Genomic DNA, 56,085 nt, shown 5'->3' with positions numbered 1-56,085 from the left:
AAGCTGTTGTGCCAGGCAAGCTCGTTGACGATGCGCACGCGGACGCGGTGTTCCGGCTGCGATCCGCCGAACAGATCCTGGATGAACAGGTCTTCCTTTTCCTTCAGGGCGGCAATGAAGTCGGCCTTGAGCGCCGCGAAATGCTCCGGCGTCATCGACTTGTTGCTCTTGCCCCACCAGACGGTGCTCTCGGTCTCGGCGTCGCGGACGATGAACTTGTCCTGGGCCGACCGGCCGGTGTGCTGGCCGGTCTCGACGACCAGCGGGCCCTCGGCGGACAGCTTGCCCTCGCCGCGCGCGACGGCGGCCTCGATCAGGCGGGCCGTGACCAGATTCCAGTGCAGGGTAGCGCGTGTTTCAATGCCCTGCGCTTCGAGGCCTGCATCGGGAATACGATCGCTCACGGTCCTTGATCTCCTGTTTCGGGCGTGCGGTCGACACCGCTGGAATACTATCGTGACACGAGTCGCGCATATCGCCAGGAACGGGCAATTGTCCAGTCGAGACAATCGGACTGGGTAACCATATTTCGCATTGAGTTGAGCCCTGGGTCAGTTTGGACTAGTCCACCCGCAACAGCACAAGGGTTGCACCGCCGATGACGGCTTCGATCGCGCTCGTCGACGACGACCGCAACATCCTCACCTCCGTATCGATCGCGCTCCAGGCCGAAGGATTCGTCACCCGGGTCTATTCCGATGGAGAAACGGCACTGAAGGCGCTGATCGAGAATCCGCCGGACCTCGCCATCTTCGACATCAAGATGCCGCGCATGGACGGGCTCGAGCTGCTCCGGCGGCTGCGCGAGAAGAGCACCACCCCGGTGATCTTCCTGACATCCAAGGATGACGAGCTGGACGAGGCGCTCGGCCTGGCGATGGGCGCCGACGACTATATCTCCAAGCCCTTCTCGCATCGGCTGCTGATCGCCCGGATCCGCGCGATCCTGCGCCGGTCGGAGCTGGCCGTGGCGGGCACCACGGGCGAGGAGGAGAATCCGGGCGGCACGCTGGTCCGCGGACGGCTGTCGATGGACACGGCCAGGCACAGGGTGACCTGGAACGACGCCGGCGTGACCCTGACCGTCACTGAATTCCTGATCCTGGAAACGCTGGCGCAGCGACCGGGCATCGTGAAGACCCGCAATCAGCTGATGGATGCCGCCTATCACGACGACATCTATGTCGACGACCGCACGATCGACAGCCACATCAAACGCGTGCGCCGCAAGTTCCGGCAGATCGACCCCGAGTTCGATGCCATAGAGACCTTATATGGCGCGGGTTACCGATTCTCCGAGGAATGACGATCGCGAGCTGACGCTTCGCTGGTCAGGGCAGGTATCGCTCACGCCGCGCATCCTCGCGGTCAACATCATCGCGCTGGCGATGCTGGCCGGCGGCTTTTTCTACCTCGACAGTTATCGCAGCCGGATCGTCGACAACCGCGTGGCGCAGGCGAGCCGCGAGGCGCGGTTGATCGCCGAGGCGATGGGCGCGGTCACGCCGGATCGCCACAATATCCTCGCCCTGCGGCTGGCGCGCGACACCGGCGCGCGCATCCGGGTTTATGACAACCTGGGCAAGCTGGTCACCGACACGCGCGCGCTCGGCCTTCGCAACGTCGTGCTTCAGGATCCCGACAAGGAGGATTGGCAGCAGGACACGGCACGCTTCCTCGACGCGGTGATCGACACCGTGGTCGGCGCGCCTCGGGCGCCCCTGTACCGCGAGCGCGCCGAGGGCCTGGAATGGCCCGATGTCCATACCGCGCGCAGCACCGAGAGCGCGCCGGCGACAGTATGGCGCGCACCCGATCGGACGCCGGTGATCACGGCGGCGGCGGCCCTGCCAACCGGCGGCGTGGTGATGACCACGGTCAACGCCCGGGATATCACCCAGACGGTGCGGGTCGAACGCTTTCGGCTGGGCGTCGTGCTGGCGATCGTCTCGGCGATCTCGATCCTGCTCTCGCTGTTCCTCGCCCGGACGATCGTGCGCCCGTTGCGGCGTCTCGCACGCGCCGCGGTGCGAGTGCGGCTGGGGCGCGCGCGCGAAGTCGTGGTGCCCCGCCTGCCCTCGCGCCGCGACGAGCTGGGCATGCTGGCCCGCGCTTTGTCGGACATGAGCCTCGCGCTGCGGGCGCGAATCGACGCGACCGAGGCCTTTGCCGCGGACGTGACGCACGAAATGAAGAACCCCCTCGCCTCGCTGCGGTCGGCAGTCGAAGGGCTCAATTCGGTCAAGGACCCGGAGCTGCAGGAGCGGCTGCTGGCGATCGTGCGCGACGATGTGCACCGGCTCGACCGGCTGATCACCGACATTTCGGAGGCCTCGCGCCTCGACGCGCAGCTCAGCCGCGCCAAGTTCGAGGATGTCGATATCGGCGCGATGATCGCCGCCCTGCTCGATCAGCGCGCCGAACGCGGCGTCGAGCGCTACATCCAGATCCGCTTCGACCAGCGCAAGGGCGAGACGCTGATCGCGATGGGCGAAGGCGGCAGGCTCGAGCGCGTGTTCGAGAACCTGATCGAGAACGCCGTGTCCTTCTCGCCCGATGGCGGCCTGATCGTAGTGTCGGCAGCGCGGGACGGCGACGAGCTGGTCGTGCGGGTCGAGGACGAAGGCCCCGGCGTACCCGAGGAAGCACGCGAGCAGGTGTTCAGCCGCTTCCAGTCGCTCCGCCCCGATGGCGAAGAGTTCGGCAAGCATAGCGGGCTGGGCCTCGCCATCGCCCGGACCATTGTCGAAGGCCATCAGGGCGCGATCTCGGTCGAATCGCGCGAAGACCGCCTGGGCGGGGCGCGTTTCGTCGTGCGCCTTCCTATATCGGACAGAAGATGAGCGAGACGATCCATGCCTCGACCGTGGCGATCGGCGGCTATGCGGTGCTGATCGAAGGACCGTCGGGCGCCGGCAAGTCCGACCTGGCCCTGCGCCTGATCGATCGCGGCGCGGTGTTGGTGAGCGACGATTATACGATATTGGCCAGGGCGGACGACCGGTTGCTCGCCAGCGCACCCGCGACGATTGCCGGACGGATGGAAATCCGCGGCGTGGGAATCATCTCCGTTACCCATGTTGAGCCTGTGCCGGTGGCGCTGCTGATCCGGCTCGGCGCGCAAGTCGAACGCCTGCCGGAACCCGCGCCGCGCTGGTTCGAGGGCGTACTGGTACCGGCGATCGCCCTCGATCCGCGCGAGGCTTCGGCGCCGATCAAGGTGGAACTTGCCTTGAAGCACCTGCTAGAGCGCGCGCCATGAAGCGCGACCCCAAGGATATATTGCTCGTCACCGGCATGTCGGGCGCGGGCAAGTCGACCGTGCTGCGGACGCTCGAGGATCTGGGCTGGGAGGTGGTGGACAATCTGCCGCTGCTCCTGCTCGACCGGCTGCTTGGCGCCCCTTTGCCCGAAGGGGCCGAGCGGTCCTCGCAGCCGCTCGCCCTCGGTATCGGTGCCCGCACCCGCGATTTCGACCCCGATCGGATCGTGAAGCGGATCAAGAAGCTCCGCGAGGAACACGGCCATGACATCGGCACCCTGTTCCTCGATTGCTCTGGTGGCGAGCTCGAGCGGCGCTATTCGGAGACGCGCCGGCGCCATCCGCTCGCGCTCGATCGCCCCGCCTCGGACGGCATCGCGCGCGAGCGCGAGTTGCTCGCGCCGCTGCGGCGCTGGGCCAACCGGCTGATCGATACCACCAACCTCACCGGCAATGAGCTGGCGCAGCAGGTGCGATCGACCTTTTCAGGCGAGGGACTTGGCGAGCCGACGCTGTCGGTGATGTCGTTCGGCTATGCCCGCGGGCTGCCGCGCAACGCCGATCTGGTGTTCGACATGCGCTTCCTGCGCAATCCCCACTGGGTACCGGAGCTTCGTCCCGGAACGGGTCTGGACAAGGATGTCAGCGCTTATGTCGCGGCCGATCCGGCCTATGATATGGCGATGACGCAGATCGAGTCGCTGCTGCTGTTCCTGCTCCCGCGTTACCGGGCCGAGGGGAAATCCTATGTCACCATGGCCTTTGGCTGCACCGGCGGGCGGCACCGTTCCGTGCATGTGGCGGAGCGAGTGGCCGCAAGGTTGCGCGACGAAGGATTTTCGCCCACGGTCGCGCACCGCGATCTTGCTGCAGCGCCGCAAGACTCGCTTGAGGGTGCGGCAGAAAATGCCCAAGGGGACGGTCTTTCAGTGAGTGAAACTGCAATGAAAGAGTCGGGGCAATGATAGGCCTGGTTCTGGTGACGCACGGACGCCTCGCCGAGGAATTCGTGACCGCGATGGAGCATGTCGTCGGCAAGCAGGAACGTATCGCGACGATCGCGATCGGCCCTGACGACGATATGGAGGCGCGCCGCGCCGACATCGCCAAGGCGATCGCCGCGGTCGACAGCGGGCGCGGCGTGATCGTGCTGACCGACCTGTTCGGCGGCACGCCCTCCAATCTTGCCATCTCGCTGATGGAGCGCGGCCGTATCGAGGTCATCGCGGGCATCAATCTGCCGATGCTGATCCGGCTCGAATCGGCCCGCAAGGCAATGAAAGTGGTCGATGCCGTCGCGGCAGCGCGCGAGGCCGGGCGTAAATATATCTCGGTAGCCTCCGAGGTTCTTGGCGAGGCGGCTGCCTGATGCCGGTCAGTCGCACGGTCCTGATCACCAACAAGCGGGGGCTCCACGCCAGGGCAAGCGCCAAGTTCGTCACCCTCGCCTCGACTCAACCCGTCGAAGTCGCGGTGGAGAAGGATGGCGCCGGCAGCGTGACCGGCACCTCGATCATGGGCCTGATGATGCTCGGCGCGGCGATGGGCGATTCGATCGTCATCAGCGCCGAGGGCGACGGTGCCGAACAGGCCGTCGGCGCGCTGTGCCAGCTGGTCGAGGCCAAGTTCGGGGAGGAGTGAGCCTCCCATGCCCCGCGAGATCACCGCTTATTCCAACCCGCTCATCAAGCGCGTGCGCGCGCTTCGCGAGAAGCGGCACCGGCGCGAGGAAGGCCTGTTCCTCGCCGAGGGCCTGCGCATCCTCACCGAAGCGCGCGAGAGCGGCCGCCTGCCCCAATATCTGTTCTTCGCCCGCGACAGCGCCAACCACGCCCTCGTCCGCGCGCTGATCGCCGATGTCGAGGCGGCCGGCGGCGAAGCGATCGAGACGGTGCCCGACATCCTCTCCAAGCTGTCCGGCAAGGACAACCCGCAGGCCGTGGTCGGCGTCTTCGCTGAATTCGCCACCAGCCTTGAAAAGCTGGACCGCTCGAGCGCGACGATCTGGCTGGTCGCCGAGCGGCTGCGCGATCCCGGCAATCTCGGCACGATCCTGCGCACCGGCGATGCCGTCGGCGCGGGCGGGCTGATCCTGATCGGCGAGTGCGTCGATCCCTTCTCGGTGGAGGCAGTACGCGCGAGCATGGGGGCCCTGTTCACCGTGCCGATCGTCCAGGCCGGCTGGGCCGACTTCGTCCCCTGGCTCCGCGCCGGCCTGGGGCAGCTGGTCGGGCTGAGCCTCGACACCGAGCACGACTATCGCGCCGCCGCCTACACCGCCCCCACCTTCCTGCTGACCGGCAACGAAGCGCAGGGCATGCCGGCCGATTACGCCGCCGAATGCGACCTGCTGGTGAAAATCCCGATGCTCGGCAAGGCAGACAGCCTCAATGCTGCTGTCGCGACGGCGGTTATGGCCTATGAAGTACTCGCACAGACAAAGCCTTCGCGCGGCTGAACGGGTGCGTAACGACCGGTTCAGCCTGGCTTGCCTATCCGGCGGCCGAGGAGACCCGAGATGAAGTTCGCGCTTGCCCTGATCCCCGCCCTGCTGATTGCAGACGCCGCCGCCGCGCAGCCGCGCGAGGTGCCTTACAAGGCCGTCGGGACCGAACCAGGATGGGCACTGACCATCGAGAAGGGCCTGATCCGCTATGTCGGCGACTATGGACGCACTCGTGTGACGACCGCCGCGCCCGTGCCCCGGCCGAGCTTCAACGGCCTGCGCTATGTCACGCCGCGGATCACGATCGACGTCACGCGCGCGCGGTGCAGCGACGGGATGAGCGACCGCGACTATCCCGACAGCGTGACCGTGACGGTCGGTCGCAAAACCGTGCGCGGTTGTGGCGGTGATCCGATCGTCAGCGCACCCCACGCCCTGGTGATCGAGGGCAATTGGGAGATCCAGGCGATCGAGGGCCGCATGGTCCGCGGCCCCCGCGCGGCGACGATTTCCTTTTCCGGCAATACGATCAGCGGCAACAGCGGGTGCAACAGCTTCCGCGGCTCATTCCGTTTCGAGCGCGGCTATCTGGTCACCGGCCCGCTGATGTCCACCAAGATGGCGTGCATGGGCCCGGCGATGGTGCAGGAACAGGCGATCATGTACCTGCTCGGCCAGCGGTTGAGCGTGATCAGCAATCGCGACGGCAAGCTGGTACTGAGCGCCACTGGTTTGCGCACTCTGGTGCTGGTGAAAGCTGGGCCGCGCATCCACTAACCCTGGCGCCGCACATATCGCCGGAACCTCGAACCTTGCCCTATCGTTGAGCCCTGCAATAATTGCAGAGGGGGGCTCGATGACCGCGCGAAAGATAGTGGATCCGGCCGACCAGAACGGGCCGCTGAACCGGCGCGGGCGCGCCTGATGGGCCTCCCGTCGAACTAGGGTTCGGACGTCTTCATCGGCGCCAGTGAAATGGCGTCGCTGATGCGCGCCAAGGATTGGTCGCAAACCTCGCTCGGGCCGGTCGCCCACTGGCCCGAGGCGTTGCGCGTCGCCGTCCGCATTCTGCTTACCAGCAAGTTCGACATGTGGATCGGCTGGGGTCCCGACGTCGCCTTCCTTTATAATGACGCTTATCGCCCCACGCTCGGCCTGAAGCATCCGCGCGGCCTGGCGACGCCGACCTCGGTTCTATGGTCGGAAATATGGTCGGATGTCGGGCCGTTGATCCAATCGGTCTATGAAACCGGCGAGGCCACCTGGAGCCAGGCGCTGCTGCTGTTGCTCGAACGCAGCGGTTATAGCGAGGAGACCTATCACACCTTCTCCTACAGCCCGATCTTCGACGATAGCGGCGCCGTGGGCGGCCTGCTGTGCGCCGTGGTCGAGGAAACCGATCGCATCATCACCGCCCGCCGGCTCGAAACGCTTCGGGCGCTTGCGTCGGACCTGACCGGGATGGACACGATATCGGCGGTAACCAGCGCCACCAGTGCGCGCCTGGCCGGCAACCCGCACGATCTCCCCTTCACGCTCCTCTATCTGTTCGAGGACGACGTCGCGCGGTTGATCGAGCAGACCGGCTTCGGCGCACCGCACGCCGCGGCCCCCACCAGGATCCGGCTCGACGAAATCTCGCCCTGGCCACTTGCCGGGGGCCAGGCGATCGTGTCGCTGGCCGACAGCGAGGCACTCCCGCGCGGCGCCTGGAACAAGCCGCCCGAGCACGCAGTGGTGCTTCCGTTACAACGTAGCGGCAGTGAGTTTCCGGTCGGCGCCCTGGTAGTCGGGCTCAACCCACATCGCCGCGCGGATGCCGACTATCTCGGGTATCTCGACCTTCTCGCCGGTCAGATCTCGTCCGCGCTGGCCAGTGCCGAGGCTTATGAAAGCGAGCGTAGTCGTGCCGCCGCTCTTGCCGAAGCCGGCCGACTCCGCGAGGCCGCGGCGGAGGCGTTGCGGCAGGTCAATGCACGCCTTGCCTCGGAGGTCGAGGCCCGCACGCACGAACGTGACCGCCTTCGCGCCCTGTTCCAGCGCGCGCCCGGCTTCATGTGCGTGCTGCGTGGCCCCGACCATGTGTTCGAGTTCATGAACGAAGCCTATCTCCAGCTGATCGGCCACCGCCATGTGCTCGACATGCCGGTGCGCGAGGCGCTGCCGGAGATCGGCGGCCAGGGTTTCTTCGACCTGCTCGACCAGGTCTATCGTACGGGCCAGCCTTTTGTCGGGCAGAACATGGCGGTCGACCTGCAGCGGGAGCCGGGCAGTCCACTGGAGAAACGTTTCCTCAATCTCGTCTACCAACCGATCGTCGAAGGCGACGGGACGATCACCGGCATTTTCGCCGAGGGTCATGACGTCACCGATCAGGTCCGCAGCGAAGAAGCCCTGCGCGCGCTCAACGCCGATCTCGAACGTCAGGTGATCGAGCGTACCCAGGCACGCGGCATGACCTGGCATCTCAGTCCCGATCTTCTCGGTGCACTGAATTCACAGGGTTATTTCGAAACGTCGAACCCGGCGTGGAAGAGCCTGCTCGGCTGGAGCGAGGAGGAGGTCGCAGGCATGTCGATCTTCGAAATGCTTCATCCTGACGATGTCGAACGCACGCGTGGCGGCTTCCAGCTGACTCAGCAGGGCGAGCCGGCGATCCGCTTTCCCAACCGCTATCGCTGCAAGGACGGCGGCTATCGCTGGATTTCCTGGGTCGGCATCCCCGAAGACGGCATGGTCTATTGTAGCGGGCGTGACATCACCGAGGAAAAAGCCGCCGAGGCCGAGCGCGACCGGTTATGGACGCTGTCGGAGGACATGCTGGCACGTGCCGACTATCAGGGCGGCATGGTGGCGGTGAACCCCGCCTGGACCAAGGTACTGGGCTGGTCCGAGCAGGAGCTGCTGACCAACCCCTATGCCGATATCATCCACCCCGACAATGTGCCGGCCGTGACCAGCGCGCTGGAGGAAATGGGCCGGACGGGGCAGCCGACCCGGTTCGAGAACCGCATCCTGTCGGCCGACGGCGAGTGGATTCCGATCGGCTGGACGGTGTCGCCGGAGCCGGACGGCGTCCATTTCATCGCCGTTGGACGCGACCTGAGCGAGGACAAGGCTCGCGAACGCGAACTGCAACTGGCGCAGGAGGCCCTTCGCCAATCGCAGAAGATGGAGGCAGTGGGTCAGCTCACCGGCGGTATCGCCCATGATTTCAACAATTTGCTCGCTGGTATTGGCGGCAATCTCGAACTGCTCGAGTTGCGCATCGGCCAGGGTCGGTTGGCCGGACTGGAACGGTATATCGGTGGCGCACAGGACGCGACCCGTCGCGCCGCGTCGCTGACTCAGCGCCTCCTCGCTTTCTCCCGCCGCCAGACTCTCGACCCCCGGCCTACTGACGTCAATCGCCTGATCGCCGGTCTCGAGGACCTGATCCGCCGTACCGTCGGCCCCAGCGTCGACGTGGAAGTCGTCGGCGCGGGCGGACTATGGCTGACCCGGGTCGATACCTCCCAGCTCGAGAACGCGCTGCTCAATCTGGCGATCAACGCGCGCGACGCGATGGCGGGCCATGGGCGCATCACGATCGAGACCGCCAACAAATGGCTCGACGATCGCGCCGCGCGTGATCGGGAATTGCCGCGCGGCCAATATGTATCGCTGTGCGTGACCGATACCGGATCCGGCATGACACCGGATATCGTGGCCAAGGCGTTCGACCCGTTCTTCACGACCAAGCCGATCGGCCAGGGGACGGGGCTCGGCCTGTCGATGATCCACGGCTTCGTCCGCCAGTCGGGCGGACAGGTGCGAATCTACTCGGAGCCGGGCAAGGGTACGACGATGTGCCTGTATTTCCCGCGTTTCACCGGGGAACTCGGCGCAGGCGACGAAGGCGAGCAGGAATTTGCAGACCAGGGTCATGGCGAAACCGTGCTGGTGATCGACGACGAGGCGATCGTGCGACAGCTCGCGGTCGAGACCCTCGAGGACGCCGGCTATGCCGTCATGGAGGCCGTGGACGGGCCCGCGGGGCTGAAAATCATCCAGTCCGCCGCGCGCATCGACCTGCTGGTCACCGATGTCGGGCTGCCCGGCGGGTTGAACGGCCGCCAGGTCGCGGACGCGGCGCGCATCACGCGGCCGGACCTGAAAATTCTCTTCATCACCGGCTATGCCGAGAATGCGGCCGTCGGAAACGGCCTGCTCGACCCGGGCATGGAAGTGATCACCAAGCCCTTCACTGTCGTCGCGCTGGGCAACAAGGTGCGGGAGATGCTCGACCGGTAGATGCTGCCTCGATTGGTTACTCCGCGGCTTCGTTCAGCGAACCATCGATCAGGATCGGCGTGTCGCCATAGCGCGCCAGTGCTTCGACCGGTTCGACACCTTCGATCTCACGCGCGCCGGGCTCGATATTGAGGTCGCGCAGCTTGCGGGCGGTCACCAGAGTCCGGCTTTCGAAGCTGCTGACGAAAACATTGTAGTTGTTCACCGCTGACGTCAGTCCGCCACCCACCTTGCGCAGATCGCCCGCTGCCTTGGCCAGCCGATCATACAGTTCCTTGCCCAGTTCGCCGATCTGGCGCGCTTCCTTGGCGAGTCGTTCCTGCCGCCACACGGCGGAGACAGTGCGCGCGATCGCGATCAGGTTGGTCGGTGTGGCCAGCAGCACGCGCTTCTCGAAAGCGAAATCCCACAAGGTCGGATCATGTTCGAGCGCGGCGGAGAGGAAATGCTCGCCCGGCACGAACATGATCACATAATCGGGCGCATCGGCGAACTGGCTCCAATAGGCCTTGTTGCCCAGGCCGTTGACGTGCGCGCGCATCGAGGCGGCGTGCGCCGCCAGGCCGATCGTCCGCTGCGCCTCGTCGACCGAGCCGAACGCGTCCTGATAGGCGTTGAGCGAGACCTTGGCGTCGATCACCAGCGATCGCCCGCCCGGCACCTTGATGATGGCATCCGGGCGAAGCCGCCCACCCTCGTCGCCGCCGGAAATGCTGACTTCAGTCTGGAAATCGGTATGTTCGGATAACCCACAAGTTTCCAACACATTCTTGAGCTGCTGCTCACCCCAGCGGCCGCGCGATTTCGGCGCGTTGCGCAGTGAGTTGACCAGCTTGGCCGCTTCGCTGCTGACCTTCTCCTGCCCGACGCGCAGGCCCTCTAGCTGGCCCTTGAGCTGGTCGAACGCGCCCTTGCGCTCATTCTCCACCTTGGTGACGGTTTCCTCATATTTCAGCAGGCGGTCACTGACGGGCTGGAGCATCGATTTGAGGTTCTGGCCGGCCGTCTCTTCGGATTGCTTGAAGCGAGCCTCGGCGCGCTCGAGGAACTGCCTCTGCGCGTCGTTGAGCAGCTTGGCGGCGGTCTCGTTGAAATGGCCGGTCATCGCCTCGCGCGAGTTCTTGAATTCAGCCAGCCGCGCCTCGAACGCCTCGGCATGAGCGCGAAGCGTGGCGTTCTCGGTACGGAAACCGTCCCGCTCCTCGCGGGTGATGTCGAGCTGGTCGCGAAGCTGCGCCGCCGTGCGAGCCCGTTCTTCCGCCCCCGCCAGGTCGATGATCGCGCGCTTGAACTCCTCGGTACGCGCGTCGAGTTCGGCCCGGATCTCGGCCACGCCGCGCTTGCCCAGCCACCAGCCGATGGCCAACGCCCCCAGGATGGCAAAAACGATAATGACGAGGGTAATCGGGTCCAACTTCTGCTCCTCCGGAACGAAGCGCGAACTTACCGCCCCGGGGCCGCGTTAACAAGTGCCGCGGGTTTCGGTTGGCCGCGCCGATCATGGCCGAGTCGTCGCAAAATAGGATCATGCCGAGCTTGCGGCCGGCCGGCCGTTCGCTACGACTGCGCGCCATGCTGACCGACATCGCCATCTCGCGCGCCGCCACCCTGAAACCCATCAACGACATCGCCGCCCGGCTCGCCATCCCGCCCGAGGCGGTCGAGCCCTATGGGCATTTCAAGGCGAAGATCGATCTGGCGCGCGTTCCGGCAACCGGACAGGTCGGCAAGCTGATCCTGGTCACCGCGATCAGCCCAACGCCGGCCGGCGAAGGCAAGTCGACCACTTCGGTCGGCCTCGCCGACGGCCTCAACCGCATCGGCCGCAAGACGGTGCTGTGCCTGCGCGAGCCATCGCTTGGCCCCTGTTTCGGCACCAAGGGCGGCGCGACCGGCGGCGGCTACGCTCAGGTAGGGCCGATGGAGGACATCAACCTCCATTTCACCGGCGATTTCCACGCCATCACCAGCGCGCACAACCTCCTCGCGGCGATGATCGACAACCATGTCCATTGGGGCAATGCGCTCGACATCGACGTTCGCCGCATCGTGTGGCGTCGCGTGCTCGACATGAACGACCGGGCGCTGCGCGACATCGCCCAGTCCCTGGGCGGCCCGGCCAATGGGTATCCGCGCGAATCCGGCTTCGACATCACCGTCGCGTCGGAAGTGATGGCCATCCTGTGCCTGGCGAGCGGGTTGGAGGACCTTGAGGACCGGCTCGGCCGGATCGTTGTCGCCTATACACGCAACAAGCGCCCGGTGACGGCGCGCGACCTCAAGGCGGACGGCGCGATGGCGGTGCTGCTCGCCCAGGCGATCAAGCCCAATCTGGTGCAAACGCTGGAGGGCAATCCCGCCTTCGTCCATGGCGGACCCTTCGCCAATATCGCGCATGGCTGCAACTCGGTGATCGCGACGCGCGCGGCACTCGGGCTCGGCGACTATGTCGTGACCGAGGCCGGCTTTGGCGCCGATCTGGGCGCGGAGAAGTTCTTCGACATCAAATGCCGGCAATCGGGCCTGAAACCCGCCGCCGCGGTGATCGTCGCGACGGTGCGGGCGCTGAAGATGAATGGTGGCGTGGCCAAGGCCGATCTCGCCACACCTGATGTCGAGGCAGTGCGACGCGGCGGCGTCAACCTGGCGCGACATATCGAGAATGTGCGGCAGTTCGGCGTTCCGGCGGTCGTCGCGATCAACTTTTTCGGGACGGACACCGAGGCCGAGATCGACGTGATCCGCGATATCGCGGCCAGCCATGGCTCCGAGGCGGTCCTGTGCACGCACTGGGCCGACGGCGGTGCCGGTGCGGAAGCATTGGCCACCAGGGTCGCCGATCTGTGCGACCATGCCACGCCGCAATTCGCGCCGATCTATGACGACGATCTGTCGCTGTTCGAGAAGATCAACACCGTCGCGACGCGCATCTACCGCGCCGAGGAAGCGATCGCCGATCCGAGTGTCCGCGCACAGCTCAAGCGCTGGGAGGATGCCGGGTTCGGCCATCTGCCGGTGTGCATGGCCAAGACTCAGTACAGCTTCTCGACCGACCCGGCGAAGCTGGGGGCGCCGACCGGCCATGTCGTACCTGTACGCGAGGTGCGCCTGGCGGCCGGCGCGGGCTTCGTGGTGGCGATTTGCGGGGAGATCATGACGATGCCCGGCCTGCCACGCGTGCCGGCGGCCGAGTCGATCCGGTTCGGGGTCGATGGGGAGATCGAGGGCCTGTTCTAACGACAGGCCCGGCGAGTAAGATCAGGCGGCCTTGCGGGCCTTGGCGAGCTTCTTCAGCACCATGTCGCGCTTCAGGCGCGAGATGTGGTCGATGAACAGCACGCCGTTCAGATGGTCGATCTCATGCTGGATGCAGGTCGAGAGCAACCCATCGAAATCATCCTCATGGACGACCCCATCGAGGTCCAGCCACTTCACCCGGCACCGCGTCGGGCGCTCGACCTCGGCATATTGCTCCGGGATCGACAGGCAGCCTTCGTTGTAGATCGACGTCTCCTCGCTGACCGAGACCAGCTCCGGGTTGATATAGACCAGAGGCGTGCGCACGGGCTTGGCGTCTTCCGCGTCGCTTTCGGGTTCCTGCAAGTCGATCACGACGATGCGCTGCTCGATGCCGACCTGAGTCGCGGCAAGGCCGATGCCCCGTGCGTCATACATGGTGTCGAACATGTCGGAGACGATCGTGCGGACAGCGTCGTCGATCGTGTCGACCGGCTTGGCGACGGCGCGCAGGCCCGGATGCGGGACTTCGAGGATTTCCAGAACAGACATGCAGGCGAGCTAGGAAAGCGCGGGCCCGCCGTCAAGCGACAGGTCGACGAGCCCGCAGTGCCTGGGCCAGCGTGCCCTCGTCGAGATAGTCCAGCTCGCCGCCGACCGGCAGGCCGTGCGCGAGCTGCGTGACGCGGATCGGGAAGCGCTCGATCCGTTCGGCGATGTAATGCGCCGTGGTCTGGCCCTCCAGGGTGGCGTTCATCGCCAGCACGACCTCGTCGATGCCGCCGGCCTCGATACGGCGGACCAGCGAATCGATGCTCAGATCCTCCGGGCGAACCCCTTCCAGCGCCGACAGCCGTCCGCCAAGAACATGAAACCGCCCCGGGAACAGCCGCGAGCGGTCGAGTGCCCAGAGATCGGCCACTTCCTCCACGACGCAGAGCGACCGCGCATCGCGGCGCGGGTCGGCGCAGACCCCGCAGGGATCAATTGTATCGATATTACCGCAAATCGAACAGGTTGAGAGCCTTTCCTCAACCGCGGTGAGGGCAGACAGCAATGGACCGAGCGCGACCTCGCGCTTCTTGAGCAGGTGAAGCACCGCGCGCCGCGCCGATCGCGGCCCGAGACCGGGCAACCGGGCCAGCGCTTGAGTGAGGGCTTCGATCTCGGGAGATGCCATGGAGAACAGATAGGGGGTTGCGTGCCCCTCTGCCAAGCGGCCAGAGCGTAACCATGCGGATCGTCTTCATGGGAACGCCCGAATTCTCGGTGCCAGTGCTTCAGGCGCTGGTGGATGCAGGCCATGACGTCGTCGCGGCGTACAGCCAGCCACCGCGCCGTGCCGGGCGCGGCAAGGCGCTGACGCCCTCCCCCGTCCAGGCGCGTGCCGAGGCGCTCGGCATCGCCGTGCGAACGCCGGTGTCGCTCCGCGATCCTGACGCCCAGGCCGAATTCGCGTCGTTCGGGGCAGATGTGGCGGTGGTGGCGGCGTACGGCCTCATCCTGCCGCGCGCGGTGCTCGAAGCGCCATCGCTGGGCTGCCTCAACGTCCATGCCTCGCTCCTGCCCCGCTGGCGCGGTGCCGCGCCGATTCAGCGCGCGATCCTCGCCGGCGATGCCGAGACCGGTGTCGGCATCATGCAGATGGAAGCCGGGCTCGATACCGGGCCGGTGCGGCTCGAGGGGAGGACGCCGATTGACGGCAAGACCGCCGGCGCCCTGACCGACGAACTGAGCGCGATGGGGGCAATGTTGATGGTCGAGGTGCTCGGCAACCTGACCGCTTATCCTTCGGTGCCGCAACCCGAGCAGGGCGTGACTTACGCCCCCAAGATCGACAAGGCCGAGGCACGGATCGACTTCTCCCGGAGCGCGGCCGACGTCGAGCGGCAGGTTCGGGCGTTCAACCCAGTCCCAGGCGCCTTTTTCGAGCTCGGCGCGGAGCGAATCCGGGTACTTGCCGCCGATGTGCTGCCCGATCGCGGCACGGAGGGTCGGGTTCTCGACGAGCGACTGGCCATTGCCTGCAACGACGGCGCAATCCGTCCGACGCTGCTGCAACGCGCGGGACGCGGCGTCATGACGTCATCGGAGCTGCTCCGCGGTTTCACGATACCACCCGGAACCCAACTCTCATGACGCGCTTTGCGCTGACCGTGGAATATGACGGCCGACCTTTCATGGGCTGGCAGCGCCAGGCGCACGGGCCGAGCGTGCAGGAAGCAATCGAGGCGGCCGCGCTGCAGATCACCGGCGAGGCCGTAGCGGTCCATGCCGCCGGGCGTACCGATGCCGGGGTCCATGCGACCGGCATGCGCGCGCATGTCGATATCGAACGAACGATCACGCCGTTCCGGCTGATGGAAGCGCTGAACGCCGTCGTGCGCCCGGCACCGGTCGCGGTCCTGGCGTGCGAGATCGTACCGGACGACTGGCATGCCCGTTTTTCCTGCCTGGCGCGTCATTATGAATATCGCATCGTCACTCGGCGCGCGCCGCTGACCTTCGAGAACGGACTGGCCTGGCGCGTTCCGACACCGCTCGATGCGGGCGCCATGGCAGAGGGTGCCGCGCGCCTTGTCGGCCGGCATGACTTCACCACCTTCCGCTCGGCGCATTGCCAGGCGGACAGCCCGTTACGGACGCTCGACCGGCTCGACGTGGTGGCGGACGATGACCGGATCAGCGTGTTCGCTTCGGCCCGGTCGTTCCTGCATCATCAGGTGCGGTCGATGGTTGGCTGCCTCGGGCTGGTCGGACAGGGAAAATGGTCGCCCGACGACATGCAGGCAGCTCTTGAGGCGCGGGACAGGTCGCAACTCGGTCTCAACGCGCCTCCCGATGGACTATATTTCCTGCGGGCGGACTATCCCTAGCGGCTGAACTTCGCCGCCAGTTCCACATGCGTCGACCAGCGGAACTGCCCAACCGGCTGAATCCATTCCAGCGTATATCCACCCTTGCACAATATCTCCGCGTCGCGCGCGAAGCTGCTGGGATTGCACGAAACATAGGCAATGACTGGCGTCTTCGCCTCGGCCAGTTGCACCACCTGCTCGCGCGCGCCTGCCCGGGGCGGATCGAGTATGATCGCGTCGAACCGGTCGCACTCCGCCGTCGTCAGCGGCCGGCGAAACAGGTCGCGATGATCGGCAAAGAGCTGCCGCCCGGTGCGAGCGCCCGCCCCCTTGAGCGACAATATGGCGTCACGCGCCGCTTCCGCCGCATAGACGCGGCCCGACAACGCCAGCGCGAAGGTGCCGAGGCCGGAGAAGAGATCGGCCACCGTCCCCGCTCGCCCGATCGCCTCGCGCACCGCGGTGACCAGCGATTCCTCCCCTTCCCGCGTCGCCTGAAGGAAGGAGTTGTGCGGCATCGGCACGGGGATGCCCGCCAAGGTGATGGTGACCGGCTCTGGCTCCCACCGCGTTTCCGGGCCCAGGCCATTGTCGATCGACAGGCGGGCGACGCCGTGGCGTTGGCAAAACGCCGTGATCGCCTCGGCCGCTTCCAGCCCTTCCGCCTCAATGCCCTCGATCAGCAGGTCGATGCCCTGATCCGCTTCGGTGAGATGCAGCCGGGCGCGCCGATTGGCCTTGAGAAAGCGCCCCAGCAGCCCGCGCAAGGGCGCCACCAGCGCGAACAAGGTTGGCGTCAGTATCCAGCACTCCTGGAGATCGACCAGCGCATGGCTCGATCCTTCGCTGAAGCCGATCCGGATGCGCCCAGCCTTGGCCTCGGCCTGCAGCGCCGCGCGGCGCCGGGTGTGGGGCGGCGACAGTGCGGGGGGCCGGATATCGCCGGCCAGACCCTGCGCCTCGAGCGCCCCGGCGATGCGATCGCCGATAAAGCGCGCATAGCTCTCATCGTCGAGATGCTGGAGCTGGCAGCCGCCACAGGTCGGAAAATGGCGGCATGGCGGGACCTGATGATGCGGGCCGGGGACAACCTGCCCCTCCGCCGTCAACATGTCGCCGGGCGCCGCCAGCGCCGCATGCCGACCATTGGCGGTGATGCCGTCGCCCCGCGCGGCGACCCGGACGATCGTGTCGCTCACAACGTGGCCCGAGCGGCGCTGAGGGCCTCAGCCAGATCGTCAGCGATAAAGGCGGCGCCCAGCCTTGCGGCAGCCGCGCCGTGAAGCCAGACGCCGGCTCCGGCCGCATCGATCGCCGAGCCGGGCCGCGCCGCCAGCATCGCACCGATGGCGCCGGCCAGCACGTCGCCGGTTCCGGCGGTTGAAAGCCATCGGCTCGCGCCTTGGGCAACCCGAACCTGACCGTCGGGCGCAGCGATGACGGTGTCGGCCCCCTTGAAGACGATGATCGCACCGATACTCGCCGCCGCCGCGCGGGCACGGTCGATCTTGCTGCCGTCATCCTTGCCGAACAACGCATCGAATTCGCCCGCATGGGGTGTCAGCACGACCGGGGCGGCATGGGCGCGAAGCCTTGCCAAGCGGTGCTCGTCGAGAAGGTGGAGCGCGTCCCCGTCGATGACGAGGGGGCGGGACGACGCCAGCGCCAGATCCAGCCGCGTTCCGGCGACCGCGCCCCTCCCCAAGCCGACCCCGATCACCACCGCCCCGATGCGCGTGTCGTTCAGTGCCTCCGCCGCGAACCGCCTGCGAACGATCGCATGCGGGTCTCCGGCAGTGCCGTCGGCCAGCAGCAGGACATAGCCTGCCCCTGCCCGCATCGCCGCCAGAGCCGCGAGTTCGGCCGCGCCCGGCATCTCCCCGCCGATGATGGCAACCATGCCGCGTGTATATTTGTGGGAGTCCGGTCCCGGCGCGGGCAGGCGCGGCTCGCCGAGGATTGCGGCGTTGCTCGATACCGGCACGCCGATGTCGAGGACGCGAACGGTGCCGCAATGGCCCGCCGCGGGATAGAGCAGATGCGAAGGCTTGGCCGCACCGAGTGCCAGCGTCAGGTCGAACGCCGGAATCCGGTTCAGCACGGCCCCGTCATCGGTCGCGACGCCGCTCGGCAAGTCAACCGCGATCGCCAGCCTTGCCCGGTTGCGCAATCGGACAAGATCGGCGACGATCGCCTCGTCGAGCGCGCGAGACAGGCCGGTTCCGAACAGCGCATCCACGAGGATCGGCGCTGGCGCGGCCCTATCTAGCGTCTCGACCTCCCCGTTCCACCGCGCACGGGCGTGTTTCGCGGCATCGGTGCGGGGCTCAGCGCTGGCCGCGACACGGACCGGCACACCGGCTTCATGCAGGGCGGCTGCGGCGACATAGCCGTCTCCGCCGTTATTCCCCGGCCCGCACAGGACAAGCACATCGTTGCCCGAGCCCAAGCGCCGGACCATCTCCGCGACCTCGCGGCCGGCGCGATCCATCAGGCCCTGCACCGTGGCTCCATGGACAATCGCCGCTTCCTCCGCAGCCCGCATGTCCGCGGCCGTCAGCAGGGGCTTGCCGGCAAGCGACGTCATGGCATCTGGTTCGACGGCCCGCGCAGGGCCCCAAGCACCGCTCCGCTAGATATCCGCGTAGACATGGGTTTCGGCGCTCGCTCCAGGATGCGTGATCGCGCCCTTATAGGCAGGGCCGACCGTGGCCGCATAGCGCCAGAGCGCGCCGGATTGATAGTCGTGCGTGCGCGGCACCCATTTGGCGCGGCGCTCGGCGAGCACATCCTCAGCCACATCGAGGTCGATCGTACCGGCTTCTGCGTCGATGCTGATGATGTCGCCATTCTCGACCAGAGCGATCGGGCCGCCATCGGCCGCCTCGGGTCCGACATGGCCGATGCAGAACCCGCGGGTTGCGCCGGAGAAGCGCCCGTCAGTGATCAGCGCCACCTTCTCGCCCATGCCGAGGCCGTACAGCGCAGCGGTGGTGGACAACATCTCGCGCATGCCGGGGCCGCCCTTGGGACCTTCATAGCGGATGACGACGACTTCGCCTTCGTTGATCTCCCGCGCCTCGACCGCGGCGAAGGTGTCCTCCTCGCAGTCGAACACCCGCGCCGGACCGCTGAATTGCAGCCGGTGCATGCCGGCGACCTTCACGATCGCGCCATTGGGCGCGAGGCTGCCGCGCAGGCCGACGACGCCGCCAGTCGGGCTGATCGGCGCCTTCACATCGTAGATGACCTTCTGGTCCGGGTTCCACGTCACCTGATCGATATTCTCTCCCAGCGTCTTGCCGGTGACCGTCAGGCAATCGCCGAACAACAGGCCATTGGCGAGCATCGTCTTCATCAGCATGTAAACGCCGCCTGCCTCGTACATGTCCTTGGCGACATACTTCCCGCCAGGCTTCAGGTCGGCGATGTAAGGCGTTGATTTGAATATCTCCGCGACGTCGAACAGGTCGAAATCAATGCCTGCTTCGCTCGCCATGGCGGGCAGATGCAGCGCGCCGTTGGTCGAGCCCCCCGTCGCCGCCACGATGCGCGCCGCGTTGATGAACGCCTCGCGCGTGCAGATGTCGCGCGGGCGGATATTGGCGGCGAGCAGTTCCATCACCTGCGCGCCTGCCGCGACGGCGATCTGCTCGCGCGTCGTGTAGGGCGCCGGCACCATGTTCGAATTGGGCAGCGACAGGCCGATCGCCTCGCCGACGCACGCCATGGTGTTGGCGGTGTACTGGCCGCCACAGGCACCGTGGCCCGGGCACGCAACCTTTTCCAGCTCGGTCAGGTCCTTGAGCGGGCAATTGCCGGCGGCGTGCTGGCCGACTGCCTCGAACACGTCGACCACGGTGACGTCACGGTCGTGATAACGGCCCGGCAGGATCGACCCGCCATAGACGAAGATGCTGGGCACGTTGAGGCGGAGCATCGCCATCATCATGCCCGGCAGCGACTTGTCGCAGCCGGCAAAGCCGACCAGCGCGTCGTAGCAATGGCCACGCACGCTGAGCTCGACCGAGTCGGCGATCACTTCGCGGCTGACCAGCGAGGACTTCATGCCCTGATGACCCATCGCGATACCGTCGGTGACGGTGATGGTGTTGAAGCGCCGCGGCATGCCGCCGCCCTGAATCACGCCGGCACGTGCCGCATCGGCCTGCGCATCGAGCGTGGTGTTGCACGGTGCGCTGTCGTTGCCGGCGCTGGCGAGCGCCACGAACGGCTTGGCGATATCCTCCTCGGATATGCCCATCGCATAATAATAGCTGCGGTGCGGGGCGCGCTCGGGCCCGACCGAGACGTGCCGGCTGGGGAGCTTGGATTTGTCGAACTGGTGAGTCATGCGGCGCCTATGTCGCCAGAGGGGCCTTTCGCGCAAGACTATTGCTGATTTTTATCAGAATAGGCCCGAGAATGTCAGTCCAGTGCGCCACACCTGCCGCATTGCTGATCAGATCGTTGCGGATTTCGATGGCGAGACTCGCGATACCATTGGCCTCGCCATGCCGGTTGAGCGTCGCGTTGAGCACCCGGCCGGAATAGGGCTCGTTGTCGCCAGTCTCAATTCCTTCGGCCCGCAACATCGCCACGGCGAGGTCGGCGGCGCGGCGATCACGATTGTACAGGATGCCGGCATGCCAGGGCCGGGCCCCTGCCCCGCCGCTTTCCAGCTCGGGCGTGAAGCTGTGGATCGAGGCGAGCAAGGTCGGCCGTTGCGCCTTGATCAGCGCCGCCAGCGCGCGGTGATAAGGTGCGTGGAAGCGCACGATCCGATCCGACCGGTCCGCATCGATATTGCCCGGGATCGCATGGCCGTCGCTCATGGCCGGGATCAACGACGGATGATCGGGCTGGCGATGGAGATCGATCACCAGCCGTGAGACCGTCGCGAGGATCGCAGGCGCCCCCAGCCGCGCGGCCAGCGCCTCGGTCAACGGCCCCGCCCCGATATCGATCGCGATATGCTTGTCGAACAGAGCGGTACCAATGCCGAGGTCGACGCCCGCCGGCACCGCATTCGAGGCATGATCGCAGATCAGCAGGATGCCGCCGGATGGGCCGGGCCGGACGATGGGCGCGCTCATATCACGCGAGCGTCGATTCGAGGCACCACCAGCCGGGCCGCATGGCGCGGATGGCGCGCGCCGCGGTGGCGCGGTCCTCGGGCCGGTCGTACAGGGCAAAGCAAGTGGCGCCCGAACCGGACATCCGCACCAGCCGCGTGCCGTCGGTGTCGAGCAGCAACGCCAACGCCTTGCCGATCGCCGGCGCGATCCTGCGAGCGGGTGCTTCGAGGTCGTTGCGGCCAAGCAAGGCGCGGCCAAGCAGGGTCCCCTCGCCGATCGGTCCGCGATCCCGCCCATCCCAGGCGGCAAAGACTGGCCCGGTCGAGACCGCGACTCCGGGATTGACCAGCAGCACCGGCATGCCGGTCAGGCCGTCCACGGGCTCGAGCTGTTCGCCCCTACCCCGCCCCAGCGCGCTGCGGCCGAGCAGGCAGGCGGGCACGTCCGACCCGAGCCGGTCGGCGATGGCGAACAGACGCGGATCGTCGAGCGCCACGCCGTCCCGCCGCGCCAGTGCCCGCAGCGCCGCGGCCGCATCCGCCGATCCGCCGCCGATGCCGGATGCCACCGGCAAGCGCTTCACCAGGGTGAATGCCCCGTCGGCCGGACCGGAAAGGGCCGTGGCATAGGCATAGGCCGCGCGCGTGACGAGATTGTCGCCTTCGCCCGCCAGCGCGCCGGCAAAGGGACCTTCCACGGCGAAGGACGGAGGTCCATCGGCAAGCCGAACCTCGTCGCCGTCCTTGAGAAAGGCGAACAGGGTCTCGATCTCATGATAGCCGTCGTCGCGTCGCGCGCGGACGTGCAGCGCCAGATTGATCTTGGCCGGAGCCTGTTCGACGATCACGGTTTTGCGCGAAGCCCGTTGGCGATCTTGGCGGCGATCCGCGGCCCGTCCTCGGCATCCGCGACGATCGCGGCCGCCTGCCACGCATAGCGCGCCTCGTAACGGCGCCCGAGCGACCAATAGGCGTCACCGAGATGCTCGTTGATCGTCACATTGGCCGGCTGCCCCCGCGCGGCCAGTTCCAACATGGGCAGCGCCTTGCGCGTGTCGCCGCGCCGGAAATAGGCCCAGGCGAGCGAATCGATGATCGATGCGTCACCCGGCTGGAGCGCATTCGCCTTTTCCAGCAGCGCGATCGAGGCAGCGGGCTCCTCGCCATGCTCGAGCCGCGCATAGCCCAGATAATTGAGCGCGACCGCTTCGTCAGGCGCCATGTCGACCGCGCGCTCGAGCGCCTTGCGCGCCTCGGGCCAGCGGCCGGCCTGATCCAGCGCGCCGCCGAGTTGCAGGAACAGAGTCCAGGACGGCGCGTCTCCGGAGCGCTTGATCGCGAGCGAATAAGCGCGTGCCGCGTCGTCGAAACGCCCGGCGCTGGTCAGGAGATCGCCGACCCGCGCCGCGTCCATGCTGGTGGCATCCTTGCGACTGGACAGGGTTGTCGCCGCCGCCAGCGCGCCGGCGCCCTCGCCTGCGCCGCTCAGTACCGCCACGCGCTCCTGCAGCGCCGCCTCATGAAACGGACTGGATGGCTCGACCTGCTCGAGCAGGGTCAGGGCCCGATCGCTCGCCCCGCCCCGTGCCAGCGACTGGGCGAGCAGGATACGCGCCCGGTCATTCGCCGGATCGAGCCGAAGCGACGCGCGTGCCAGCGCCGTGACGATCGGCGACGGTTCGCCCGCCGACAGATCGGCGGCGAGCCGCGCGAACAGCCGCGAGGCGCCGAAGGCGCTCGACGGCGGCACGCCATCCCCGATCGTCCGGCGAAGCGCGACCACCGCGCTGTCGCTGCCGGTGAGCAGCGCCCTGGCGATATCGGCCCGGCCCTTGGCCGCGAACAGCTCAGCGGCGTTGATCCGCAGATCGAGGCTGCCCTGATCGGCGCCGAGCAGCGCCTGAAGGGCAAGGGCGCCTTCATCGACCTTGCCGGTCGCGATCAACAGCAGCGCGCGGTTTTCCGCTGTGTAGCGACGCGCGACCGCATTGGCCTTGCTTTCGCTGAGCTTGGCGACGGGATCGCCGCCGGCGTCGAACGCCGCCCAGGCGCCGAGCAGGTTCGCCACGAAATCGAACGGCCCGGCACCGATCCGCGTCAGGATCGAGGCGGCAGCCGCCTTGTCCCCGGCGCGCACCGCCCCGGCATAGCTGAACAGGATTGCGTCCGGCGGTGCTGCGCGCGCCGCATCCAGGGTCACGATCGCGCGGTCCGCCAGCGCATCGTCGCCAGCCTCCATCGCCTCCCGATAAGCCCGGCGCGCGATGGCGAGGTTGCCCGGTGCGCCGGACAGGGCAGTGGCATAGCCCGCCGCGGCCTGTTCCACCCGGCCGTCGCCATCGGCGGCCCGGGCGCGAGCATAAGCGGCCAGATCGTCCGCACCGCGGTCAGCCCAGGCGGGCGTCGCGACGGTCAGCGCCAGCAGCGTCAGGCCCAGTCGATCACATGTTCGGATAATTCGGTCCTCCGCCGCCTTCCGGCACCACCCAGTTGATGTTCTGGGTGGGGTCCTTGATGTCGCACGTCTTGCAGTGGACGCAATTCTGCGCGTTGATCACGAACTTCGGATCGCCGCTTTCCTCGCCCACGATCTCGTAAACGCCCGCGGGGCAATAACGCTGCGCCGGCTCGTCGTACATCGGCAGATCATAGGCGACCGGGATGGTCGGGTCCTTGAGCGTCAGATGGACCGGCTGATCCTCCTCATGGTTGGTGTTCGACAGGAACACCGAGGAAAGCCGGTCGAAGGTCAGCACGCCATCGGGCTTGGGATAGTCGATCTTCTTGACCTGGTCCTTGCGCCACAGGCTCTCGTTGTCCGGGTGATGCTTGAGCGTGAACGGCATCTTGATGCCGAAATTCTCCAGCCACATGGTGATGCCCGACAGGCCCGATCCTAGGAAATCGCCGAAGGTCTTGACCAGCGGCACCACGTTGCGGACGATCGAGAGCTCCTTCTTCACCCAACTCTGCTCGAACGCCTCCGGATAGGCGGTCAGTTCGTCGCTCGTCCGCCCGGCCTGGATCGCGTCATAGGCCGCGTCCGCCGCCATGATGCCGCTCTTCACCGCGGTGTGGCTGCCCTTGATGCGGGGCACATTGAGGAAACCGGCCGAATCCCCGATCAGCGCGCCGCCCGGGAAGACCAGCTTCGGCACCGATTGCAGCCCGCCGTCGCTGATCGCGCGTGCGCCATAGGAGACGCGCTTGCCGCCCTCCAGCATCGCCGCGATCGCGGGATGAGTCTTCCAGCGCTGCATCTCCTGGAACGGCGAGACATAGGGGTTGGTATAGTTGAGCCAGGTGACGAAGCCGATCGCGACCTGTCCGTTCGCCTGGTGATAGAAGAAGCCGCCGCCGCTCGTCCCGTCCGACAGCGGCCAGCCCTGGGTGTGGATCACGCGGCCAGGAACATGATGCTCCGGCTTGATGTCCCACAATTCCTTGATGCCGAGACCATAGACCTGCGGCTGCGCGTCCTTCGCGAGGTCGAAGGTGCGGATCAGTTCCTTGCTCAGATGCCCGCGCACGCCCTCGCCGAGGAAGGTGTACTTGGCGTGGAGCTCGAGGCCTGGCGTATAATCGGGTTTGTGCGTGCCGTCGCGCGCCACGCCCATGTCGCCGGTCGCGACGCCCTTGACCGACCCATCCTCATTGAACAGCACCTCGGCCGCGGCGAAGCCAGGAAAGATCTCGACGCCGAGTTCTTCCGCCTGGCCGGCCAGCCAGCGGCACAGATTGCCGAGCGACCCGGTATAGGTGCCCTTGTTGTGCATGAAAGGCGGGGTGAGAAGATGCGGCAGGCCGAACTTCTTCTTTTTCGTCAGGATCCAGTGCTGGTTGTCGGTGACCGGCACCTCGGCCAGCGGACAGCCCTTGTCGCGCCAGTCGGGGATCAGTTCGTCGAGCCCCTTGGGATCGACCACCGCGCCGGACAGGATATGCGCGCCGACCTCCGAGCCTTTTTCGAGCACGCAGACCGAGATTTCGCCGCCCTTTTCGGCCGCCAGCTGCTTCAGCCGGATCGCGGCGGACAGGCCAGCAGGCCCGGCGCCGACGATCACGACGTCATAGGGCATGGACTCGCGTTCGCTCATTATCGTCTCCAATAGGGACGAAGTGCGCGCTCTCGTCGCGCCACAGCAACGTCCTGTCCATTCAGCGGTGCCAGCGAATTGACCGCGTCGTCAACACTCGACTCTATAGGAACATCATGGGGGCGGACCAAAATATCGATTGGCGAACGGCAGCAGCAAGCGCGCTGGATTGGTGGCGCAACGCCGGCGTCGATGCGTCGATCGACGAGGCGCCGCGCGACTGGCTGGCTCCAGTCGAAGCGCCCAAGCCGGTCCGGCACGCGCAGGCCGTAGCGGAACCGGCGGTCGCGCTGCCGATGCCCGGCACGCTGGCCGCGTTCGAGGCCTGGCGGATCGGGCCGGACGCGCCGGAGGCCGGCTGGCCCGGCCAGCCGATCGCGGCGCAAGGCTCTTCCGCATCCGATATCATGGTGCTGATCGACGTGCCCGAACGCGAGGATGCCGAATCGGGTCAATTGATGAGCGGCCCGGCCGGCCGCCTGTTCGACCGAATGCTCGCCGCGATCGGCCGGGACCGGGCTTCGATCTATCTCGTGCCGGTCTGCGCGACGCGACCGGTTGCCGGGCGTATCGCCCCCGAAATCGAAGAGCGGCTGAACGACGTCGCGCGCCATCATGTCATGCTCGCGAGCCCCAAACGGCTTTTGCTGCTCGGCAATGCGCCGAGCCGCGCGCTGCTCGGCGCTGACATGATGGGGATGCGCGGCACGGTGCACAGGGTTGACCTTCACGGCGATGACGCTGCTGCGCCGCAGGCGGTGGCGAGTTTTCATCCCCGCTTCCTGATCGAGCGACCGGCCGCCAAGGCCGAAGCTTGGAAAGATTTGCAGATGCTGACCAGGGATCTGGAAAAATGACCGCAAAATTCATCCTGGCCTGCGCGATCGCGCTGGCGCCGCTCGGCGTGGTGCACGCCGCCGATGTGGAGCGTACCGGTCCCATCGCTGTTCGTGCCGTGCCCGACCAGCTCGATGCCGAGCAGCGCGCCGGCTACCGCGCCGTGTTCAAGAGCATTCGCGACCAGAAATGGCTCGACGCCCAGATCCAGCTCGATTCGATGAAGCCCGGCCCGCTTCACGCCATCGCCCGCGCCGAGCTGCTTACCGCCAAGGGCTCGCCCAAGGCCGATCTCGATCCGCTGGTGAAGCTGCTGAGCGAGGCCCCGGAGCTTCCCCAGGCGCAGCAGATCGCCGTGCTGGCGAGTTCGCGCGGGGCCGTCGGACTTCCGCCCCTGCCCGAAGCGCGCAGGCTCACCTGGATCGACGGTGCCCCTGCCCGTCTGCGCGCCAAGAGCATCAAGAGCGACATGGTCGCGGCCGAGCTCGCCATCCGCATGCAGCCCTTCGTGAAGGCCGATGACGGCGTTTCGGCCCAGGCGCTGCTCGAATCGATGAGCAGCCTGTCTCCCGACGCGCTGACCGAGTGGCAGCAAAAGGTCGCCTGGATGTATTTCCTGGCGGGCGACGACAACAACGCCCGCACCATGGCGACCAGGGCGTCGGCGGGGACCGGCGACTGGTCGGTGCAGGGCGAATGGGTCGCTGCACTCGCCGCTTGGCGCCAGCGCGACTGCGTCGCCGCCGGTCAGGGCTTCGCCCGGGTCGCGGCGCGCGCCAATGATATCGAGCTGCGCGCGGCGGGCCTTTATTGGGCATCGCGCGCCGACATGCAGTGTGGCCGTCCCGACCTGATCGAAGGCCGATTGAAGAACGCCGCGCAATATCGCGAAACCTTTTATGGCCTGCTCGCCCGGCAGACGCTCGGCATCCGCGATCCGGCCGGTCGCCCGGCCGATGTCATGCTCGCCAATGACTGGCAGACCCTGGCGCGTCGCCCGAACATCCGCGTTGCCGCCGCGCTGGCCGAGATCGGCGAAAATGCACTGGCGGACGAAGTCATCCGCCAGCAGGCAAGAATCGGCGATGCCGCAGAATTTCCGGCCCTGGTCCGGCTGACGGGCGCGCTCAACCTGCCTTCCACCCTGGTCTGGCTCTCGCATAACGGCCCGGTCGGTGCCACGCCGCCGGTGGAGGCCCGCTTCCCCGCGCCGAACTGGACGCCCGATGGCGGCTGGCGCGTCGACAAGGCGCTGGTCTTTGCCCACACGCTGCAGGAATCCCGTTTCCGCACCGATGTGGTCAGCTCGGCGGGCGCCTACGGCCTGATGCAGGTCCGCCCCGGCGCCGCGACCGACATCGCCCGCAAGCAGGGCCGCACCTTCGATCGCTCGGCGCTGAGCAACCCCGGCACCAATATGGAGGTCGGCCAGAGCTATCTCGAGCAGCTGCGCGACCAGCCCTGCACTGGGGGCCTGCTGCCCAAGGTGATCGCCGCCTATAATGCCGGACCGCTGCCGGTCGAGGCGTGGAACGCCCAGGCGCGCGATGGCGGCGATCCGCTGCTCTACATCGAATCGATCCCGTTCTGGGAGACGCGCGGCTATGTCATCACCGTGCTGCGCAATTACTGGATGTATGAGGGACAGACCGGCAAGACCGCGTCGCCCAGCCGTGTGGCGCTGTCGCAGGGCCTGTGGCCGCGCTTTCCCGGCATGGCCGGCGCCAGCTCCGTGCGCCTCAGTTCCAGCGCGACCAATCCCAACGCGCTGAGTTCCGTCTCCGTACCCGCCTCGGTCGCCAGTGCCAATTGACGAGAACGCCGCGTTCCTTCCGGTCAGGATCGCGGTGCTTACCATCTCCGACAGCCGGACCCTGGCCGACGACCGATCGGGCGACACGCTGGTCGCGCGGCTGAGCGCGGCGGGGCATGTCCTGGCGGATCGCGCGATCGCCACTGACGACGTCGCCGCGATCGTCAGCCGTCTCCACGCCTGGATCGACGATCCGCAGGTCGATTGCGTCATCACCACCGGGGGCACCGGCGTGACCGGGCGCGACGTGACGCCCGAGGCGATCGAGCGAGTCCAGGACAAGCCGATTCCGGGCTTTGGCGAACTGTTCCGCTGGCTCAGCTACCAGACGATCGGCACCTCGACCGTCCAGTCGCGCGCCTGCGCCTGCGTGACGCGCGGCACCTATATCTTCGCGCTGCCCGGATCGACCGGCGCGGTGAAGGATGGATGGGACGGCATCCTCAGGGACCAGCTCGACAGCCGTCACCGGCCCTGCAACTTCGTCGAGCTGATGCCGCGCCTGATGGAGCGCTGATCCTCGCCACGGTCCGGCGAGCAGTTTCCCGGTTATCGCCGGTGGGATCATGGAAAATTGTGGGGCGACCAGCGGCATTGATGATTGCAACGATTAGAAAGAGCTGACCCGGATCTGGCAGACTGGCGGCAATGCGCGTGCCTGATCGAATGTTGAATCGATGCCCTGCGTAAGAAGCGTGTTTCGTCACCTGGATAGGTGTAAATTCACTCTGACCCCTTTTCCCCCGCGACTCAGCATGAGACCTAGGTTCCAGGCTTGCTTCCAGCCGCAGCGTCGCGCTTCTCCTTGATGAATCCGCTCAATTCGGAGTCCATCGAGGCGTACCAGTCGATATAATCCTTGAAATTCTCGTATGTCATGTTGCCCAGGGCCGAGACGTAAAGATATTCGGCAAGGTCCCCGTCGCTGTCGATGGCAACCTTCAGGAAGCGCTTTTTCACATTCCACTCGTTCGCCATGTCGGCCGAGAAGAAGGGCTCTTTCTTGAAATAACTGTAGAATTCGAAGGAATTACACCCCGTATCGTTTTTGCAGCCGTAAAAATTCAGCTGGAATCCACTGCCGTTGGCGCCGCTCGTTATATAGCTGTCGCCGTCATCGCCCTTTTTGATCTCGGCCTTGTACCCCGCTTCCTGAAGAAGCGCGGCAACGCCCTTCACGCTGCTGACATCGACCACCCGATCGGCGGCCATCGCCGTCGAAGGTGCCGTCACCGCCGCGAGCGCGAGCGCCAATAGTCGAATCCGCATATCCCTTTTCCCCCAAAGCCCGAGCGGCATGACCTGACCATATGATGCCCGATAACGACATGCCACCCGCCGTCATGCGGGTGCGTCGGGCTGCATCACGGCAAGCTCATGGCCCGCCGGATCCCGGAAGTGGAAACGCCGGCCGCCCGGAAAGGCGAAGATCGGCAGGGTGAGCGTCCCGCCGGCCGCGCTCACCGCCGCTTCGGCCTTCTCCAGATCGTCTACCTCAATCACCGGCAACAGCTGCGCCGTCCATTGCGAGGAGTCGCCATTGAGGCCCAGATCAGTGTCGCCGGTCATCGTTGAGGCATAGTCCGGCCCGAAATCGGTGAAGGTCCAGCCAAAGGCGGATGCATAGAACGCCTTGGTTGCCGGCACGTCGCGCACTGGCAGTTCGAGATAGTTGAAGCGTGCCATAAAGCCTCCCAAAGGCGCCATTGTTCTTGCTATGTTCTCTCCGTTCGACTACGCCAAGTCAATGGCCAATCCGGGGAAAAAATCCCGTCCCGTCCGCGGCGCTACGTTGAACCAGGAAAGTAGCAGGTTCAACCTGCCGGAGCGCGAGGCGGATGGCGACTGGCTCGATGATCGCGAACTGCTCGACGAGGGGCCGCCGCCGCTGCGCACCACCGTGACGGTCGAGACGCCGCGCACGATCATCACCCGGAACAGCTCTCCGGACATCGGCTTCGACCGTTCGATCAACCCCTATCGCGGCTGCGAACATGGCTGCATCTACTGCTTCGCGCGGCCGACCCATGCGTTCCACGATCTGTCGCCGGGACTGGATTTCGAGAGCCGGCTGTTCGCCAAGCCGGATGCCGCGTCGCTGCTCCGCGCCGAGCTGGCAAAGCGCGGTTATGTCGTGCGGCCGATCGCCTTCGGGACCAATACAGACCCTTATCAGCCGATCGAGGCCGACTGGCGCATCACCCGGCAATGCATCGAGGTGCTCGCCGAAACGGGGCATCCGCTGACCATCACCACCAAGTCGGACCGGGTCACGCGCGATATCGATCTGCTCGCACCGATGGCGGCCAGGGGGCTCGCCGCGGTCGCGGTGTCGGTCACGTCGCTCGATCCGCGCATCGCCATGACCGTCGAGCCGCGCGCGCCGGCACCGGAACGGCGGCTGGCCGCCGTGCGCAAGCTCGTCGACGCCGGCATCCCGACCTATGTTTCGATTGCCCCGGTCATCCCGCAGATCACCGATCACGAACTGGAGCATCTGGTCGAGCGCGCGGCGGAGGCAGGCGCGCACGGCGTCACCTTCCTTCCCGTCCGCCTTCCCTATGAAGTCGCGCCGCTGTTCAGGGCCTGGCTCGACGCGCATTTTCCGGACCGCGCCGGCAAGGTCATGGCGACGATCCAGTCGATCCGCGGCGGGCGCGACAATGATCCGAACTTCCACACGCGCATGCGCGGCAGCGGCCCCTGGGCCGAGCTGCTCCGGACTCGCTTCAAGATCGCCTGCCGCAAGCACGATCTGGTCGGCGCCTGGAAGCCGCTCCGCACCGACCTGTTCAGGCCACCGCCGGGGCGTCAGGGCGATTTGTTCGGCTGAACCCCGGCCAGTGCCTCAGGGAGCAGTCCCCGGCCGGTCGGCCGGCGGCGCGTCCCCGCCGACCGGCACCGCGCCCGGCCGGCCGCGCCCGCCGCCGAGCCCGCTGGAGATCCGCGGCAATTCCTTGCGCTCGATCTTCCCGTCACCATTCTTGTCGAGCATCGCGAACCGGGTTTCGGCCGCGCGCTGGAATTCGGCCGGGTCGACTCCGCGATTGAAATTGGTGTCGGCGATCGTCACCGGCTCCGGAAAGTCGAAATAGCTGAACCGGGCAGCGCCCTGCTTGCCATAAGTCATGCGCGTCTCGCCGCCGCCCGGCGCGCCGCTTTCGCCGGCGCCGCTACCGCCGCCACGATGGCCGCCGCCACCGCCGCCGCCCCGACCACCGCCACCGCGATGCCCGCCGCCGCCGCGGCCAGCGCCGTCCGCGAAACGGCCACCGCCCCCGCCCCCACCGCCGACGCGGATTTCAGGGGCCAGGACGGTCTCGTAATAGTCGATATCGTCGGGATCGATCTCGCCGTCATGGCCGCGATCGAGCACGGCGAAGAAGCGCGACGCGTCCCTTGCGAATTCGGCACGGCTCAGCGCGCCATCATGGTCGGTATCGGCATTCTGGAACCAGATGTCCGAAGGGTCGCCTGCGCCGCGGTCACCGCGGAACGGCTCGCCCATCGGGCTGATGAACAACGGGCCGCGCGGCCCCTCTCCTTCCGCGCCACCACGGTGAAACCCGCCAGGTGGCCCATGCCGGAATTTGGGGTGCTCGCTACCCGCGCAGCCGGCGGTCAGCAGGACAAGAGAGGTCAGAAGGACAAGACGCATAAACTACCCGCTCACTTGAGGAGCCCCCGGGACCTGCGACAAGCCACCCGATCTGTGGCGATTTCAAGGAGCGAAGGACCGCTTTGGACCAAAGGCCCGGTCGCCAACTTCGCTGTTCCGGGCAAAGAACAGGGAAGTTAACAGGGAAATTGTCTTATTCTCCGGCACTTCGGTCAAATTATCCATAATTTATCTATCAATATCAATAGCTTGATCCTGATTTCCCTGTTCCGGAATAACAGCGAACGTCGCATACCGAACAGGGAATTCGATCGTAGGAACAGGGAAGTGCGTTTTACCGGCGTGGACCATGAAAAAGAGCCGAGCCCCGGCAACGCGCCGCGCCCGACATCATGCTGCGCCGATTGCCCGCTATGTTGAATCGATCCGGCTCAGGAAGCAGGAGGCCAGGACGGACCGATCCTGGCCTGAAGCAGGCCGGCGAGACGCTGGTGGTCCTCCAGCGATGGGTGCCCATCGCAGCCGTCCAGATCGAGGCCCCCGAAATGAACGGTCGCAATCCGCCCCGGCGCGCCGGGCACCAGCTCGGCCGCAACCTGCTCGACATCGGCGATAAAGGCGTCCGACCCCATCAGGATCAGCCTGGCCTGTGGCTGCCGTGCCATCACATCGCGCGCGAAGCCGACATAACGCGCCCGATAGGCAGCGTGCAGCGCGGCCTGATCCTTCCAGGCCTCCCCGGCGTGGAGCGGCGTCGAGAAATCGTTGGTGCCCAGATTGATGACGATGATCTGAGGGCGCCAGCCGCCCGGATCGGACTCCACCGCCGACGGATCCGAAGGGATGAGCCTGGGATAGAGACCAGGCATGGTTTCGCCCGCCCGGCTGCCGTCATAATTGCGCACGATGCCGAACCCGGAATAGGCGTTGACGCGATAATCCGCGCCGAAGCGTCGCGCGAGCAACGGGCCAAAGGCGCGTTGCGTATCAGTGGCCCGATGCATCTCGGCGTTCGTGCAGGTCGGCACCGGTGAGCTGTCGCCGTATCCGACCGTGTAGGAATCGCCGATGAACTCGATCTGCCGCCCGGTCCTGGCAGGCGGGGCGAGCGGCGCGCCGCTCTTGCCCGGATAGAAACCGATCAGGCGCGTGACGTCGCTCTGGGTCTCGCTGAGCTTTTCCAGCCTGACGTCATGCTGCCCATCGCCGAGGCGATCGATCGTGACGTCGATGTTTCCCGAGCTTTCGAACCGCTGCCGTTCCACGCCGTCGATCAGCAGCCGCAGGCGACCATAGCCGTTGCGCAACCGGACCGTCAGGCTGGTTCCGGTGAAGCGCCCCTCGACATAGACCCCCGGCCAGCCGAACAGCGTCGCCCCGTCCGGCTCGACCACGGCGCGTCCGCCGACATAGACCGGCAGCGGCGCGCCGTAATTCTTCGCGCCGCAGCCGGTGGCGACGGCGAGGAATCCGACGGCAAGGGCGGTACGAAGCCACATTCCCGGGCCAGCGCTCACGCCTTGCCGGCGCGGCATTTCATCAACGGCTGAATCCGGGTGCCAAAGGCTTCCACGCCCTCGATGAAATCGTCGAAGGTCAGCAGGACACCGCCTGTATTCGGCACTTCGGCCATCTCGTCGAGCATGCGCGCCACGTTCTCATAGCTGCCTACCAGGGTTCCCATATTGATGTTCACCGCGCCTTCCGGCGCGGCAAGCTGGCGGACATTGGTGGTGGCGTTATGCTTGTCGGCCGCGCCCTGATCGGCGAGCCAGGCGATCGCCTCGAGATCGACGCCGTCATTATAGGATTTCCACTTCGCCATCGCCTCCTCGTCCGTCTCGGCGGCGATGATCATGATCAGCACGAAGATGGAGACGTCGCGGCCGGTCTTCGCGGTCGCGACGGCGAGGCGCTCGTTGTTCGCGGCAAAGGCCTTGGGCGTGTTGACGCCCTTGCCCAAACAAAAGGCATAGTCCGCCCATTTGGCCGAGAAGGCGAGCCCCTCGTCGGAGGAGCCGGCGCAGATGATCTTCATGTCCCCGGTCGGCGTCGGCCGCACGCGGCAATCATCCATCTGGTAATAGTCGCCCTTGAAGTCCGAAACGCCCGTCCCCCAAAGCTCGCGCAGGATGCCAGCATATTCGTCCAACATCTGGTATCGATTGCGGAAATGGTCGTCCCCGGGCCACAGACCCATCTGACTGTACTCGGGCCGCTGCCAGCCGGTGATCAGATTTAGCCCGAACCGCCCATGGCTGATCGAGTCTATCGTGTTGCACATGCGCGCGGCGAAGGCGGGCGGGATGACGAGGGTGGGACAGGTTGCGTAGATCTTGATCTTCTCGGTGACGGCGGCGAGCCCGGCCATCAGGGTGAAGCTCTCCAGCCCATATTCCCAGAACTCGGTCTTGCCGCCGAACCCGCGCAGCTTGATCATGGAGAGCAGGAAATCGAGCCCGTGCTTCTCGGCGCTCAGCGCGATCTCCTTGTTCATGTCGAAGCTCGGCTTGTACTGCGGCGCGTTCTCCGAGATCAGCCAGCCATTATTGTTGATGGGCACGAAAACGCCGACTTGCATGTGCTTAGCTCCCCAGAAATTCGAGCACGAGTGAAGTGAAACCATCGGGATCGGTGACGTTGCAGGCATGACCACCCCACGCCATGGTCGCGAGCCTGGCCTGTGGCAGCCGATCGGCGAGATTCCGCGCGCAACGCGACGGCACGAGCATATCGTCCTCCGACGCAAGCACCAGAATATCTGCCGCCACATCGTCGGGGAGTTCGAACGCTTTCGCCGCGGCGATGCGCTTTTCGAGGATGTCGGCCGGCGGAAACTGCGCCAGCTGATGCACGCCCTCGGCATCGAGCTGCGCGCTATTTTCCGAAATCCAGTTGGCCGGATAGAGGAAGAGCGGCTGCGCGCGGACATAAGCGGCCGGCCCGCTTTTGTGCAGCAGCTCAAGCCGCGTCTCGAAACACCGCTCGAAATGCGGATCCAGGCTCGCCCAGCCGTTGATCACGACGACCTTGCCGATCCCCGGGAAGATCCGCGCCAGCTCCAGGCCGATCAGCCCGCCCAGCGCATGGCCGATAAAATGCGCCTGCCCGATGCCGAGCTCCGCAAGGAGCGCCAGCACGTCCGTTGCCATGGTGGCAATGGTGACCTCACCCGCCAGCGTCCGGTCGCTCCGCCCCGTCCCGCGATGATCGTAGAGCAATATGCGGTAGTCCGCGGCGAGCGCATCGAGGTTGGGCGCCCAATATCCAGCCGAGCCGCCCATGCCGGGCGACAGGACGACGACCTCGCCACGTTCGGGTCCATGCCATTCATACCAGAGCCCGGCCGCGTGAGGCATCAGCCGATATGCGCCACGCTGGCAATCTCGACCAGACAATCGGGCTTCACCAGATCGCATCTGATGCAATAGCGCGCGGGCTTCGCGCCGGGGAAATACTCGGCATAGACCGCGTTGAACGCGGCATAATCCGACAGGTCCTTCAGGAAGATGTGGTTCATCGCCACATCCTCCAGCGTCGCGCCGCCCGCCTCGAGCGTGATGCGGATGACGTCGAGCACATGCCGGGTCTGGCCTGCGACATCGCCGACATGGAGCACGGCACCGCCCTCACCCAGCGCCAGCACGCCCGAGACATAGACCGTGTTGCCCGCCCTGGCGCCGGCCGAATAAGGCGCGATCGGGGTCGGGAATTGCGGCGGATTGATCGGTTCGAAGGGCATTTCGGTTCCTCGCTCTGTCAACCGTTCGCTCTGAGCTTGTCGAAGAGCCGTTCTTCTTCGCGACGTCGCAGAAGAAAGGACAGTGCTTCGACACGCTCAGCACGAACGGGGATGAATTTCATTTCTCCGGAACCTGGCCGAAGCTGCCGCAGAAATCGGCGACGGTGGAGACCCAGCCGAAGAATTTCTCGACATTGTAGACGGTCGCCTGCTGGATGAACTCGGGCCCGAGATGATGCGTCGCATCCTCGAGCATCACGCCGAAATATTCGAGGTGGAAGCCGTCGCGCAGGGTCGATTCGACGCACACATTGGTCGCGATGCCCACGAACACGATGTTGCGAATGCCGCGCGCGCGGAGCGTGCTGTCGAGCTGCGAGTTGAAGAAGGCGGAATAGCGCGTCTTGTGCAGGCTGATATCGCCCGGCTGCGGCTTCAGCGCGTCGACCAGGTCATAATCCCAGCCGCCCCGCGCCAGCAGCGTACCCGCGAGTTCGGGTCGCTTGCGCATCGTCTTCAGCGCGTTGGACTTGTGCCAGTTGGGCGATCCCGGCCCGCCTGCCTCGACATAGTCGGGGTCCCAGCCATTCTGCAGATAGATCACCTGCACCCCCGCGCGCCGCGCCGTATCGAGCACCGTGGCGATCTTCCCGATCGTGCCTGCCGCGCCCGAAATGTCGAATCCGGCCTGGTCGACATAACCACCCGGCGAGGCATAGGCGTTCTGCATGTCGATCACGACGACGGCGGTCTCGCCCGGCGACAGGCGCAGCGCCTCGGGCCTGGCCGGCAACGTCACCGCGCCGGCCGTGCCGCCCACATTCACCGTCGCGCCGTCGTCCGCCACATGTCGCTCCCCAACGCCAGGATCATGAATCCAGCCGGGGAACTTGAACCACTCCCGCCTCACCCGCAAGCGGTGCTTGCCCGACGCTCACGCTTTGCTCATGATGCCATGACGGGTCGCTTTCCAACGAGGGAGCGCACGCATGATATCAACCGACACCCTGGTTCTTCAGCTCAGCTACGCGCTGCTGGTCGTCGCGCTGCTCGCGCGGACGCCGCGGTATATGCGGATGTTGATCGCCGCTGCGGGCTTCGCGACGCTGGTGCATGCCGTGCTGCGGTCCGATTACGCCGCGCTCGGCTGGATGCTGCTCCTGCTCGGGATCTGGCTGGTCAAGCTGTGGGGCGAGCGGAGCGAAGGCAGGAAGATCCGCTTCACGCCGGCAGAGGAGTCGATGCGTGGCACCTGTCTCGACCAGCTGCCCCGCGGCGCCGCGCGCCAGTTCATCGATCTGGGCCTGTGGCTGCACGGCGACGCCGGCGATGTACTGACCCGGGAAGGCGCGCCGGTGGCCAACCTCTATTATCTGATCAGCGGCGAGGCCCGCGCGACGATCAGGGGTCGCGAGGTCGGCGCCTGCCGTGCCGGCGACCTGATCGGCGAGGCGACCATCCTGTCGCGCGATGACGCGACCGCCACCGTGACCCTGACCGGGCCCGCCACCTTCTGGTGCGCGCCAACGCCGACGGTCACGCGCTTCCTCGACGATCATGAAGGGCTGCGCAGCGCGATCGAGCGGAGCTTCTCCAGCGCGGTGAAGGACAAATTGCGCGCGACCAACCTTGCCATCGCCGAGCGCGACCGCTTCGGCCAGGATCAGGCCGCCGCCAGCTTGTGATCCTTGAACCGGGCACGTAGCTCAGTCTTGAGCAGCTTCCCGGTGGCGGTGTGGGGCAGATCGTCGACAAAGACGATCTCGTCGGGGAGCCACCATTTGGCGACATGGTGCGACAGATGCGCGGTGATCTCGCCCGGCGACACCGCGCTGCCCGCCTTGCGGACCACCAGCAACAAGGGCCGCTCGTCCCATTTGGGATGGTATATGCCGATCGCCGCGGCCTCGGCCACGCCCGGACAGCCAACCGCCGCGTTCTCCAGATCGACCGAGCTGATCCATTCGCCGCCCGATTTAATCACGTCCTTGGCCCGGTCGGTGATCTGCATCGTCCCGTCGGGATGCAGCACCGCCACATCGCCGGTGTCGAACCAGTTCTCCGCATCCACCGCATCGGCATCGGCCTTGAAATAGCGCTTGATCACCCAGGGCCCGCGGATCTGCAGCCGGCCGGAACTCGTCCCGTCGCGCGGCAGCACGACATCATCGTCATTCACCACGCGCAGCTCCACGCCGAACGGAACCTGGCCCTGTTTGGAGACATGGTCGAGCTGATCCGACAGGCTCATCTCGTCCCAATCCGGCGGCGGCGCGCCGGCCGTGCCGATCGGCGAGGTCTCGGTCATGCCCCACAGATGCTTGACCGTCACGCCCATGCCCATGATTCGCTCGATCATCGCGCGCGGCGCCGCGGAGCCGCCGATCGTCACCTGCTGGAGATGGCGCGGCGCCTCGCCGGTCGCATCCATATGCTGGAACATGCCGAGCCAGACGGTCGGCACGCCGGCCGAATGCGTGACTTTCTCCTGGTTCATCAGCCGGCACAGGACCACCGGGTCGTTGACCGCCGCATAGACGAATTTCGCCCCCGCCAGCGCGCCGGCGAAGGGCAGGCCCCAAGCGGCGGCGTGGAACATCGGCACGACCGGCAGCACCACGGAGCGCGACGAGAGATTGAACACCGCCGGTGCCACCTCGGCCATCGCATGGATCATCGTCGAGCGATGCTGATAGAGCACGCCCTTGGGATTCCCGGTGGTGCCGCTGGTGTAGCAGAGCATGCAGGGATCGCGTTCCGGGCCTTCGACCCAGGCATAATTCCCGTCCTCGCCCGCGATCAGCGCCTCGAACCCGTCATCGCCGTCGCTGTCGAACACCACATAGCGCTCGATACTGGTCCATTGAGGTTTCAGGCGGTCGACGATCGGCTGGAACACCCGGTCGTAGAACAGCACCCGGTCCTCGGCATGATTGGCGATATAGACCAGCTGCTCGTCGAACAGGCGCGGGTTGATGGTGTGGATCACCCCGCCCATGCCGATCGCGCCATACCAGGCGACGAGATGGCGGCTGTGGTTCATGCCAAGCGTGCCGATGCGGTCGCCCGGCTTGCAGCCTATTTTCTCAAGAGCTTGCGACAGCTTCCTCGCGTCGCGTGCGATGCCGGCCCAGTCCGTCCGCGTTTCCTGCCCATCGGCCCAGACGCTGACGATCTCGCGCCCGCCATGCTCCCGCTCGGCATGCTCCAGCAATCGCGGCACCCGCAGCTCGAAATCCTGCATTCCGCCCAGCATTCGCCCTCTCCCGGCTTGTTCCACCGGTACTGTCGTCCGCTTTGCGCCCGTTTGTACAGTCCCGGCCTGTTTCGACCCGTATCGCGTACCGCGACGGGTTCGACTCAAGGGTCATGGATGTCCGCCGCATCGTCAAGCCGGACACGGCCCGGCAACATGCTGTCCGTTCAGCCGACCAGCGCGAGCCTCGTCTCCGAAGTCTTCAGCACCACATTGCTGACGCCCGGCAGGGTCTCGATCCTGGCGGCGAGTTCGCCGTCTAGCAGAAAGTCCCGGCCGAGCAGCACGCGCGCGGCACCGCCTTCGGGCAGCGCCGCGTTGACCCAGACCTCGCCGCGCGCGCCACGCGCCTCGGCGAGCAGTGCGCCCAGCGTCGCCATCGCCGCCGGCGTATCGACCGACAGCTCGACCACGAAACGCGCGGTGTTGGCGAGCGACTCGAAGGGCTGGATGCGCTTGATGCTGACGCGCGGGCTGTCCTCGCCCGGCCGGCGATCGAGCTCGACCGTCAGCAGCCCGCAGCCGCCATTGCGCGCTGCCTCTTCCAGGTCGGCCGCCACCGCATCGTCGAAACAGGTGGCGATGAACTGGCCCGAGGGATCGGACAGCGTCGCCATCATATAGCGCTTGCCCCGCGCCGAGGTCCGCCAGCGCGCATCCTCTACCAGAGCCGCCATCGTCGCACCGGCGCGCGTGCCGTCGTCGGGGATGGACAGTTCGCCCAGCGCGGCGAAGCTGCGCGCGCCGTGCATCTTCGCCAGATGGCCATGCCGGTCGACCGGGTGCGCCGAGAAATAGAAGCCGAACGCCTCTTTTTCCTGATCCATGCGCTGCGCCAGAGTCCAGCGCGCCGACAGCGGCAGCTTGATCGCCGGCTCGACCGCGTCGGCGGTACCGAACAGCCCGCCCTGCCCGCTGGTCTTCATGTCGTGCACGCGCGCCGCCGTGGCCAGGATCGTCTCCGCCGTCGCGAAGATGCCCGCGCGGTTCGGATCGATCGAATCGAACGCGCCCGCCGCCGCCAGCGTTTCGAGCTGCCGCTTGTTGAGCAGCCGCGGGTCGACCCGGCGGGCAAGATCGTCGAGTGTATCGAACGGGCCATTCTCGTCGCGTTCCGCGACCAGCTTCTCCATCGCGCCTTCGCCCACGCTCTTCAGCGCGGCCAAGGCATAGCGTACCGCCAGCCCGTCCTCGGTGCTCTCGACCGAGAATTCCGCTTCGCTGCGGTTGATGTCGGGCGGCAGGCAGGCGACGCCCATGCGCCGCATATCATCCGCGAACACGCCGAGCTTGTCGGTCAGGGTCATGTCGAAGCACATCGACGCGGCGTAGAATTCTTCCGCATAATGCGCCTTCAGCCAGGCCGTCTGATAGGCGAGCAGCGCATAGGCGGCGGCGTGAGACTTGTTGAAGCCGTATCCGGCGAACTTGTCGATCAAATCGAACAGCTCGTTCGCCTTGCCTGCCGGGATCTTGTTGACCGCCAGGCAGCCCTCGACGAACCCGGCGCGCTGGGCGTCCATCTCCGCCTTGATCTTCTTGCCCATCGCGCGGCGCAGCAGGTCGGCCTGGCCCAGGCTGTAGCCCGCCAGGATCTGCGCGGCCTGCATCACCTGTTCCTGATAGACGAAGATCCCATAGGTTTCGGCCAGGATGGTTTCGAGCAGCGGGTGCGGATAGGTGATCTCCTCGCGCCCGTTCTTGCGCGCGCCGAAGCTCGGGATATTGTCCATCGGCCCCGGGCGATAGAGCGAGACGAGCGCGATGATATCGCCGAAGTTGGACGGGCGCACCGCCGACAGCGTGCGCCGCATGCCTTCCGATTCCAGCTGGAACACGCCGACCGTGTCACCCTTCTGGAGCAGCTTGTAGACGCCCTCGTCTTCCCATTCGAGCGCATCCAGATCGATGATGATGTTGCGGGCCTCGAGCAGCTGAACCGCCTTTTTGAGCACCGACAGCGTCTTCAGGCCGAGAAAGTCGAACTTCACCAGGCCCGCGCCCTCGACATATTTCATGTCGAACTGAGTGACGGGCATGTCCGATCGCGGATCGCGGTAGAGCGGCACCAGCTCGGCCAGCGGCCGGTCGCCGATCACCACGCCGGCGGCGTGAGTCGAGCTGTGGCGCGGCAGGCCCTCCAGCTTCATCGCGAGGTCGAGCAGATGCTTCACCCCGCTGTCGCTCTTATACTCGGCGAGCAGTTCCGAGACGCCGTTCATCGCCCGCTCGAGCGTCCAAGGGTCGGTCGGATGGTTGGGCACCAGCTTCGCCAACCGGTCGACCTGGCCATAGCTCATCTGCAGCACGCGCCCGGTATCCTTGAGCACCGCGCGTGCCTTCAGCTTTCCGAAGGTGATGATCTGCGCGACCTGATCGCGGCCATATTTCTCCTGGACGTAGCGGATCACCTCGCCGCGACGGGTTTCGCAGAAATCGATGTCGAAGTCGGGCATCGACACGCGTTCCGGATTGAGGAAGCGCTCGAACAGCAGGCCCAGCTTGATCGGGTCGAGATCAGTGATGGTCAGCGACCAGGCGACCACCGAGCCCGCGCCCGAACCGCGGCCCGGGCCGACGGGGATGTCATGGTCCTTCGCCCATTTGATGAAGTCCGCGACGATCAGGAAATAGCCCGGAAAGCCCATCTGGATGATGACGTCGAGTTCGAACTCCAGGCGATCACGATAAGCCTGGCGCCAGTCTACCGGGGCGCCCCCCTCCCCGTTCGTTTCGAGCGACGTCGAGAAACCTTGCTCAGCGTCGAGGGCCTGTTTCTCGACTTCGCTCGAAACGAAGGGGGGTCGGGCTACCGTCTTTTGAGATGGCGCAGCAACCGGCGACGAATGAAGCGACAGTTCCTCGATCCGCTTGAGCCGTTTCTCCAGCCCGGCCCGCGCATCGACGCGCAGCGCTTCGGCCTCGGCTTCCGGATCGCCGGCAAGGCTGGGCAGGATCGGCTTGCGGTACGGCGCCATCACGGCGCAGCGCTGCGCCACCACCAGCGTGTTGGCGATCGCCTCGGGCAGGTCCTCGAACAGCATGCGCATGTCCTTGGCCGGCTTCATCCAGGCGTCGGGCGAACTGCGCGGGCGGTCCTCGCTCGCGATATAGGTCGAATTGGCGATGCACAGCATCGCGTCGTGCGCGTTGCCGAATTCCTGGTCCGCATAGCAGCACGGGTTGGTCGCGACGATCGGCAGGTCGCGGGCATAGGCCAGGTCGAGCAGGCCCGCCTCCGCCCTGCCCTCGGTCTCGTCGAGCCGACGCACCAGCTCGATATAGAGCCGGTCGTAGAACAGCGACTGGAGCCGGTCGGCATAGGCCATGGCCCGCTCGGTCTGGCCCTCGGCGATCAGCCGGGTGAGCCCGCCCTCGCCGCCAGCAGTGAGGGCGATCAGTCCGTCGGTCCTGCCCTCCAGTGCGGCGAAGTCGACATGCGGCGACAACTCCAGCGGCCGGTCGAGATGCGCGCGCGACACCAGCGCGCAGAGATTCTCGTACCCGGTTCCGTCCTGCGCATAGAGCGCGATCCAGTCGATCGGCGCGTCGACGCCCTCGGGCATGTCGGGCCGGGCAATGCCCAGCATCGCGCCGATGATCGGCTGTACCCCGGAAGACTTGCACGCATCGGAATAGGCCATCGCCGCATACAGGCCATTGCGATCGGTCAGCGCGGCGGCGGGAAAGCCCAGTTCCTGCGCGCGCTTGGCGATCGCCTTGGGCTCGATCGCGCCGTCGAGCATCGTGTAGGACGAAAAGATACGCAGGGGCACGAAGGCGGAATGCGGCATCGTGTCACTATGGGTCACCGGCCCGATTCTGGGAAGTGTTCACAGGTGAAATAGCTGTGGATTGCATTCGATGTCGTGACAACGTAAATGGTTGTCATGACATTAACTATCCACAAACATACGGATCGGGTGCTCCATTGGCACGATCGGGTATCGCAGGTCGTGCAGGGCGACCTCGAACGCCGCTTCGCGGCTTTTGGCGTGACTCCAGCGCAATTCCGCCTGCTCGCGGTACTGGCACGGCGCGATGTCGACACGGTTCGCGGCATCGCCGCGGCGTTGCGGCTCGACGGCGCGGCGGTCACCCGCCTTGCCGACCGGCTCGAGGCCAAGGGTCTGGTGGCGCGGCAGCCCGATCTTACCGATGGCCGCTCCGTGCGGCTGTCACTTACCGAGACGGGCGTGGATCTGGTGCCCAAACTCGATGCCGAGGCGACCGCGCACGAACGCGCCTGGTTCGGATCGCTCAGCTTTGCCGAGCTGCGCCAGTACAAGCTCGTCCTCGCGAAGCTGCTCAAGCGCGCGGATGAAGGCCCGGATGAGGTCTGGCTCCGGCGCGCGCTGTATTGAAGCGTCAGTCCCGATAGCGCAGCGCCTCGACCAGCAGGCTGAACGCGGCCGAAGGCTGTCGCCGGCTCGGATAATAGAGATGATAGCCCGCAAAAGCCGGGCACCAATCCTCCAGCACCCGGACCAGACGTCCGTCGGCCAGGTGCGCGGCGACGTGATTCTCCATGATGAAGCCGAGGCCGAAACCCGCCTCGGCAGCCCGGACGATCATCGTCGTGCTGTTGAAGGCGAGCTGCCCCTCGACCCGGACCCGAACCTCGCGGCCGTCCTTCTCCAGCTCCCAGGCATAAAGGCCGCCCGAGCTCATCATCCGCAGGTTGATGCACTGGTGATCGCCCAGGTCCTGTGGCATGCGCGGCACGGCACGGTCAGCGAAATAGGCCGGCGCGCCGACCACCGCCATGCGCAGGTCCGGCCCGATCTTCACGGCGATCATGTCCTTGGCCAGCGCCTCGCCCAGCCGCACGCCGGCATCGAACCGCCCCGCGACGATGTCGGTAAAGCCGGAGTCGACATCGATCTCGACATGCACGTCCGGATAGCGCCGCAGCAACGCCTCCAGCCGGGGCCAGAGCACCGTGTCCACCGCATGCTGCGCGGCGGTGATGCGGATCGTCCCCGCCGGCTTGTCGCGCAGGTCGCCCAGCGAGGCGAGTTCGGCACCGATATTGTCCAGCGCAGGCCTGAGCGTGGCAAGCAGGCGTTCGCCTGCCTCGGTCGGCGCGACGCTGCGGGTCGTCCGGGTCAACAGGCGCACCCCCAGCCGGGTCTCGAGCCGCCGGATGGTATGACTCAGCGCCGATTGCGAGGTGCCCAGGCGGGCCGCGGCACGCGTGAAGCTCTGCTCCTCGGCCACGGTCATGAAGGCATTGAGATCGACCAGCTCCTCGCGGCGCATTCATGAACTCCGGATATGACTATATGCGCTTTGTAGCGCCTAATCGCCCGGCCCTGTCGTCCTTATTTTACCAAACACCGGGCGCCCGCGCGTTTCCGGTCGGCAACCGCAGGGAGCAAGGCAATGGATATCAAACGCAGCGGCGCCCAACCCTCGGCCAAGGGATCGGCCGATTATTTCACCGGGACGGTGCGCATCGATGCGCCCTTCAAGGGCAGCGGCTCGCTGAGCGGCGCCACGGTCACCTTCGAGCCAGGCGCGCGTACCGCCTGGCATACCCACCCGCTGGGCCAGACGCTGCTGGTCACCGCCGGGCTGGGGCGGGTGCAACGCGATGGCGGCCCGATCGAGGAAATCCGCCCCGGGGACATCGTCTGGTTCGAACCGGAGGAGAAGCACTGGCACGGTGCCGCCCCGGACTGCGCGATGACTCATATCGCGATCGCCGAGATGAAAAACGGCAAGGCGGTCGACTGGCTCGAGAAGGTCAGTGACGCCGATTATGGGGTCGCCGAACCCCATTCATGATTACTGCGCCTAATAGCATGCCGATCTGATGATCTAATCGTCGCAGTGACGGCCTCCTATTTTCCGGCGCACCAATCGTCGAACGCCTGCGGGCGGAAGGAAGAATGACATGGAAAAGCGAATTCTTGGCAGGAACGGCCTTGAGGTCTCCGCCATCGGCTTCGGCTGCATGGGGCTGAACTTCGGTTACGGCACCTCGGTAAGCAAGGAGGAAGGCATCAGCCTGATCCGCGCCGCGGTCGAGCGCGGCGTCACCTTCTTCGACACTGCCGAGGTCTATGGCCCCTTCACCAACGAGGAAATGGTCGGCGCGGCGCTCGCGCCGGTGCGTGACCAGGTGGTGATCGCGACCAAGTTCGGCTTCAAATTCGAGGACGGCAAGCAGGCCGGGCTCGACAGCCGGCCAGAGAATATCCGCAAGGTCGCCGACGCCTCGCTGAAGCGCCTCGGCGTCGACTCGCTCGACCTGTTCTACCAGCACCGCGTCGATCCCGCCGTGCCGATCGAGGATGTCGCCGGCGCGGTCAAGGAGCTGATCGCGGAAGGCAAGGTCAGGCATTTCGGCATGTCCGAACCAGGCGCCGAGACCTTGCGCCGGGCCCATGCCGTCCAGCCGGTCACCGCGCTGCAGAATGAATATTCGCTCTGGACGCGCGGGCCGGAAACCAATGGGACGCTCGCCGCCTGCGAGGAGCTCGGCATCGGCTTCGTGCCCTACAGCCCGCTCGGCAAGGGGTTCCTCACCGGCGCGATGAGCAAGGACACGAAACTGGGCGACAAGGATTTCCGCGCGATCCTGCCGCGCTTCACGCCCGAAGCGATGGCGGCGAACCAGGCGCTTGTCGACCTGCTCAAGCGGATCGCGGAGGAAAAGGACGCGACCCCGGCGCAGATCGCCATCGCCTGGCTGCTGGCCCAGAAGCCCTGGATCGTACCGATCCCCGGCACCACCAAGCTGCACCGGCTCGAAGAGAATCTGGGCGCGGCGGATGTGGTGCTCACAGCGGAAGACCTTGCCGAAATCGAACGCTCCGCGGCGCAGATTGACGTTGAAGGCGAACGCTACCCCGCCCATCTGATGGCGACCGTGGGCCGCTGAAGCACTGCCAGACCCTTTTCATTGGAGCGAGACATGACTCAGAACATCACCAACAAGGTCGTCGTCATCACTGGCGCAAGCAGCGGCCTGGGCGAAGCGACCGCCCGGCACCTCGCGGCCAAGGGCGCCAGGCTCGTGCTTGGCGCGCGCCGGCTCGACCGGCTTCGCGCAATCGCCGCCGATATCGGCCTGACGCCGGAATCCGTGATCGAGACCGACGTCAGCGACGCGGCCCAGGTCAAGCGCCTGGTTGATTCAGCCGTCGCCGCGCATGGCCGCATCGACGTCCTTCTGAACAATGCTGGCCTGATGCCGCAATCCCCGCTCGAACGCGGCAAGATCGACGAATGGGACCGGATGATCGACGTCAATATCAAGGGCGTGCTTTACGGGATCGCCGCCGCGCTGCCCCATATGACCGCGCAGAAGAGCGGACACATTATCAACGTGTCGTCGGTCGCCGGCCACAAGGTCCGTCCGGGCAGTTCGGTCTATGCCGCGACCAAGGCCGCGGTGCTGATGCTGTCGGAAGGCCTGCGGCAGGAAGTGAAGCCTTACAATATCCGCACCACGGTCATCTCGCCGGGCGCGGTCCAGTCCGAGCTGCCGAACACCATCACTGATCCCGACGTCGCCCAGCGCATCAACGACTTCTACGAAGCCTATGCCATCCCGGCCGACAGCTTCGCGCGCATGGTCGCCTTCGCGATCAGCCAGCCGGACGATGTCGACATCAACGAGATCCTGTTCCGCCCGACCGCGCAGGATCTTTGAGCTTGGGCGTCGCTACCGGTTGGGTGCGTCGAACGTCGTCCCTATAGCAGCTTCTCGATATCGCTCTCGATATCTTCGGGCTTGGTCGTCGGGGCGTAACGCGCGACCGCCTTGCCGGTGCGGTCGACCAGGAACTTGGTGAAATTCCACTTGATCGAGGTCGAGCCCATCAGGCCCGGCGCTTCCTTGCGCAGCTTCTCGAACAGCGGATCGGCGTTGGACCCATTGACGTCGATCTTGGCGAAGACGGGGAAGGTCACATCATAGGTCAGCGTGCAGAAATTTGCGATCTCGGCCGCATCGCCGGGCTCCTGCGCGCCGAACTGGTTGCACGGGAACCCCAGCACCTCGAACCCGCGATCCCTGTATTTGCGGTGCAGCGCCTCCAGCCCCTCATATTGCGGGGTGAAGCCGCATTTCGATGCGGTGTTGACGATCAGCAGCACCTGCCCCGCATAGGCCGACAGATCGGCGGGTGTGCCGTCGGCTGCCGTCACGCTCATCTCGGTAATCGCGCTCATCGCTGCCTCTCCTTGTGACGCGCCATCAGATAGGGCGGGTTGGCGCCCTATGCGAGCCTGCCCTCGTGCAGCCTCACCACCCGGTCCATCTTCAGCGCCATGCGTTCGTTATGGGTGGCGACCAGCGCGGCCGAGCCTTCGCCGCGCACGAGACGCAGGAACTCAGCCAGCACCACGTCGGCGGTCGCTTCGTCGAGGTTGCCGGTCGGCTCGTCCGCCAGCACCAGAGCCGGCTTGTTGGCGAGCGCCCGGGCAACTGCCACGCGCTGCTGCTCGCCGCCGGAAAGCTGGCTTGGCCGGTGAGTCAGCCGATGACCGAGGCCGAGCGAGGTCAGCAGCGATATGGCCCGCTCGTCCGCCTCGGCGCGAGTCCGGTCGCGGATCAGCTGGGGCAGCACGACATTCTCGGTCGCGTTGAAATCCGGCAACAGGTGATGGAACTGGTAGACGAAGCCCAGATAGTCGCGGCGCACCATGGTGCGACCGTGCGCGTCCAGCTTTGCCGCTTCCTCGCCGGCGATGCGGATCGATCCGCTGAACCCGCCTTCGAGCAGCCCCACTGCCTGGAGCAGGGTAGACTTGCCCGAACCCGACGGGCCTAGCAGCGCAACGATCTCACCCTCGCCGACCGTCAGGTCGACGCCGCGGAGCACCTCGATCGTGGCGTCGCCCTGAGTGAAGCTGCGGGTCAGGCCAGTGACGGCCAACACGGGATTACTCATAACGCAGCACCTGCACTGGGTCGGTGCTCGCCGCCTTGAAGGCGGGGTAGAGCGTGGCGAGGAACGTCAGCAGGAACGCGATCAGCACGATCGCGATCATCTCGAACGGGTCGGTCTTGGACGGCAGGATCGTCAGGTATCGGATCGTCGGATCCCACAGATTCTGCCCACTGATCCACTGGACGAAATCGACCACGTCCTGCCGGAAGATCAGAAAGGTGAAGCCGAGCACCAGCCCCGCGATAATGCCGAGCGTCCCGATCGTGGTGCCCACCGTCATGAAGATCTTGATCATGCCCTTCCGGGTTGCGCCCATGGTGCGCAGGATCGCGATGTCGCGGGTCTTGGCGCGCACCAGCATGATCAGCGACGACGCGATGTTGAAGGCGGCGACGAGGATGATGATGCACAGCACGCAGAACATCACGACCCGCTCGATCGCCAGCGCCTCGAACAATTGCGCGTTCATCTGCCGCCAGTCGGCGATCGCTCCCCTGCCCGCGACCTTGTCCGCCAGCGGCGCCAGGATCGTGCCGACCTGGTCGGCATTGACCGTCTGCAATTCGATCATGCCGACCGAATCGCCCATCATCAGCAAGGTCTGGGCATCCTGCATCGGCATGACGACATAGGCCTTGTCGTAATCATAGACGCCGATCTCGAAGATCGCGCCGACCGTGTAGGAAACGATGCGCGGTACCGTGCCGAAGGGCGTGGTCTGGCCTTGCGGGCTGATCAGCGAGATCTCGCTGCCGACCTGCGCGCCAAGCACCTCGGCCAGCCGCGACCCGATCGCGATCCTGTTGCTGCCGTCGGTCAGGCTCGCGAGCGAGCCGACCACGACCTTGGAGCTGATGATCGGGTTGCGGCGGATATCCTCGACCCGCATGCCGCGCACCAGCACCGCTTCGACCCGGCCATTATAGCTGGTCATCAGCGGCTGCTCGATCAGCGGAGTCGCGCTGGTCACGCCCGGCGTGGCCTTTGCGAGCTGAACGATGTTGCGCCAGTCGGGCATCTGTCCGCCAATGCCCTGCACCACCGCATGGCCGTTCAGCCCGACGATCTTGTCGAACAGCTCGGCGCGAAAGCCGTTCATCACGCTCATCACGATGACGAGCGCGGCGACGCCGAGCATCACGGCGCCGAGGCTGAAGCCGGCGACAAGCAGGATGAACGCCTCGCCCTTGCCCGGCAGCAGATAGCGGCGGGCAATCATGCGTTCGTAGCGCGACAGGATCATGATGTTGGGAACAACCCGCCCGATGGTGATGGTCCGACCGCTCTAAGGCCGGTGTGCATTGCTGGCAACTGAACGCGCGTGTTGCGCAATCGCCACAGGGTCGCCGCAATCCGTTCAGCGCCGCCACATTCCCGGTGACAATCGCCGGGTCCGCTCCTAGCACTCACCTCACTGAGACACAGGCAACGGCCGTGGTTCGGGGAATGCTTTCAGCGCCGCCTTCAGGGGCCGGGTTGCGGAAGCGGGACAAGGGGGCTGACGAGCAGTCGTCACGCAGGCGCCCGGGCTGGAAACAGCCCGGGCGTTTCGCGTTCCGGGTCCCCTCGCCCGTCATCCGACGGGCGAGGGAAGTCGATCAGAACGACTTGCTGATGGTGCCGCCAAAGGTCCGCGGATCGCCCGGCTGACCGACGATCAGGCCGGTGCTGCCGGACTGAGTCGAGAGCAGCTCGAAATAGTCCCGGTCGAACGCGTTGCGGACCCAGGCAAAGACATTGAAGCCGTCCTTGCGGTAACCGGCACGGAAGTTCGACAACGACCCGCCTTCGATCCAGGTATAGGCGGATGGCGACGGGTTGGACGAGAAACGCGAGCGATAGCTGCCGTCGTAACCGACATAGACCTCACCGCCCGATCCGCCCACCGGCACATTATATTCACCGCCGAAGGACAGGGACCATTTGGAGATGCCCGGCAAGCGCTGGCCGGAGATGTCGCAATAAGCCGGGCTGCGGCCACCCGCCGTTCCCGCAGGGTCGGTTACGCCGCCTGGCGCGGTCGCCGTGCCGCCGGACAGTTCGGGCGGGCATGGCGCGTTGGTGAACTTGACATATTTGGCGTCCGTGAACGCCCCGTTGAAGTACAGGTTGACCCGCTGGCTTGGCCGGAAGCTCGAGTCGAATTCGAACCCGCGCGAGCGCACCTTGCCCGCATTGGCGAGGTAACCGCGGATCACGTTGATCGCGTTGTTGTTCACCGTCGCCTGGTAATCGGTGATGTCAGTCCAGAACCCGGCCAGGTTCAATGTCAGGCGGCGGTCGAGGAACTGAGTTTTCAAGCCCAACTCGAACGCATTGACCTTTTCCGGCTTTACCGTCTGCGTGGTGAGGTCAACGCCGGTGCTGGTCGAGTTGAGCGGCAGACCTGAAAGGTTGATGCCCCCGGACTTGAACGAGCGTGAGTAGGTCGCATAGCCGTGGACGTCGCGCGCGAAGTCATAGGATGCGGTGATGTCGCCCGAAACGTTCCAGGCACTGAATTCCGGACTGTACCGCTGTGGGGCAAGCGTATTGATCTGATTCTGGAATGTCGTGCGGGCAGCGCTCGGATTGGGTTTTGCAGCCAGCAGCGCCGCGACGTTGTCCGCCGTGGCGACAAAATCATACTGGTTGTTGTGGATGCTGACGATCGCTTCGTAGAAGCCGGACTTCTTGTCATAATTGACGCGCAAGCCGGGCTGAAGGTGGAAGCCGTCAAACGCCTCCCAGTTGAGCTTGCCGAACACGGCGAAGCTGGTGTTGTCGAAATTGATCGTGTTGGTCGACGTCAGGCCGTTGAGCACATTGGGGTTCGACGCGTCAGCGCCCGACAACAGCCATCGGCTCGCGGCTGCCCCTTGAACCTGGGAGCCCTGGGTGTTGATCGTCTGATGGAAGAAGAAAGCGCCGAGCGTGTAGTCCAGCTTGTTCGAACCGTTCGAGGCGAGGCGGAGTTCCTGCGAAACCTGCTTTTGCTGTGACGGGTTCTGTGACACGGTCGTGATGGGCAAACCGATAAAGTCGCGGTCGTTCTGCGGTTGCCAATCCCAATAGCGCCATGCGCTGACTGAGGTCAGGGTGGCGAAACCGACATCCCAATTGGCCACCAGGGAGACACCGCCGATTTCCTGCCGTGAATTGATGCTGGCATCGAGATCGGTCACCCGATCGAACGGGTTCTTGCTCGGTGGCGTGTAACCCAAAGCAGCGGCGAGTGCGTCATATTGGCGGGCGGTCGGCCGCTGGGTGGCACCTACCCGCGCATAATATTGTACGCAGCAATCGGGGCTCTGCACGTTGAAATCGCCCGAAAGGGTCAGGTCGATGGTGTCGGTCGGCTTCCACAGCAGCGCGCCGCGCAGGCCCAGGTTGCGCTGACGGTGCAGATATTCGTCCGACTTCACATTGTAGATCGTGCCCTTGCGCGTCGTCCCCGAGGCCGAGAGTCGCACCGCGAGATTGTCGGACAGCGGACCCGATGCCGAGACCTTGGCCTGAACGAACTCGTAATTGCCGCCGCTGATCTCGACTTTCGCCTCGGGCGAGAAACTCGGCGCGCGTGTGGTGATGTTCAGCGCACCCGAGGTGGTGTTCTTGCCGTAGAGCGTCCCCTGCGGGCCGCGCAGAACCTCGACCTGCGCGACATCGACGAAATCGAAGGTCGAGGCGCCGATCCGGCCGATATAGACGCCGTCGACATAGAAGCCGACGCCCTGCTCGATGCCGTCGTTGGTCAGGCCGAACGGCGCGCCAAGACCGCGGATGTTGATCGCGGAGTTGCGCGGGTTGCTCGAATAGAATTGCAGCGAAGGCTGTTGCTGCTGGAGCCGGTTGACGTTGAACGCCCCGGTCTTTTCGAGCTCGGAACCGCCGATCACCGACATGGCGATCGGCACTTCCTGTGCGCGCTCCTCGCGCCGGCGCGCGGTGACGACGACATCGCCTGACGCGGCCGGCGTCTCGCCAGCCTGGTCCTGCGCCGGGTCATCGGCCACTGGCGCGGCAGCGGCAGGCGCGGCGGCCGTTGACACTGCGCCTGCTTCCGTAATCGCCACCGTCTGGGAGGCGAGCGCTGTTTGGGCAAGCAGCAGCATAGGCAAGGTAGCGAGCATTGGTGTCCCCTTTAGAGCTCGTAGTTCGAGTCGCGACTATAATTCCCATCTAATCGCTATGGTTTCACCATCGTAAGAACTTGCCGAACGCAAAGCTGAGCTTTCACCCACGCAAATCGGCCATTTCAGCTCTTGAACCGGCGCCAGGACGCCCCAGATCTGCGGTGTGCGGTGCCGATTGGGCCGCGCGAAAAGCGGGTGTCGCGCCGTTGCGGGCACCCATGACGTCCAACTCGCTTTGAATGAGGAGACCAACATGCGTCAGTTCGATTTGACCCCCTATCGCCGTTCGACGATCGGCTTCGACCGCCTGTTCGACATGCTCGAAACCAGCGCGCGTCAGTCGGCGGCGGACAATTATCCGCCCTTCAACCTCGAAAAGGTCTCCGACGACCGCTACCGTATCACGCTCGCCATCGCCGGCTTCGGGCGTGACGAGATCGAGATCGTCGCGCAGCAGAATCTGCTCCAGGTGAAGGGCAACAAGGCCGAAAAGGAAGGTGCCAGCGGCTCTTTCCTGCATCTCGGTATCGCCAACCGCAGCTTCGAGCGCCGCTTCGAGCTGGCCGATTTCGTTCGCGTGGACGACGCGCGGCTCAATGACGGCCTGCTGACGATCGACCTCGTCCGCGAAGTACCCGAGGCGATGAAGCCGAAGACGATCGCGATCAAGACGGGCGCGCCGCTCGCAGCGATCGATGGCGGCAAGGATAGCGAGGCGGCGTAATCCCCCAACGCCGCTCGCGCGGAAGAGGCGCCCGGGCCAAGTGCCTCGGGCGCCTCTTTTTTCATCCGAATCGGAACCGTTGATTCAGAACGACGTTCTTGCCGGATAGAAGGTCTGTTCGATCCGGGGGAATCCGATGAGAGCGCGTACCGACTCCGTAACTTCGCCGGCCGATCCGGCTCTGCTGGTGGCCACTGGACCCGACACGATGCTTGCCGAAAATCCCGAAATCGAGACGCTGCACCGAAAGGCCGACCGGTGTCGCCGGCTCGCCCTGACGGTTGGCGACCGGCATACCGTCGAGACGCTCATCGCCATGGCGCGGGAATATGAGGCCCAGGCCGATCAGGTGGCCGAGACCGCCCACTGAAAGCATGCCGCGCGTAGGTAGCGCCGCGCACGACCGTTCGCGACGATTGCCTCAGACGAGCCGCGACTGCCGCACCGCCGCTTCGATGAAGCTCGCGAACAGCGGGTGGGGATCGAACGGTTTGGACTTCAGCTCCGGGTGAAACTGCACGCCCACGAACCAGGGATGGTCCGGCCGCTCCACGATCTCCGGCAACATGCCGTCCGGCGACATGCCCGAAAAGACCAGGCCGCCCTTTTCGAGCGCGTCGCGATAGCCCGTATTCACCTCGTAGCGATGCCGATGCCGCTCCGAGATGTCGGTGCCGCCATAGATGGAGGCGACCACGCTGTTGCCGTCGAGCTTCGCGTCATAGGCGCCGAGCCGCATCGTGCCGCCCAGGTCGCCGCCCTCTTCGCGCTTCTCGATGCCGGCTTCGGTCATCCACTCAGTGATCATGCCGACCACCGGCTCGTCGGTAGGGCCGAATTCGGTCGAGCTGGCATTCGTGATGCCCGCGAGGTCCCGGGCGCCCTCGATGCATGCCATCTGCATGCCGAAACAGATGCCGAAATAGGGGATTTCCCGTTCGCGCGCGAAGCGCACGCTGGCGATCTTGCCCTCGGCACCGCGCTCGCCGAACGCGCCGGGCACCAGGATCGCGTGCAGCGGCTCGAGCTTCGCCGCGACATCGCTGTCCTTGGCCTCGAACAACTCGGCATCGATCCACTCGATATTGACCTTCACGCGATTGGCGATGCCGCCATGCACCAGCGCTTCGTTGAGTGATTTGTAGGCATCCTGCAGGCCGACATATTTGCCGACCACGCCGACGGTGACCTCGCCTTCCGGGTTGGTCAGCCGATCGACGATGTCGGACCAGCGCGACAGGTCGGGCGCTTCGCCGGGCTCGATGCCGAAAGCACGCAACACTTCGGCGTCCAGGCCTTCAGCATGATACTGCATCGGCACGGCGTAGATGCTCTTGGCGTCCAGCGCCGGTATGACCGCTTCCTTGGGCACGTTGCAGAACAGCGCGATCTTGGCGCGGTCGCTTGCCGGCAGCGGCTGTTCGCAGCGGCAGACCAGCACATCGGGCTGGACCCCGAGCGCGGCGAGCTCGCGCACCGAATGCTGGGTCGGCTTGGTCTTCAGCTCGCCCGCGGCCGCGATGTACGGCACCAGCGTCACATGGATGCTGACCGACTGGCCCCGGCCCAGATCGTTCCGCAGCTGGCGGATCGCCTCGATGAAAGGCAGCGATTCGATGTCGCCGACCGTGCCGCCGATCTCGCACAGCACGAAATCGAGATCCTCGGTCTCGGCCTGCGCGAATTCCTTGATCGCGTCGGTGACGTGCGGAATCACCTGGACGGTCGCGCCCAGATAGTCGCCGCGGCGCTCGCGCGTGATGATCTGCTGATAGATGCGGCCGGAGGTGACATTGTCCGACTGGCGCGACGCCACGCCGGTGAAGCGCTCATAATGACCGAGATCGAGATCGGTCTCCGCCCCGTCGTCGGTCACATAGACTTCGCCATGCTGGTACGGCGACATCGTGCCGGGATCGACGTTGAGATAGGGATCGAACTTGCGGATCCGCACGCGATAGCCGCGCGCCTGCAGGAGAGCCGCGAGGCTCGCCGCCATCAAACCCTTGCCGAGCGAGGAGACCACGCCGCCGGTGATAAAGATAAACCGCGCCATGGGAGAAAAGGCCTAGCGTCATCATGGGTCGCGCGACAAGCGCGCGACTCCAATATCGTTACAAAAAAGTGGCGAAGGGGCTCGCGCTTACTGCGCGAGCGGGACCGCGCTGTTCCCGGCTGGTGCGCCGGGTGCGGGTGCCGTCGTCGGCTGGGGCGCCGGCGGGGCGAGCTGACCGGCTGCCGGGGGCGTCCGGGCCAGGCTGGGGTCGATCTTGGCCGTGCTGTGGCCCATCGAGGCAATCACCGCGAGCAGAATCGCCAGGCCGACGAACAAGGTCGCGAGGACCGAGGTGGCGCGCGTCAGGAAATCCGCCGCGCCGCGTGCCGACATCAGTCCGGAGGGGCTGCCGCCCATGCCAAGCCCGCCGCCTTCCGAGCGCTGCATCAGGATCACGGTCACCAGACTGGCGGCGATGATCGCATGGACGACGAGGAGGAACTTGAACATGAAAAGGCGCAACCTGTGGCTTGGGAAGGCGGGCACATAGGCGAGCCGGCGCTTCCGATCAACCGCCAGAGGGAACGTCGTGCCGGACATTTCGCTTCCGCACTGAAACCAGCCGCGATTATGAACGTTATGTGTCCAGGTGCCCCAACGTGCGGGGCCTGGGCAAATCGTGGAATTTTTCGTGGCCACACTACCTGATCGATCGCTGGGCGGCTGGATGAGGACCCTGGTGGATTATGTGCGATCGGGCGAGCCCGATCTGACCAATCGGCAGATGGCGCTGTTGCTGGTGGTATATCTCAATCCGGGGCCGCATACGGTGCGCGGGCTTGCCCGTGTGCTGAACGTTTCAAAGCCGGTTGTGACACGCGCCTTGAACAGGCTCGGTTCGCTCGGCTATCTGCGCCGACAGCGCGACGAAACCGACAAGCGCAACATATTCGTCGCGCGCACGTCTGAAGGGGCAGAATTTCTTGAAGAGTTTGGCCAGTTTATCGGCGACGCCGAGCAGCCAGTCGCCAGGCGGGCCTCCGCGTAGGAGCTTCGCGCTTCTCGGCCCGTCCGCCGTCCTGGATCCGCGGCATGACGCCGTAAGGCGCGACGTGGCGGACATCCGCCTCGCCGACCGCGTTTTTGCGCCTCATTATGCTGCCCCCATGCCGCGCCGAATCGCGAGCCAGGCGTCGCTGCTCGCCACTGATGCGGACGATGCGCCGATCCTTGCCGAGCTTCGCTCGGGCGAGGTTTTCGAGGTCCTGGATCTTGCAGGCGGCAAGGCCTGGGGCATCGCGGTCGGTCACAATCTGGTTGGTTATATCGACGCAGCGGCGCTAGAGCCGATCAAATGACGGCAAAGGTCTTTATCGATGGTGCTGCGGGCACCACTGGCCTGGAGATTCGGGAGCGGCTGACCGGTCGTGACGATATCGAGCTGCTGAGCCTGAGCGAGTCGCGTCGCAAGGACGCGAAGGCGCGGGCCAAATTGCTCAACGACGCGGATTTCGTGATTCTGTGCCTGCCCGACGACGCGGCGCGCGAAGCGGTCGCGCTGATCGAGAATGACCATACGCGCGTCATCGACGCCTCGACCGCCCACCGCACCGGTGACGGCTGGATCTATGGTTTTCCGGAGCTGGAACCAGGTCAGATGGCGGCGATCGCGGAGGCGAAGCGTATCTCCAACCCGGGCTGCTACCCCACCGGTTTTCTCGCGCTCGTCCGCCCGCTGGTGCGCGCGGGGCTGATTCCGGTCGACTGGCCGATCACCGTCAATGCCGTTTCCGGCTATTCGGGCGGT

Annotated in this window: 54 protein-coding genes (2 of these 54 cut by a window edge); 26 read left to right on the top strand and 28 right to left on the bottom strand. The window is 65.8% G+C overall.

The genetic code is table 11. The features are described 5' to 3' along the window. Positions 1–404, bottom strand: the beginning of a protein-coding gene (locus tag ACZ1I5_RS08605) for a phosphoenolpyruvate carboxykinase (RefSeq protein WP_465173278.1). It extends 1,204 nt beyond the left edge of the window; the window shows 404 of its 1,608 coding nt (coding positions 1–404); the start codon lies at positions 402–404; the stop codon falls past the left edge of the window. Between the two features lie 194 nt (positions 405–598). On the opposite strand from ACZ1I5_RS08605, the gene ACZ1I5_RS08600 reads away from it, so the two are divergent. The 9 genes from ACZ1I5_RS08600 to ACZ1I5_RS08560 all read left to right on the top strand — a co-directional run bounded on the left by ACZ1I5_RS08600 (position 599) and on the right by ACZ1I5_RS08560 (position 10,001). After that, positions 599–1,306: a response regulator transcription factor gene (locus tag ACZ1I5_RS08600; RefSeq protein ID WP_465173277.1), complete on the top strand. Its 708-nt coding sequence runs from the start codon at positions 599–601 to the stop codon at positions 1,304–1,306. Beyond that, the gene (locus ACZ1I5_RS08595) at positions 1,275–2,843 is read left to right on the top strand and encodes a sensor histidine kinase (protein WP_465173276.1); all 1,569 of its coding nucleotides are present in this window, start codon (positions 1,275–1,277) and stop codon (positions 2,841–2,843) included. The genes ACZ1I5_RS08600 and ACZ1I5_RS08595 overlap by 32 nt, the downstream gene beginning before the upstream one ends. Beyond that, positions 2,840–3,262, top strand: a complete 423-nt coding sequence (locus tag ACZ1I5_RS08590; protein ID WP_465173275.1) for an HPr kinase/phosphorylase — start codon at positions 2,840–2,842, stop codon at positions 3,260–3,262. The genes ACZ1I5_RS08595 and ACZ1I5_RS08590 overlap by 4 nt, the downstream gene beginning before the upstream one ends. Continuing rightward, positions 3,259–4,227, top strand: a complete 969-nt coding sequence (rapZ, locus tag ACZ1I5_RS08585; RefSeq protein ID WP_465173274.1) for an RNase adapter RapZ — start codon at positions 3,259–3,261, stop codon at positions 4,225–4,227. Before ACZ1I5_RS08590 ends, rapZ begins: the two co-directional genes overlap by 4 nt. Next, the gene (locus ACZ1I5_RS08580) at positions 4,224–4,631 is read left to right on the top strand and encodes a PTS sugar transporter subunit IIA (RefSeq protein WP_465173273.1); all 408 of its coding nucleotides are present in this window, start codon (positions 4,224–4,226) and stop codon (positions 4,629–4,631) included. The genes rapZ and ACZ1I5_RS08580 overlap by 4 nt, the downstream gene beginning before the upstream one ends. Further along, entirely contained in the window at positions 4,631–4,903 is a 273-nt protein-coding gene (locus ACZ1I5_RS08575) for an HPr family phosphocarrier protein (protein ID WP_465173272.1), read from the top strand. The genes ACZ1I5_RS08580 and ACZ1I5_RS08575 overlap by 1 nt, the downstream gene beginning before the upstream one ends. A 7-nt stretch (positions 4,904–4,910) precedes the next feature. Then, positions 4,911–5,720, top strand: a complete 810-nt coding sequence (locus ACZ1I5_RS08570; RefSeq protein WP_465173271.1) for a TrmH family RNA methyltransferase — start codon at positions 4,911–4,913, stop codon at positions 5,718–5,720. A gap of 60 nt (positions 5,721–5,780) precedes the next feature. Beyond that, entirely contained in the window at positions 5,781–6,485 is a 705-nt protein-coding gene (locus tag ACZ1I5_RS08565) for an META domain-containing protein (protein ID WP_465173270.1), read from the top strand. 210 nt (positions 6,486–6,695) lie between these two features. Continuing rightward, positions 6,696–10,001, top strand: coding sequence for a PAS domain S-box protein (locus ACZ1I5_RS08560; RefSeq protein WP_465173269.1), 3,306 nt, complete (start codon positions 6,696–6,698; stop codon positions 9,999–10,001). A gap of 16 nt (positions 10,002–10,017) precedes the next feature. On the opposite strand, the gene ACZ1I5_RS08555 is transcribed toward ACZ1I5_RS08560, so the two are convergent. Continuing rightward, positions 10,018–11,415, bottom strand: a complete 1,398-nt coding sequence (locus ACZ1I5_RS08555; protein ID WP_465173268.1) for a DNA recombination protein RmuC — start codon at positions 11,413–11,415, stop codon at positions 10,018–10,020. 158 nt (positions 11,416–11,573) lie between these two features. On the opposite strand from ACZ1I5_RS08555, the gene ACZ1I5_RS08550 reads away from it, so the two are divergent. Continuing rightward, complete coding sequence (locus tag ACZ1I5_RS08550) at positions 11,574–13,238, top strand: formate--tetrahydrofolate ligase (RefSeq protein WP_465173928.1); 1,665 nt, start codon at positions 11,574–11,576, stop codon at positions 13,236–13,238. A gap of 21 nt (positions 13,239–13,259) precedes the next feature. Here ACZ1I5_RS08550 and def read toward each other — a convergent pair whose 3' ends face one another. Both def and recR read right to left on the bottom strand, forming a co-directional pair. Beyond that, positions 13,260–13,790, bottom strand: a complete 531-nt coding sequence (def, locus tag ACZ1I5_RS08545) for a peptide deformylase (protein WP_465173267.1) — start codon at positions 13,788–13,790, stop codon at positions 13,260–13,262. A 31-nt stretch (positions 13,791–13,821) separates the two neighbouring features. Then, positions 13,822–14,418, bottom strand: a complete 597-nt coding sequence (gene recR, locus ACZ1I5_RS08540) for a recombination mediator RecR (RefSeq protein WP_465173266.1) — start codon at positions 14,416–14,418, stop codon at positions 13,822–13,824. Between the two features lie 53 nt (positions 14,419–14,471). Between recR and fmt the strand changes: the two genes are divergently transcribed. Together fmt and truA are read left to right on the top strand one after the other, a co-directional pair. Beyond that, positions 14,472–15,377 carry a methionyl-tRNA formyltransferase gene (gene fmt / locus ACZ1I5_RS08535; RefSeq protein WP_465173265.1) on the top strand — a complete coding sequence of 302 codons (906 nt, stop codon included), beginning with the start codon at positions 14,472–14,474 and terminating at the stop codon, positions 15,375–15,377. Beyond that, positions 15,374–16,114, top strand: a complete 741-nt coding sequence (gene truA, locus ACZ1I5_RS08530) for a tRNA pseudouridine(38-40) synthase TruA (RefSeq protein WP_465173264.1) — start codon at positions 15,374–15,376, stop codon at positions 16,112–16,114. Before fmt ends, truA begins: the two co-directional genes overlap by 4 nt. Here truA and ACZ1I5_RS08525 read toward each other — a convergent pair. The 7 genes from ACZ1I5_RS08525 to ACZ1I5_RS08495 all read right to left on the bottom strand — a co-directional run bounded on the left by ACZ1I5_RS08525 (position 16,111) and on the right by ACZ1I5_RS08495 (position 25,270). Further along, entirely contained in the window at positions 16,111–17,295 is a 1,185-nt protein-coding gene (locus tag ACZ1I5_RS08525; RefSeq protein ID WP_465173263.1) for a class I SAM-dependent RNA methyltransferase, read from the bottom strand. The two genes, truA and ACZ1I5_RS08525, sit on opposite strands and share 4 nt — an antisense overlap. After that, complete coding sequence (locus ACZ1I5_RS08520; RefSeq protein WP_465173262.1) at positions 17,292–18,683, bottom strand: NAD(P)H-hydrate dehydratase; 1,392 nt, start codon at positions 18,681–18,683, stop codon at positions 17,292–17,294. The genes ACZ1I5_RS08525 and ACZ1I5_RS08520 overlap by 4 nt, the downstream gene beginning before the upstream one ends. A 45-nt stretch (positions 18,684–18,728) precedes the next feature. Further along, positions 18,729–20,450: a dihydroxy-acid dehydratase gene (gene ilvD / locus ACZ1I5_RS08515; protein ID WP_465173261.1), complete on the bottom strand. Its 1,722-nt coding sequence runs from the start codon at positions 20,448–20,450 to the stop codon at positions 18,729–18,731. A gap of 7 nt (positions 20,451–20,457) precedes the next feature. Next, entirely contained in the window at positions 20,458–21,192 is a 735-nt protein-coding gene (locus ACZ1I5_RS08510) for an N-formylglutamate amidohydrolase (protein WP_465173260.1), read from the bottom strand. 1 nt (position 21,193) lies between these two features. Continuing rightward, positions 21,194–22,021, bottom strand: coding sequence for a 4-(cytidine 5'-diphospho)-2-C-methyl-D-erythritol kinase (locus tag ACZ1I5_RS08505; protein ID WP_465173259.1), 828 nt, complete (start codon positions 22,019–22,021; stop codon positions 21,194–21,196). Further along, positions 22,018–23,499, bottom strand: a complete 1,482-nt coding sequence (locus ACZ1I5_RS08500) for a tetratricopeptide repeat protein (RefSeq protein ID WP_465173258.1) — start codon at positions 23,497–23,499, stop codon at positions 22,018–22,020. Before ACZ1I5_RS08500 ends, ACZ1I5_RS08505 begins: the two co-directional genes overlap by 4 nt. A 115-nt stretch (positions 23,500–23,614) precedes the next feature. Then, a complete protein-coding gene (locus tag ACZ1I5_RS08495; protein WP_465173257.1) occupies positions 23,615–25,270 on the bottom strand; it encodes an electron transfer flavoprotein-ubiquinone oxidoreductase in 1,656 nt (551 codons plus the stop codon). Between the two features lie 116 nt (positions 25,271–25,386). On the opposite strand from ACZ1I5_RS08495, the gene ACZ1I5_RS08490 reads away from it, so the two are divergent. Genes ACZ1I5_RS08490 through moaB form a run of 3 tightly spaced genes read left to right on the top strand, consistent with a single transcriptional unit; the run spans position 25,387 to position 28,437 of the window. Next, complete coding sequence (locus ACZ1I5_RS08490) at positions 25,387–26,127, top strand: uracil-DNA glycosylase (RefSeq protein WP_465173256.1); 741 nt, start codon at positions 25,387–25,389, stop codon at positions 26,125–26,127. Then, on the top strand, positions 26,124–27,920 hold the full coding sequence (locus ACZ1I5_RS08485) for a lytic transglycosylase domain-containing protein (protein ID WP_465173255.1): 1,797 nt from the start codon (positions 26,124–26,126) through the stop codon (positions 27,918–27,920). Before ACZ1I5_RS08490 ends, ACZ1I5_RS08485 begins: the two co-directional genes overlap by 4 nt. After that, positions 27,910–28,437 carry a molybdenum cofactor biosynthesis protein B gene (gene moaB, locus ACZ1I5_RS08480; RefSeq protein ID WP_465173254.1) on the top strand — a complete coding sequence of 176 codons (528 nt, stop codon included), beginning with the start codon at positions 27,910–27,912 and terminating at the stop codon, positions 28,435–28,437. Before ACZ1I5_RS08485 ends, moaB begins: the two co-directional genes overlap by 11 nt. A gap of 245 nt (positions 28,438–28,682) precedes the next feature. On the opposite strand, the gene ACZ1I5_RS08475 is transcribed toward moaB, so the two are convergent. Together ACZ1I5_RS08475 and ACZ1I5_RS08470 are read right to left on the bottom strand one after the other, a co-directional pair. Further along, a complete protein-coding gene (locus ACZ1I5_RS08475) occupies positions 28,683–29,219 on the bottom strand; it encodes a YbjN domain-containing protein (RefSeq protein WP_465173253.1) in 537 nt (178 codons plus the stop codon). Positions 29,220–29,261: 42 nt separating this feature from the next. Beyond that, the gene (locus ACZ1I5_RS08470; RefSeq protein ID WP_465173252.1) at positions 29,262–29,606 is read right to left on the bottom strand and encodes a VOC family protein; all 345 of its coding nucleotides are present in this window, start codon (positions 29,604–29,606) and stop codon (positions 29,262–29,264) included. A 61-nt stretch (positions 29,607–29,667) separates the two neighbouring features. Between ACZ1I5_RS08470 and ACZ1I5_RS08465 the strand changes: the two genes are divergently transcribed. Further along, positions 29,668–30,753 carry a PA0069 family radical SAM protein gene (locus tag ACZ1I5_RS08465; RefSeq protein WP_465173927.1) on the top strand — a complete coding sequence of 362 codons (1,086 nt, stop codon included), beginning with the start codon at positions 29,668–29,670 and terminating at the stop codon, positions 30,751–30,753. Positions 30,754–30,768: 15 nt separating this feature from the next. Here ACZ1I5_RS08465 and ACZ1I5_RS08460 read toward each other — a convergent pair whose 3' ends face one another. The 6 genes from ACZ1I5_RS08460 to rutB all read right to left on the bottom strand — a co-directional run bounded on the left by ACZ1I5_RS08460 (position 30,769) and on the right by rutB (position 36,128). Next, positions 30,769–31,578, bottom strand: a complete 810-nt coding sequence (locus tag ACZ1I5_RS08460) for an EF-hand domain-containing protein (RefSeq protein WP_465173251.1) — start codon at positions 31,576–31,578, stop codon at positions 30,769–30,771. A 392-nt stretch (positions 31,579–31,970) separates the two neighbouring features. Continuing rightward, entirely contained in the window at positions 31,971–33,038 is a 1,068-nt protein-coding gene (locus ACZ1I5_RS08455; protein ID WP_465173250.1) for an SGNH/GDSL hydrolase family protein, read from the bottom strand. A 14-nt stretch (positions 33,039–33,052) separates the two neighbouring features. Continuing rightward, positions 33,053–34,120, bottom strand: a complete 1,068-nt coding sequence (rutA, locus tag ACZ1I5_RS08450; RefSeq protein ID WP_465173249.1) for a pyrimidine utilization protein A — start codon at positions 34,118–34,120, stop codon at positions 33,053–33,055. A 4-nt stretch (positions 34,121–34,124) separates the two neighbouring features. Beyond that, a complete protein-coding gene (gene rutD, locus ACZ1I5_RS08445; protein ID WP_465173248.1) occupies positions 34,125–34,898 on the bottom strand; it encodes a pyrimidine utilization protein D in 774 nt (257 codons plus the stop codon). Further along, on the bottom strand, positions 34,898–35,281 hold the full coding sequence (locus ACZ1I5_RS08440) for a Rid family hydrolase (RefSeq protein ID WP_465173247.1): 384 nt from the start codon (positions 35,279–35,281) through the stop codon (positions 34,898–34,900). The genes rutD and ACZ1I5_RS08440 overlap by 1 nt, the downstream gene beginning before the upstream one ends. A 118-nt stretch (positions 35,282–35,399) precedes the next feature. Beyond that, a complete protein-coding gene (gene rutB / locus ACZ1I5_RS08435) occupies positions 35,400–36,128 on the bottom strand; it encodes a pyrimidine utilization protein B (RefSeq protein WP_465173246.1) in 729 nt (242 codons plus the stop codon). Between the two features lie 142 nt (positions 36,129–36,270). Between rutB and ACZ1I5_RS08430 the strand changes: the two genes are divergently transcribed. Continuing rightward, complete coding sequence (locus ACZ1I5_RS08430; protein WP_465173245.1) at positions 36,271–36,966, top strand: cyclic nucleotide-binding domain-containing protein; 696 nt, start codon at positions 36,271–36,273, stop codon at positions 36,964–36,966. On the opposite strand, the gene ACZ1I5_RS08425 is transcribed toward ACZ1I5_RS08430, so the two are convergent. Beyond that, a complete protein-coding gene (locus ACZ1I5_RS08425; protein ID WP_465173244.1) occupies positions 36,945–38,537 on the bottom strand; it encodes a long-chain fatty acid--CoA ligase in 1,593 nt (530 codons plus the stop codon). The genes ACZ1I5_RS08430 and ACZ1I5_RS08425 overlap by 22 nt on opposite strands. Positions 38,538–38,704: 167 nt before the next feature. Next, on the bottom strand, positions 38,705–42,331 hold the full coding sequence (gene dnaE, locus ACZ1I5_RS08420) for a DNA polymerase III subunit alpha (RefSeq protein WP_465173243.1): 3,627 nt from the start codon (positions 42,329–42,331) through the stop codon (positions 38,705–38,707). A gap of 96 nt (positions 42,332–42,427) precedes the next feature. Between dnaE and ACZ1I5_RS08415 the strand changes: the two genes are divergently transcribed. Further along, complete coding sequence (locus ACZ1I5_RS08415) at positions 42,428–42,901, top strand: MarR family winged helix-turn-helix transcriptional regulator (RefSeq protein WP_465173242.1); 474 nt, start codon at positions 42,428–42,430, stop codon at positions 42,899–42,901. Positions 42,902–42,905: 4 nt separating this feature from the next. Here ACZ1I5_RS08415 and ACZ1I5_RS08410 read toward each other — a convergent pair whose 3' ends face one another. Then, complete coding sequence (locus ACZ1I5_RS08410) at positions 42,906–43,799, bottom strand: LysR family transcriptional regulator (protein WP_465173241.1); 894 nt, start codon at positions 43,797–43,799, stop codon at positions 42,906–42,908. 123 nt (positions 43,800–43,922) lie between these two features. Here ACZ1I5_RS08410 and ACZ1I5_RS08405 point away from each other — a divergent pair, with 123 nt between their 5' ends. From ACZ1I5_RS08405 to ACZ1I5_RS08395, 3 genes are all read left to right on the top strand, one after another. Beyond that, complete coding sequence (locus ACZ1I5_RS08405; RefSeq protein ID WP_465173240.1) at positions 43,923–44,327, top strand: (R)-mandelonitrile lyase; 405 nt, start codon at positions 43,923–43,925, stop codon at positions 44,325–44,327. A 109-nt stretch (positions 44,328–44,436) separates the two neighbouring features. Further along, positions 44,437–45,426, top strand: coding sequence for an aldo/keto reductase (locus ACZ1I5_RS08400; RefSeq protein WP_465173239.1), 990 nt, complete (start codon positions 44,437–44,439; stop codon positions 45,424–45,426). Positions 45,427–45,459: 33 nt separating this feature from the next. Continuing rightward, complete coding sequence (locus ACZ1I5_RS08395) at positions 45,460–46,200, top strand: SDR family oxidoreductase (RefSeq protein ID WP_465173238.1); 741 nt, start codon at positions 45,460–45,462, stop codon at positions 46,198–46,200. Between the two features lie 41 nt (positions 46,201–46,241). Here the strand turns inward: ACZ1I5_RS08395 and ACZ1I5_RS08390 are convergent, their stop codons facing one another. From ACZ1I5_RS08390 to ACZ1I5_RS08375, 4 genes are all read right to left on the bottom strand, one after another. Then, positions 46,242–46,721 carry a glutathione peroxidase gene (locus ACZ1I5_RS08390; protein WP_465173237.1) on the bottom strand — a complete coding sequence of 160 codons (480 nt, stop codon included), beginning with the start codon at positions 46,719–46,721 and terminating at the stop codon, positions 46,242–46,244. 47 nt (positions 46,722–46,768) lie between these two features. Further along, complete coding sequence (locus ACZ1I5_RS08385; RefSeq protein WP_465173236.1) at positions 46,769–47,443, bottom strand: ABC transporter ATP-binding protein; 675 nt, start codon at positions 47,441–47,443, stop codon at positions 46,769–46,771. Continuing rightward, on the bottom strand, positions 47,436–48,686 hold the full coding sequence (locus ACZ1I5_RS08380; protein WP_465173235.1) for a lipoprotein-releasing ABC transporter permease subunit: 1,251 nt from the start codon (positions 48,684–48,686) through the stop codon (positions 47,436–47,438). The genes ACZ1I5_RS08385 and ACZ1I5_RS08380 overlap by 8 nt, the downstream gene beginning before the upstream one ends. Positions 48,687–49,041: 355 nt before the next feature. Then, entirely contained in the window at positions 49,042–51,555 is a 2,514-nt protein-coding gene (locus tag ACZ1I5_RS08375) for a TonB-dependent receptor (RefSeq protein WP_465173234.1), read from the bottom strand. 256 nt (positions 51,556–51,811) lie between these two features. Between ACZ1I5_RS08375 and ACZ1I5_RS08370 the strand changes: the two genes are divergently transcribed. Both ACZ1I5_RS08370 and ACZ1I5_RS08365 read left to right on the top strand, forming a co-directional pair. Further along, on the top strand, positions 51,812–52,282 hold the full coding sequence (locus ACZ1I5_RS08370) for an Hsp20 family protein (RefSeq protein ID WP_465173233.1): 471 nt from the start codon (positions 51,812–51,814) through the stop codon (positions 52,280–52,282). A gap of 136 nt (positions 52,283–52,418) precedes the next feature. Further along, the gene (locus tag ACZ1I5_RS08365; protein WP_465173232.1) at positions 52,419–52,652 is read left to right on the top strand and encodes a hypothetical protein; all 234 of its coding nucleotides are present in this window, start codon (positions 52,419–52,421) and stop codon (positions 52,650–52,652) included. Positions 52,653–52,703: 51 nt separating this feature from the next. Here ACZ1I5_RS08365 and ACZ1I5_RS08360 read toward each other — a convergent pair whose 3' ends face one another. Together ACZ1I5_RS08360 and secG are read right to left on the bottom strand one after the other, a co-directional pair. Further along, on the bottom strand, positions 52,704–54,338 hold the full coding sequence (locus tag ACZ1I5_RS08360; protein WP_465173231.1) for a CTP synthase: 1,635 nt from the start codon (positions 54,336–54,338) through the stop codon (positions 52,704–52,706). Between the two features lie 87 nt (positions 54,339–54,425). Further along, positions 54,426–54,788, bottom strand: coding sequence for a preprotein translocase subunit SecG (secG, locus tag ACZ1I5_RS08355; protein ID WP_465173230.1), 363 nt, complete (start codon positions 54,786–54,788; stop codon positions 54,426–54,428). 217 nt (positions 54,789–55,005) lie between these two features. Between secG and ACZ1I5_RS08350 the strand changes: the two genes are divergently transcribed. From ACZ1I5_RS08350 to argC, 3 genes are all read left to right on the top strand, one after another. Further along, the gene (locus tag ACZ1I5_RS08350; protein WP_465173229.1) at positions 55,006–55,326 is read left to right on the top strand and encodes a MarR family transcriptional regulator; all 321 of its coding nucleotides are present in this window, start codon (positions 55,006–55,008) and stop codon (positions 55,324–55,326) included. A gap of 118 nt (positions 55,327–55,444) precedes the next feature. Next, positions 55,445–55,636, top strand: coding sequence for a hypothetical protein (locus ACZ1I5_RS08345; RefSeq protein WP_465173228.1), 192 nt, complete (start codon positions 55,445–55,447; stop codon positions 55,634–55,636). After that, a protein-coding gene (gene argC, locus ACZ1I5_RS08340) for an N-acetyl-gamma-glutamyl-phosphate reductase (protein WP_465173227.1) crosses the window boundary here: on the top strand, positions 55,633–56,085 show its 5' portion. Its footprint extends 477 nt past the window's final position; 453 of the gene's 930 nt are visible here — the first part of the coding sequence; its start codon is at positions 55,633–55,635; its stop codon lies beyond the right edge, outside the window. Before ACZ1I5_RS08345 ends, argC begins: the two co-directional genes overlap by 4 nt.

It is taken from the genome of Sphingomonas sp. BL-S-30, assembly GCF_055521475.1.
Note: the sequence above shows the minus strand (reverse complement) of the source record. Positions and strands in the feature narration are given on the sequence as shown.

Coding starts and splice junctions, on each gene's coding strand:
- ACZ1I5_RS08600 (WP_465173277.1), top strand. CDS start 599: ATGACGGCTTCGATCGCGCTCGTCGACGACGACCGCAACATCCTCACC.
- ACZ1I5_RS08595 (WP_465173276.1), top strand. CDS start 1,275: ATGGCGCGGGTTACCGATTCTCCGAGGAATGACGATCGCGAGCTGACG.
- ACZ1I5_RS08590 (WP_465173275.1), top strand. CDS start 2,840: ATGAGCGAGACGATCCATGCCTCGACCGTGGCGATCGGCGGCTATGCG.
- rapZ (WP_465173274.1), top strand. CDS start 3,259: ATGAAGCGCGACCCCAAGGATATATTGCTCGTCACCGGCATGTCGGGC.
- ACZ1I5_RS08580 (WP_465173273.1), top strand. CDS start 4,224: ATGATAGGCCTGGTTCTGGTGACGCACGGACGCCTCGCCGAGGAATTC.
- ACZ1I5_RS08575 (WP_465173272.1), top strand. CDS start 4,631: ATGCCGGTCAGTCGCACGGTCCTGATCACCAACAAGCGGGGGCTCCAC.
- ACZ1I5_RS08570 (WP_465173271.1), top strand. CDS start 4,911: ATGCCCCGCGAGATCACCGCTTATTCCAACCCGCTCATCAAGCGCGTG.
- ACZ1I5_RS08565 (WP_465173270.1), top strand. CDS start 5,781: ATGAAGTTCGCGCTTGCCCTGATCCCCGCCCTGCTGATTGCAGACGCC.
- ACZ1I5_RS08560 (WP_465173269.1), top strand. CDS start 6,696: ATGCGCGCCAAGGATTGGTCGCAAACCTCGCTCGGGCCGGTCGCCCAC.
- ACZ1I5_RS08550 (WP_465173928.1), top strand. CDS start 11,574: ATGCTGACCGACATCGCCATCTCGCGCGCCGCCACCCTGAAACCCATC.
- def (WP_465173267.1), bottom strand. CDS start 13,790: ATGTCTGTTCTGGAAATCCTCGAAGTCCCGCATCCGGGCCTGCGCGCC.
- recR (WP_465173266.1), bottom strand. CDS start 14,418: ATGGCATCTCCCGAGATCGAAGCCCTCACTCAAGCGCTGGCCCGGTTG.
- fmt (WP_465173265.1), top strand. CDS start 14,472: ATGCGGATCGTCTTCATGGGAACGCCCGAATTCTCGGTGCCAGTGCTT.
- truA (WP_465173264.1), top strand. CDS start 15,374: ATGACGCGCTTTGCGCTGACCGTGGAATATGACGGCCGACCTTTCATG.
- ACZ1I5_RS08520 (WP_465173262.1), bottom strand. CDS start 18,683: ATGACGTCGCTTGCCGGCAAGCCCCTGCTGACGGCCGCGGACATGCGG.
- ilvD (WP_465173261.1), bottom strand. CDS start 20,450: ATGACTCACCAGTTCGACAAATCCAAGCTCCCCAGCCGGCACGTCTCG.
- ACZ1I5_RS08510 (WP_465173260.1), bottom strand. CDS start 21,192: ATGAGCGCGCCCATCGTCCGGCCCGGCCCATCCGGCGGCATCCTGCTG.
- ACZ1I5_RS08495 (WP_465173257.1), bottom strand. CDS start 25,270: ATGAGCGAACGCGAGTCCATGCCCTATGACGTCGTGATCGTCGGCGCC.
- ACZ1I5_RS08490 (WP_465173256.1), top strand. CDS start 25,387: ATGGGGGCGGACCAAAATATCGATTGGCGAACGGCAGCAGCAAGCGCG.
- ACZ1I5_RS08485 (WP_465173255.1), top strand. CDS start 26,124: ATGACCGCAAAATTCATCCTGGCCTGCGCGATCGCGCTGGCGCCGCTC.
- ACZ1I5_RS08475 (WP_465173253.1), bottom strand. CDS start 29,219: ATGCCGCTCGGGCTTTGGGGGAAAAGGGATATGCGGATTCGACTATTG.
- ACZ1I5_RS08470 (WP_465173252.1), bottom strand. CDS start 29,606: ATGGCACGCTTCAACTATCTCGAACTGCCAGTGCGCGACGTGCCGGCA.
- ACZ1I5_RS08465 (WP_465173927.1), top strand. CDS start 29,668: ATGGCCAATCCGGGGAAAAAATCCCGTCCCGTCCGCGGCGCTACGTTG.
- ACZ1I5_RS08460 (WP_465173251.1), bottom strand. CDS start 31,578: ATGCGTCTTGTCCTTCTGACCTCTCTTGTCCTGCTGACCGCCGGCTGC.
- ACZ1I5_RS08455 (WP_465173250.1), bottom strand. CDS start 33,038: ATGTGGCTTCGTACCGCCCTTGCCGTCGGATTCCTCGCCGTCGCCACC.
- rutA (WP_465173249.1), bottom strand. CDS start 34,120: ATGCAAGTCGGCGTTTTCGTGCCCATCAACAATAATGGCTGGCTGATC.
- rutD (WP_465173248.1), bottom strand. CDS start 34,898: ATGCCTCACGCGGCCGGGCTCTGGTATGAATGGCATGGACCCGAACGT.
- ACZ1I5_RS08440 (WP_465173247.1), bottom strand. CDS start 35,281: ATGCCCTTCGAACCGATCAATCCGCCGCAATTCCCGACCCCGATCGCG.
- ACZ1I5_RS08430 (WP_465173245.1), top strand. CDS start 36,271: ATGATATCAACCGACACCCTGGTTCTTCAGCTCAGCTACGCGCTGCTG.
- ACZ1I5_RS08425 (WP_465173244.1), bottom strand. CDS start 38,537: ATGCTGGGCGGAATGCAGGATTTCGAGCTGCGGGTGCCGCGATTGCTG.
- dnaE (WP_465173243.1), bottom strand. CDS start 42,331: ATGCCGCATTCCGCCTTCGTGCCCCTGCGTATCTTTTCGTCCTACACG.
- ACZ1I5_RS08415 (WP_465173242.1), top strand. CDS start 42,428: ATGACATTAACTATCCACAAACATACGGATCGGGTGCTCCATTGGCAC.
- ACZ1I5_RS08410 (WP_465173241.1), bottom strand. CDS start 43,799: ATGCGCCGCGAGGAGCTGGTCGATCTCAATGCCTTCATGACCGTGGCC.
- ACZ1I5_RS08405 (WP_465173240.1), top strand. CDS start 43,923: ATGGATATCAAACGCAGCGGCGCCCAACCCTCGGCCAAGGGATCGGCC.
- ACZ1I5_RS08400 (WP_465173239.1), top strand. CDS start 44,437: ATGGAAAAGCGAATTCTTGGCAGGAACGGCCTTGAGGTCTCCGCCATC.
- ACZ1I5_RS08395 (WP_465173238.1), top strand. CDS start 45,460: ATGACTCAGAACATCACCAACAAGGTCGTCGTCATCACTGGCGCAAGC.
- ACZ1I5_RS08390 (WP_465173237.1), bottom strand. CDS start 46,721: ATGAGCGCGATTACCGAGATGAGCGTGACGGCAGCCGACGGCACACCC.
- ACZ1I5_RS08385 (WP_465173236.1), bottom strand. CDS start 47,443: ATGAGTAATCCCGTGTTGGCCGTCACTGGCCTGACCCGCAGCTTCACT.
- ACZ1I5_RS08380 (WP_465173235.1), bottom strand. CDS start 48,686: ATGATCCTGTCGCGCTACGAACGCATGATTGCCCGCCGCTATCTGCTG.
- ACZ1I5_RS08375 (WP_465173234.1), bottom strand. CDS start 51,555: ATGCTCGCTACCTTGCCTATGCTGCTGCTTGCCCAAACAGCGCTCGCC.
- ACZ1I5_RS08370 (WP_465173233.1), top strand. CDS start 51,812: ATGCGTCAGTTCGATTTGACCCCCTATCGCCGTTCGACGATCGGCTTC.
- ACZ1I5_RS08365 (WP_465173232.1), top strand. CDS start 52,419: ATGAGAGCGCGTACCGACTCCGTAACTTCGCCGGCCGATCCGGCTCTG.
- ACZ1I5_RS08360 (WP_465173231.1), bottom strand. CDS start 54,338: ATGGCGCGGTTTATCTTTATCACCGGCGGCGTGGTCTCCTCGCTCGGC.
- secG (WP_465173230.1), bottom strand. CDS start 54,788: ATGTTCAAGTTCCTCCTCGTCGTCCATGCGATCATCGCCGCCAGTCTG.
- ACZ1I5_RS08350 (WP_465173229.1), top strand. CDS start 55,006: ATGAGGACCCTGGTGGATTATGTGCGATCGGGCGAGCCCGATCTGACC.
- ACZ1I5_RS08345 (WP_465173228.1), top strand. CDS start 55,445: ATGCCGCGCCGAATCGCGAGCCAGGCGTCGCTGCTCGCCACTGATGCG.